The organism is Streptomyces chattanoogensis (assembly GCF_001294335.1).
In the GTDB taxonomy this organism is placed as follows: Bacteria; Actinomycetota; Actinomycetes; order Streptomycetales; family Streptomycetaceae; genus Streptomyces; species Streptomyces chattanoogensis.
Window position 1 is genome coordinate 1 of the sequence record NZ_LGKG01000035.1, and the last position, 57,671, is coordinate 57,671.

Below are 57,671 nucleotides of genomic sequence, written 5' to 3' on the forward strand. Positions count from 1 at the left end.
GCGCCCCACCGCCCCGCCTCTCACCCCGCCCCGACTCGTACCAAGCGCCCCTGGCCCCCGTTGCCGCGACCGGTCAAGCCACGGCGAGTCCTTGCGGGAGCCCACGCCAGGCCCACGCGCCGGCCTGTGTCGGTCCCCACCTCGGTCCCCACCTCGGGCCCGTGTCCGCCCGAGGCTGGTCACTCGTTCCGCGCACAGCGGGTGTCGCGCCAGACCTCGATGCCCGTAGCCGCCCCGGCCCGGCAGCCCCGCCGCAGGCCGACGTCAAGCCTGCCGCGAGCACCACCGGAGCAGGTCCGGCCTGGTCAGACGCCCATTTCCGCGGCTATTCGGCCGCTCTTGACGGCCGCCACCAGATCCGCGTGATCCGCTTCCGTACGGTCCGCGTACGCCACCGCGAATGCCGCCATCGCCGCGTCGAGCTCCTCGCCCTTGCCGCAGTAGCCGGCCACCAGCCGTGGGTCCGCGCTGTGCGCATGCGCCCTGGCCAGCAGCGCGCCGGTCATGCGTGCGTAGTCGTCCATCTGGTCTCCGGTCAGCTGCGCCGGATCCACACTGCCCTTGCGATTCCTGAACTGCCGGACCTGGAACGGCAGCCCGTCCTGCGCTCCGGCCCCCACCAGGTCCTGCACCGTCGTCCAGCCCAACAACGTGTCGCTCACGACCTGCATCCGCCGCTGCCCGAGCACCACCCGGCGGCCTTCGTGGGCCACCGACGGCACCGCGAAACCGGCCTTCTCCACGAACGGTGCCAGCACCGAACCGCGCGCCTCCTTCACCTGCAGCACCAGCGGCTCGCCCCGGTGATCAAGCAGCAGCACCACGTACGAGCGCAACCCCACACTGCCCGTCCCGACCACCCGGAAGGCCACGTCCTGCACGGCGTACCGGGCCAGCAGAGGCAGCCGGTCCTCGGGAAGCGTCTCCAGATAGCCGGCGAGCGAGGAGGCCACCACCGCGGCTTCCGCATCCGGTATTCGCCGCAGCACCGGCGGCGCATCCACGAACCGGCGCCCGCCGTCGGGCCCCCGCTCCGTGGCCTTCGCAGCGAACCGCGCGCTGGTGTTCTTACGTGCCTTGGCAGCGACGCGCTCCAGGGTGCCCAGCAGATCCCGCGCGTCGGTGTGCGAGACCAGCTCCTCGTCCGCAATGGCGTTCCACGCCTCGGTCACGGGAAGCTTCGCCAGCAGCCGCATCGTGCGCCGATACGCGCCCGCGGCATCCTGCGCCGCCTTCCGGCAGTCATCCTCACCGACGCCGGCTTCGCGCCCCGCCAACACCAGCGACACCGCGAGCCGCTTCACGTCCCACTCCCACGGCCCGTACAAGGTCTCGTCGAAGTCATTGAGATCGATGACGAGGCCGCCGCGGGCATCCGCGTAGAGGCCGAAGTTGGCGGCGTGGGCGTCCCCGCAGATCTGCGCGCCTATGCCGGTGACCGGAGTGGCCGTCAGGTCGTGCGCCATCAGGCCGGCGGAGCCGCGCAGGAAAGCGAAGGGGCTGGCGGCCATCCGGCCGACCCGTATCGGTGTCAGCTCCGGCAGGCGTCCGGCGTTGGACTCCTCGACCGCCGCCACCGCATCCGGCCGACCGGCCGCGATCGACACCGCGGCCTGCTCGGACCGGGGCAGCCGCTCACGCAGCGCCCGGCCGGTGGCCTTGGGCGACGCCCCCTGCGCATCCGCCTTCGCGAACCCCGGTACGTACGGCACACGCGACATGCGCCACCTCCCCCTTCACGACCTGCTTCCGTCCGGCCTGACCGGCCGGTTCTTTCTCGTTCGCCCATGACGGTACCGACACCGCAGGCACTCCGGCAGAGCCTGTGGATAACTCTTCGCGGAGGGAGTCCGGATGAGGAAGAGAGGTGGTGAAGGAGGGCGGGGAGAACGCACCGAAACGGGCGTCCCCTGGCGAAATGCCAGGTCAGGCGACCGGAGTTGCGTGCATTCGCCGTTCAATGGTCGATGCGCAAGTACCGCTGGGAAGTTGTTCGGGAAACAGAGAAGAGGCGTCCGGGAAGCGGAGAAGAGGCGCCGGCAAGCACACTGACTACCCGTCAGGCAGGCCATACGCCGCCCCTGCCCTCAAACCCCCACCGCCTCCTCCATCTCTTCCTCCATCTCTTCCTCCGCTTCCTGGCCCTCCCGGCCCTTGCGTTGCCCAACCGCCCGCTCCGGCACCGTCGCCGCCACCGCGGCCGCCGCCACCGCCGCGGCACGGGCGGCCGCTGTCGCCTCGGCCCTGCGCCGCCGCCTCTCGACCAGGCCCGCCACGCCGATCATCACCGCGCCGACGACCAGCCATACGGTCAGCGTCCAGACGTGGCCGGCCAGGCCGTAGCCGTCGAAGTAGAGGTGGCTTCGGGTGCCCTCGACGAAGCCCGCACCGTTCCAGAACGCATGCAGCGCCGCGAAGAATCCGTTCTGCATCTCGGGGCGGAAGATCCCCCCGGAGGACGTGAAGTTGAGCATCACGAACAGCGCCATCACGCCGAGCGTGGTCCAGCGCTTGAGGAAGGTGTGCAGCCCGGTGCCGATCAGCAAGATGCCCGCGGAGTACAGCCACGTCATCCCCCACACTCCCCACAGACCGTGGTCGACGAGGTGGAAGACCGACCCGGCGAACGCCGCCCCGATGACGCTGACGACGAAGGACGTGCCGATCGCCAGGGCCGCCCGCAGCCGCAGCGGCAACACCGCTCCGGCTCCGCCGATCACCGCGACCGAGGCGTACGAGCCGATGCTGATCGCCACCAGCAGGAAGAAGAGGCCCTGCCCCGTCGGGTCGCCCTCGGCGGTCGGCACCACATCGGTGACCTTGAGCGGAGCGCCCTGATGCGCCGCGATCGGGGTGAAGATCTTCTGCACCACGGACGCGCTGGTGTCGGAGCCCGCCGTGGCCACGAGAAGCTCGGGCCCCGAAGACCGTGCGCCATCGGCCGCCGCCCTGGTGGCCCCGCTGGCTCCCCTGCCGGAGCCTTCGCCGGCGCCCACCGTCGGCTTCATCACATAGGCACCGAAGATCTCCTGGTGCTTGAGCCGGCCGACCGCGGCGGACCGATCGCCGATCGTCCGTACGTCCAGGTCACCGCCTGCCTTGTCATTGATCGACTGGGCAAGCAGCTGAGCGCTCCGGCCCGATCCGACGATCGCCACGGGAAGGTGGTGCGGGGCGGGATTCGCGAACGCGCCCAGATACGCCAGGCCCATGCCGATGCACATCAGCAGCGGGGTGATCAGGTGCGTCAGGACATGTCGCAGCCCGGCGGAGTGGGCGGAACGATGCGCGCCGGGCCGCTCCGGACGGAGATCGGCCGGGGCGGCACCGCGGGGTTCGCTGCGGCGGTGGTCGGGGCGGGGGACCGGACTCATGGTGCAGGCCTTCTCAGCTGGTCGGATCGGTCGGGACGTAGGGGGCCGGGCCGGCTGTCGCGGCCGGTCGACGGCCGGGTGCAGCGGGACAGCGGCATGGCGCGGCATCGAAATCGACGGGGACCTCGACATGAACATCGCCATCGGCATCGCCGATCACGCGGCGCCGAGAGCCGGTTGACGCACCGCACCCACAGAGTTGGCAAATACAACCATCCATTGCGTTGTACTATACAACTACTTCAACGAAAGGCAACCCCGTGCCCCACCGCGATGCCTCCGTCGAGACCATCCAGCAGGAGATGACCGCGTTCGCCAGGCGGGCCCGCGCGACCGCCGCCCGGATGCACCCCGAGCTGTCACTGGTCTCCTACACCCTGCTTGCGCACCTCGATGACCAGCGAGGATGCCGCGCCACGGACCTTGCGGCGCACTATCTCCTGGACAAGTCCACGGTCAGCCGCCAGATCGCCGCGCTGGAGAAGCTCGGCTTCGTCGAGCGCCGCGTCGATCCGGACGACCAGCGGGTCCAGGTCCTGCACCCCACGGAAAAGGGCGCCGAGGTGCTCGCCCATGTCACCGAGAGCCGCCGCCAGGCGTTCCACGAGCGGCTGGCCGACTGGGACGAGGCCGATCTCGACCGCTTCGCCATGTACCTACGGCGCTACAACGCCGCACAGGAGCGCATCGATTAGAGAGCAAAGCCGGGCAGAGCCCGAACAGAGAAGCCGGCCGGCCACCCCAAGCCCCCGTCCCGGGCCCCGTCCCGCTCTCGACACCCCTACCGCTACTTCCGAAACCGCTCCGGACACTGCCCGCCATCGGTGAGGTAGGTCTCGGCCCACCGCGACAGCTCCTTGAGCGCGGGCTCCATCGCCAGCCCCGCCTCCGTCAGCCGGTACGCCACCCGCAGCGGCGGCCCCGCGTCCACCTCGCGTACGACCAGGCCGGTGGCGGCCAGCTCCATGAGGCGGTCGGACAGCATGCGCTCGCTGATCCCGGGGATGGCCCGCCGCAGATCGGCGAAGTGCACCGGGCCCGGCATCAAGGTGGCGACGATCAGGCCCGTCCAGCGCTTCCCGAACAGCTCGAAGACGCGCGTCATGCCGACGTCGACCTGTCTGCACATCGCCTCGCTGTGATCCGCCATGGACCCAGGGTACCGCCCTCTCGGTTGGCTACTGCAAAAAAGTAAGCCCCTGTGCTATTAATAGCGACATACGGATTTCAATCACTGGCTCACTCCGCCAGTGCGCCAGTCGCCGAGCACCGTCCGGCCTCGACCCGAAGGACCGATCACCATGGCCACCCTTCTGCACCTCGACTCGTCCCTCTTCCCCGAGGGCGGCTCCGCCTCCCGTTCGGTGACCGCCGCCTTCCGCAAGACCTGGGAGGAGCAGCACCCCGACGGCACCGTCGTCTACCGCGACCTGAGCGCCGACCCGCTGCCGCACCTCGACGGCGTCGCCGCCTCGGCCGCCTTCTCCGACCCGGCGACCCACTCCCCCGAGCAGCAGGCCGCCTTCGCCCTGCGCATCGAGCTCGCGGAGGAGCTGGAGCGCGCCGACGCGGTCCTGATAGGCGCGCCGATGTACAACTTCACGATCCCCTCCACCCTGAAGGCGTGGCTGGACCAGGTGATCATCATGGGCCGCACCTCGGGCGCCGAGCAGTCCGCCAAGGGCACTCCGGCGATCGTCGTCGCCAGCCGCGGCGGCTCGTACGCGCCGGGTACTCCCCGCGAGGGCATGGAGTACGTCCTGAACTACCTCGAGGCCGCCCTGGGCGGCGGGCTCGGCCTCGACGTCGACTTCATCGTCCCCGAGCTGACCATGGCTCCCGTGAACGAGGCGATGGCCGACCTGATCCCGAAGTTCGAGGCCTCCCGTGACAAGGCCCTCGAGGACGCGGCGGCCAAGGCGAAGTCCCTCGTCGAGCGCTTCGCCTCCTGACGCCCGCCCGGCGACCGGCGACGGCCAGGGGTGAGGGCGCCACGTCACGCCCTCACCCCTCCTCGGCGCCCCCGGGCGCCCTCCCCGTCCCCGCTGTCACCAGCGCCCCTGCCGCGAGCGCGCCGCCCAGCCACATCACGCCGACGACGCCCCAGCCGTCCGCGGCCCGGCCGCCGGTCAGCGCCCCCAGTGCGATGGCCCCGTTGAACACCGCGACAAACAGCGCGGAGGCCGCCTCCCGCGCGCCCGGTGCCGACGCCATCAGCCAGGTCTGGGTGCTGACGGAGACGCCGCCGTAGGCCAGTCCCCACACGGCCACAGCCGTCGCCGCCCCGGGCACGCCCGCGTCACGCCCCAGCACCGGCAACAGCAACACGGCCCCCGCCAGCACCCCGCAGATCAGCAGCAACGTGCCCCGCGGCGAGCGCGCCGCCCCGGCACCGGCGGCGAAGTTCCCGACGAGCCCGGCAACGCCGAAGGCCAGCAGCAACGTGCTGATCTGCCCGGCCCCTGCCCCGGCCACCTCCTCCAGCACCGGCCGCACATAGGTGTACGCGGTGAAATGCCCCGTCACCAGCAGCGCCACCAGGAGCAGTCCGGTCCGTACGGATGCCAGGCGGAACAGCCGCAGCACCCCGCCCAGCCGCACCGGGCCGGCGGCCGGCAGCGGCGGCAGCAGTACGGCCATCGCGACGGCCACCACCCCGCAGACCGCGGCCATCGCCGCGAACGACGCGCGCCAGCCGCCCAGTTCACCGATGAAGGCCCCGGCCGGCACGCCCAGTACGGACGCCGCCGCGACCCCGCTGAACACCAGGGACGTGGCCGCCGCCACCCGTCGTTGCGGCACCAGCCGCACCGCGAGCCCCGCCGCTATCGCCCATACGCCGCCCATCCCCAGGCCCACCAGAACGCGCGCCACCAACAGCACCGCGACATTCGGCGCATACGACGCCAGCAGATTCGCCGCCGCCAGCATCGCCATCAGGACGGTCAGCACCATCCGCCGGTCCCGCCGCGCCACCAGCAGCGTCAGCAAGGGTGCGGCCACGGCCGCGACCAGGCCGGTGACGGTCACCGTCAGACCCGCCGTACCGTCAGAAATCCGCAGATCCCGGCCGATCGGCGTCAGCAGCCCCACCGGCAGCATCTCGGACGTCACCACCGTGAACGTCCCGGCCGCCAGCGCCCCCACGGCGGGCCAGCCGCCGCCCCGCTCCCGCCTCAACTCACCCAGCCGCGCGACAGGTTCATCCACGCGGCCGGTTTCCTCGGTTTTCGCCATGCCTCGAGCCAACTCGCCCCCGGGCGCGGGAACAACGGCGAAGTCCTCGGCGTTCGATAAGCAGCACTCATCGATCGGATCCCCGGTCCGGTCCGGCGCGGAAGGGTCCCATGAGCCTCGCGAGCCCCCTGAGCGGTATGGGCACGGCCGCCGTCCCCGGCATCGAGCTCCGTGAACTGGAGTGCTTCCTGGTCCTCTCCGAGGAGCTGCACTTCGGCCGCACCGGCGAGCGCCTGTACGTCTCGCAGAGCCGCGTCAGCCAGCTGCTGCGCGCCCTGGAGTCCCGGATAGGCGCCCGTCTGGTGGACCGCACCAGCCGCCGGGTGTGCCTCACCCCGCTCGGCGAGGAGTTCCGTACGTCCCTGCGCCCCGCCTACGAAGCCCTGCACGCCACCGTCGAGTCCGCCCGTACGGCCGCCCGCAGCATCGAGGGCCGGCTGACGATCGGCTTCCAGGGCACGGCGGACGACCGGATCATGCGGTCCATCGACGCCTTCCACGCCCGCCATCCGGGCTGCGCCACCGAGATCATCGAGATACCGCTCTGCGACCCCTTCGGCGCGCTCCGCAGCGGCGCGGTCGACGTCGCCGTCGCCCTGCTCCCCGTGGCCGAGCCCGACCTCTCCCTCGGCCCGGTCTTCGCCGCCCAGCAGCAGACCCTGGCCCTGTCCGTACGGCATCCCCTGGCCGCCCGCGCCGGCCTCACCGCCGAGGACCTCGCCTCCGTACCGCTGATCGCCCCGGACGCTCCCGCGCCCGCCTACTGGCGCGAGGCCCACGCCCCCACGGCAACGCCCGGGGGCCGCCCCATACCCGCCGGCCCCAGCGTCAGCACCCTGCAGGAAGGCCTGACCCTCGCCGCGGCCGGCCGCGGCGGCATGCTGCTGTGCCGCCCCACGGCGGACTACCACGGCCGTCGCGACCTCGCCTTCGTCCCCGTCACCGGCCTTCCGGACTCCGTCCTGGGGCTCGTCCACCACCCCGCCCGCGAAACCGCCCGCATCCGCGCCTTCCACACGGCGGTGACGGAGACCATCGATGCCGATGAAGCAGGGAACGCCAGAAGTGCCGGGAGCCCCTGGATCGCCACAGAGAAATGCGGGCGATGACCACAGACACGGCATGAATGCCCGAATACGGCGGGCTCAGGGCTTTGGTCGTCGCACCGCCACAGCACCCGGGCCGGCCGGCCGCATCGCCCACGCTGTGCCCCAGGCAACAGGTGACAAACACAACACAAGCGCAACAAAAGAACCCCGGTCTCCGGATTTCTCCGGAGACCGGGGGTCTCATCTGTGCGCGAGGGGGGAGTTGAACCCCCACGCCCTTTCGGGCACTGGAACCTGAATCCAGCGCGTCTGCCTATTCCGCCACCCGCGCATGGGTGCTGCCGGTTTATTCTCTCACGTGATCCGGGCTGTTCCGTCCGGGTCTTGTGCGAGCGCCTTCCGACATCCAGAAGATTAGCACGGTGTTGAGGGTGCCTTCACACGCCTTCCTCCCGGCCCCTGCCCACGTCCGCCGCCGGGCGCCGGGCGCGCTCACCGGGGACATTCGCCGAGTGCACCGCCGAGGGTCCACACTCACGGTGTCCGCATCCGGGGCGTGCCCCTCGCCGGGCGTCCCGGACCCTCCGGGTCGTGGCCGGAAGGACGCATACCCCCGCCGGGTCGGACGGCTCGGCGGTTGCGGGACACTGTGTTGGGGGCACATCTACGATCGCAGTGCTTGCACAGTGGCAAGGAGACAGGCAACGTCCGGGCAACCCTGTGAGGGGCGACACTCGTCTCCCAGGCGGGAAAGGGGAACCAGCCGATTTCCCGAGGCGTGGATACGATCAGTAAGCAGTATCAGGACGACCCGATCAGGACGACCCCGACGAAGACTGAGGAAGGAGGTGCCCCGTGGGAGTACTGAAGCGTTTCGAGCAACGTCTCGAAGGTCTCGTCAACGGCACCTTCGCCAAGGTGTTCAAGTCCGAGGTGCAGCCCGTCGAGATCGCCGGCGCGCTGCAGCGCGAGTGCGACAACAACGCCACCATCTGGAACCGCGACCGCACGGTCGTCCCCAACGACTTCATCGTGGAGCTCAGCGCGCCCGACTACGAGCGGCTGAGCCCGTACAGCGGCCAGCTCGGCGATGAGCTGTCGGGCATGGTCCGCGACTACGCCAAGCAGCAGCGGTACACGTTCATGGGCCCGATCAAGGTCCATCTGGAGAAGGCCGACGATCTCGACACCGGCCTGTACCGCGTGCGCAGCCGTACGCTCGCCTCCAGCACGTCCCAGGAGCCGGCCGGCCAGCGGGCCTCCGCGGCGCCCCGGGGCGGGCGGGCCGGCGGCGGTCATGTGAGTGCACCCCCGATGCCCTCGTCCCCGCCTCCCGGCGGCGCGCAGCCCGTACCCCGTACGGCACCGCCCGGTGCAGGACCCCAGCCTTACGCGCAGACCCGGCGCTGGATCGAGATCAACGGCACCCGCCACCAGATCTCGCGCCCGACGCTGGTGCTGGGCCGCAGCACCGACGCTGACGTACGGATCGACGACCCCGGGGTGTCCCGGCGTCACTGTGAGATCCGGGTCGGAACGCCCCCCACGATCCAGGATCTGGGATCCACCAACGGCATCGTGGTGGACGGGCAGCACACCACTCGCGCTAATCTCCGCGACGGCTCGCGGATTGTCGTGGGCAGTACCACCATCGTTTACCGGCAAGCCGAAGGGTGAAGCGGGGAGCATGTCAGAGCTGACCCTCACGGTCATGCGGTTGGGTTTCCTCGCCGTACTGTGGCTGTTCGTCATCGTGGCCGTCCAGGTCATCCGCAGCGATCTGTTCGGCACGCGCGTCACACAGCGCGGGGCCGCGCGGCGCGGCGGGTCCGAAGCGCGTGCGCAGCGCCAGGCTGCGCCGCCGCAGCAGCAGCGCCGCCAGGACGGCGGCCGGGGCAACAACCGCCAGCGCCGCGGAGCGCCCACCAAACTGGTGGTCTCCGAGGGCTCGCTGACCGGCACCACCGTCGCCCTCCAGGGCCAGACGATCTCGCTGGGCCGTGCGCACGACTCCACGATCGTGCTGGACGACGACTACGCGTCCAGCAGGCATGCCAGGATCTACCCGGACCGTGACGGCCAGTGGATCGTCGAGGACCTCGGTTCCACCAACGGCACGTACCTGGACCGGACCCGACTGACGACCCCGACACCGATCCCGCTGGGAGCCCCGATCCGCATCGGCAAGACCGTCATCGAGCTGCGGAAGTAGTACGACAATGAGCGAGCGGAGCGAGCGAGCCGCGGCGGTCCGCCCGACGGACCCGGGCATGCTCCCGACCGGAGGGTGGGCAGTGTGGCTCGAGGAGACCGGCTGTACCCCGAACCAACGGGAGAGGTGCGCATGAGCCTGTCACTGCGCTTCGCCGCCGGATCGCACAAGGGCATGATCCGCGAGGGCAACGAGGACTCCGGTTACGCCGGGCCGCGCCTGCTTGCCGTGGCGGACGGTATGGGCGGCCAGGCCGCCGGTGAGGTCGCCAGCTCGGAGGTGATCTCCAGCCTCGTCCAGCTCGACGACGATGTGCCCGGCTCCGACATCCTCACGTCCCTCGGCACGGCCGTGCAGCGTGCCAATGAGCAGCTGCGTGTCATGGTCGAGGAGGACGCCCAGCTGGAGGGCATGGGCACCACGCTCACCGCGCTGCTGTGGACCGGGCAGCGGCTCGGTCTCGTGCACGTCGGTGACTCGCGCGCGTATCTGCTGCGGGACGGTGTGCTGACGCAGATCACGCAGGACCACACCTGGGTGCAGCGGCTCGTCGACGAGGGCCGGATCACCGAGGAAGAGGCCACCACACATCCGCAGCGGTCGTTGCTGATGCGGGCGCTCGGCAGCGGTGATCATGTCGAGCCGGATCTGTCGATCCGCGAGGTGCGGGCCGGGGACCGGTATCTGATCTGCTCGGACGGGCTGTCCGGCGTCGTCAGCCACCAGACCCTGGAAGAGACCCTCGCCAGTTACCACGGGCCGCACGAGACGGTGCAGGAGCTGATCCAGCTCGCGCTGCGCGGCGGCGGGCCCGACAACATCACCTGCATCGTCGCCGACGTCCTGGACGTGGACGGCGCGGACACGATGGCCGGGCAGCTCAACGACACCCCGGTGATCGTCGGCGCGGTCGCCGAGAACCAGCACCAGCTCAGCGACCCGAGCACCATGCAGACACCGGCCGCCCGCGCCGCCGAGCTCGGCCGCCGGGACACTGCAGCGTCCCCGCCAGGAGGTGCCTTCGGCCCGCCCGGCAGCGGCGGCCCGGATGTCGCGGGCCCACCGCAGGGCTCCTTCGGCGCGTTCACCGACGAGGACTTCCTCAAGCCGCCGCGGCGCGGCAAGTGGGTCAAGCGGTCGCTGCTGATCGCGCTGGCGCTGGCGGTGGTCGGCGGCGGACTCTACGGCGGCTACCGCTGGACGCAGACCCAGTACTTCGTCGGCGTCAACGCCAACCATGTGGCGCTCTACCGCGGCCTCAGCCAGGACCTGGCGTGGATCTCGCTGAACAGCGTGGACGAGGACCACCCCGAGATCGAACTCAAGTACCTACCGGTCTATATGCGCAACCAGGTCAAGGAAACGATCCCGGTCGACAGCCGCGCCCAGGCGAACGAGAAGGTCACCGAGCTCGTCAAGCAGGCCAACGCCTGCCTGGCCAAGGAGCAGCGAGAGGCCGCGGCCAGGGAAGCGGCACGCAACAAGGACCGCAACCAGACCGGCGGTACGTCGGGCGGCAAGACCGGTTCGGCCGGCAAGCCCGGCAGCACCGCCAAGCCCGGTTCGGGCGACAAGGCCTCGAAGACCGGCAGCGGTGTGCCCGGCACGCTCTCCGCGTCGGCCACTCCCACACCCACCACCAGCCAGGCCCCCTCCGAGGAGCAGCAGAAGCTGGAAAAAAATTGCAGCACCCAGCAGTGAGGGCGTAGGGGGCCGTACATCTCATGAGCAGTACCACCAACACCACCACCATCGGCACCATCGGAGCCCCGAGCCGGCGCAACACCGAGCTGGCGATGCTTGTCTTCGCGGTGCTGATCCCGGTGTTCGCCTACATCAACGTCGGTCTGGCGAAGGACGGTTCGGTCCCCGCCGGTGTCCTCGGCTATGCGCTGGGGGTGGGGCTGCTGGCCGGTGTCGCGCATCTCGTCGTCCGTAAGTGGGCGCCGTACGCCGACCCGCTGATGCTGCCCATCGCCACCCTGCTCAACGGCCTGGGTCTGGTCTTCATCTGGCGTCTCGACCAGGAGCCGCAGATCACGACCAAGCAGCTCGGCGGTGCGATGGCGCCGGGCCAGCTGATGTGGTCCACGCTGGGTGTCGCGCTCTTCCTGGCCGTACTGGTCTTTCTCAAGGACCACCGTGTGCTGCAGCGCTACACCTATATCTCCATGGTCGTGGCGCTGGCGCTGCTGATCGCGCCGGTGTTCTTCCCGCCGCGGTTCGGTGCCCGGATCTGGATCACCATTCCGGGGGTCGGCGGGCTGCAGCCCGGTGAATTCGCCAAGATCATCATCGCGATCTTCTTCGCGGGCTATCTGATGGTGAAGCGGGACGCGCTGGCGCTGGCCAGCCGCCGTTTCATGGGGCTGTATCTCCCGCGCGGCCGGGACCTCGGCCCGATCCTGGTGATCTGGGCGCTGAGCCTGATGATCCTGGTCTTCGAGACCGACCTGGGTACGTCGCTGCTGTTCTTCGGTCTGTTCGTCGTGATGCTGTACGTCGCGACCGAGCGCACCAGCTGGATCGTCTTCGGTCTGCTGCTCAGCGGCGGCGGCGCGGTCGCGGTCGCGACCTTCGAGTCGCACGTCCAGGTCCGTGTCCACAACTGGCTCAACCCGCTGGAGCTGTCCAACGGCGGTGTCACCGAGACCGCACAGGCGATGTACTCCTTCGGCTCCGGCGGCATCATGGGCTCCGGCCTGGGCCAGGGCTACTCCCGTCTCATCGGCGGTATCGCGCCCAAGAGCGACTACATTCTCGCCACCGTCGGCGAGGAGACCGGACTGGCCGGCCTGATGGGCATCCTGCTGCTGTACGGCCTGCTGATCGAGCGCGGTATCCGTACGGCGCTGGCCGCCCGCGACCCGTTCGGCAAGCTGCTGGCGATCGGCCTGTCGGGCGCCTTCGCGCTGCAGGTCTTCGTCGTCGCCGGCGGTGTGACGGGCCTGATCCCGCTGACCGGTATGACGATGCCGTTCCTGGCCCAGGGCGGCTCGTCCGTGATCGCCAACTGGGCGCTGGTCGCGATCCTGCTGCGGATCAGCGACACCGCGCGCCGGCCCGCTCCGGCCCCCGCCCCGTCCACCGACGCCGAGATGACCCAGGTGGTCCGCCCGTGAACAAGCCCCTGCGCCGGGTCGCGATCTTCTGCGGCCTGCTCGTCCTCGCCCTGCTGATCCGCGTCAACTGGGTGCAGTTCGTCCAGGGCGACGAGCTCAAGAACGACCCGCACAACCGGCGGGTCGCCATCGAGCGCTACAGCATGCCGCGCGGCAACATCATCGTGGACGGCAAGCCCGTCACCGGCTCGACGACCACCGACAGCGGCGACTTCAAGTACAAGCGGACGTACAAGAACGGCAAGATGTGGGCGCCGGTCACCGGCTATGCCTCGCAGGCCTTCGACGCCAACCAGTTGGAGAAACTGAACGACGGCATCCTCTCCGGCACCGACGACAAGCTCTTCTTCAGCCGCACGGTCGACATGTTCACCGGCGGCAACAAGCGGGGCGGCAACGTGGTGACCACGCTCGACGCCAAGGCGCAGAAGGCCGCCTTCGAGGGACTCGGTGGCAACAAGGGCGCGGTCGCCGCGATCAACCCGGAGACCGGTGCGATCCTGGCGCTGGCCAGCACCCCGTCGTACGACCCGTCGAAGTTCGCGGGCAACACGGACAAGGACGCCGAGGCATACAACGCGCTGCAGAAGAAGAACGACCCGGACGAGCCGATGCTCAACCGGGCGCTGCGCCAGACCTACCCGCCCGGCTCCACCTTCAAGGTCGTCACGGCCTCGGCGGCGCTGGAGAACGGTCTCTACGACGACGTCGACGCCAAGACGCGCTCGCCGCTGCCGTACACGCTCCCCGACACCCACATCACGCTGGACAACGAAGGCCCCATCCCGTGCGAGAACGCCAGCCTGCGGGTGGCGCTGCGGTACTCGTGCAACACGGTCTTCGGCAAGATCAGCGCCGATCTCGGCAATAAGAAGATGAAGGCCGAGGCGGAGAAGTTCGGCTTCAACGATCCAGAGATCGACACCCCGGTCCGGGCCGCGGAGAGCATCTACCCCACGGACAACCGGCCGCAGAACGCGATGGCCGGCATCGGCCAGGCCTCCAACCGCGCCACCCCGCTGCAGATGGCCATGGTCGCCTCGGCGGTCGCCAACGGTGGCAAGCTGATGAAGCCGTACATGGTGGAGCAGCTGGAGGACAAGAACCTCAACGCGATCCAGCAGCACACGCCGCAGGTCATGAGCCACCCGCTCTCGCCGGAGAACGCTCAGAAGATCCAGGACATCATGGAGACCGTGGTCAAGGAGGGCACGGGAACCAACGCCCAGATCCCGAACGTCACAGTCGGCGGTAAGACCGGTACCGCGCAGCACGGCGAGAACAACAAGGACAACCCCTACGCCTGGTTCATCTCGTACGCGAAGACCGCCAAGGGCACCCCTGTCGCGGTGGCCGTCGTCATTGAGGGATCCGACACACTCCGCAATGACATCGCCGGCGGCAAGCTCGCAGCTCCCGTCGCGAAGAAGGTCATGGAGGCGGTACTCGAAAGCAACAAGTGACGCGGGCCATGCCAATACCGGTCGGATATCAGGTTGCGGCAGCGGCCCGGTCCGGTGCAGCGCGCCGGGTACGGTATGCCCGGACAGCACACCGCCGGACCACACACGGGTGCGGTCGGGACTGACGGAGAGGGCTGGAGAAGCTTATGGAAGAGCCGCGTCGCCTCGGCGGCCGGTACGAGCTGGGGTCGGTGCTCGGCCGCGGTGGCATGGCGGAGGTCTACCTCGCCCATGACACCCGCCTGGGCCGCACCGTCGCTGTGAAGACGCTGCGGGTGGATCTCGCCCGCGACCCGTCCTTCCAGGCCCGGTTCCGCCGTGAGGCCCAGTCGGCCGCCTCGCTGAACCATCCGTCGATCGTCGCGGTGTACGACACCGGCGAGGACTATGTCGACGGGGTCTCGATCCCGTACATCGTCATGGAGTACGTCGACGGCTCCACACTGCGTGAGCTGCTGCACTCCGGCCGGAAGCTGCTGCCCGAGCGCTCGCTGGAGATGATCACCGGTGTCCTCCAGGCGCTGGAGTACTCGCACCGGGCGGGCATCGTCCACCGTGACATCAAGCCGGCCAACGTCATGCTGACCCGGACCGGCCAGGTCAAGGTCATGGACTTCGGTATCGCCCGTGCCATGGGCGATTCCGGTATGACGATGACGCAGACCGCGGCGGTCATCGGCACCGCCCAGTACCTTTCGCCGGAGCAGGCCAAGGGTGAGCAGGTCGACGCCCGCTCCGACCTGTACTCCACGGGCTGTCTGCTGTACGAGCTGCTCACCGTGCGGCCGCCGTTCATCGGCGATTCGCCGGTCGCGGTGGCGTATCAGCATGTGCGGGAAGAGCCGCAGAAGCCGAGCAACTTCGATCCCGAGATCACGCCGGAGATGGACGCGATCGTCCTGAAGGCGCTGGTCAAGGACCCGGACTACCGCTATCAGTCGGCCGATGAGATGCGCGCCGACATCGAGGCGGCGCTCGAGGGCCAGCCGGTCGCCGCGACCTCCGCGATGGGTGCGGGCGGCTTCGACCAGGACCAGCCCACCACGATGCTGCGTCCGCAGGACGGCGGCCCGAAGACCTCCATGCTCCCGCCGATGAACCCCGACGACGGGGGCTACGGCTACGACGACCGTGCCGACCGGCGGCGGGGCGGTGGCCAGAAGAAGAGCCGCACCTCGACGATTCTGCTGGTGCTTGCGGCTGTCCTGGTCCTGGTCGGTGCGATCTTCATCGGCCGCGCGATGTTCAGCAGCAGCAACTCCAGCGGCAAGGAACCCTTGATCAACCTCGAGGGCAAGAGCCTGAGCGAGGCCAAGGAGAACGGGGTCAACGGCAACTTCAAGGTCGCCGTGGGGGGCCGCAAGGCCTGCACCAACGTCAAGAAGGGCCAGATCACCTCGCAGAAGCCGGCGCCCGGCACCAAGATCAAGAACGGGCAGACGGTCACTGTCACGCTGTGTACGGGGCCGGAGCGGATCACGGTTCCCAGCGTCAAGGGTCTGCAGGAAGCGGACGCGAAGTCGGAGCTCGAGGAGCGGGGCTTCGAGGTCGAGATCAAGAACGTCGTCTCCGACCGGGAGGAAGGCACGGTCGCAGAACAGAACCCGAAACCGCAGTCGAAGCGGCCCAAGGGCACCGTGGTCACGCTGTCCATCGCCAAAGCGGCTCCCAAGATCCAGGTCCCGGATGTGGTCGGTAAGGACTTCGAGTCGGCGAAGAAGCAGCTGACGGATATCGGACTGCAGGTAGGCGCACCGCAGGAGAAGGAAGTCACTGATCCGGCGCAGGTGGGCAAGGTCGTGGAGTCGAGCCGCCCGGCCGGGACCTCTGTCGATCCGAAGTCGACGATCACGCTGACGGTCGGCAAGGCACCGGCGCAGACGCCGATTCCGAACGTCGTCGGACAGAAGGTCAAGGACGCGAAGAAGCTGCTGGAACAGGCAGGCTTCAAGAACATCCAGTTCGCCGAGGGCAGTCAGCAGGACGACAACGCCCTGGTGAGCGCGCAGGACCCGCCGGCCGGTACGCCGTCCGACCCCAGCAACACGACCGTGACGCTGACCACCCTGGGCGGTGGCGGGAACGGTAACGGCAACGACGGCGGCGGCCTCTTCGGTGGCTGGGGCGGCTGAGCCCCGCACCTCGTACGACGAAGCCCCGGCAGCCCTTCAAAGGACTGCCGGGGCTTCGTCGTATACCGGCCGCGGCGCGCGGGACTAGCGCAGTTCCTCGGGGGGCGTGCGGTCCGCGTCGACCTTCTCGGTGCGCTCCAGCTCGCCCCAGACGATATAGCGGTAGTTCGAGGTGTAGACCGGGGTGCAGGTCGTCAGGGTGATGTAGCGGCCGGCCTTGCGCTTGCCGGATTCCTTGGGGATGTCGTCGAGGACATCCACGTTGTACTTCGAGGTCTGGCTGAGCACGGCGTAGACCTTGTAGATGTACCAGGTGTCCCGGGTCTCGAAGACGATCGGGTCGCCGTCCTTGAGCTTGTCGATGTTGTGGAACTTCGCGCCGTGGCCGTCGCGGTGTGCGGCGAGGGTGAAGTTGCCCTTCTTGTCCTCCGGCAGCTCCGACTTGACCGGCTTGGTGTAGTAGCCGGCCACCCCCTCGTTGAGGATGTCTGCGTCGGTGCCCTTCTTGACCAGCACCTCGCCGTTGTCCATCGCCGGGACGTGAAGGAAGCCGATGCCGTCCCTGGTGTCCAGCTCGCCCGGCCCCTTGGGGCCGCCGTGGTGGCGGGCCTTCGCCCAGTGCTCGCGCACGGCGTCGCTCTGCTTGTTCGCCTCGCGGTCGGCGAGGACGTTGGTCCACCACAGCGAGTAGACGACGAACAGGCCCAGGATCAGTCCGGCCGTGATCAGCAGCTCACCGATGACGCTGACGACGGAGGCGACGATCCGCCATCCGCGGCGCGGCTTCGGTGACGGCTCGGAGGGATCGGTGTCCTCGTCGTGTCCGGTCGCAGTCACCGCGTCATACCCCTCTTACATTCGTTCAGCCGGTGAGCGCTGCCGGTTTGCCCTTGCTCCGCGGCCGCTCGTCGACCATCTTGCCCCAGACGATCATCCGGAAGGTACTGGTGAATTCCGGGGTGCAGGTCGTCAGTGTGATGTAGCGCCCCGGGCCGGTGAATCCCGATCCGGGAGGCACGGGGCCGATCACGCTGGTGTTGCTGGGAGACGTCTGCGGGAGGATGCTCTCCATTTCGTACGTGTAGTACGCGCTCTGGGTCTCCACGATGATCTTGTCGCCCTTGACGAGCTTGTTGACGTAGCGGAACGGCTCGCCGTGCGTGTTGCGATGGCCGGCCAGCGCGAAGTTGCCCTTCTTGTCCCAGGGCATCGCGGTCTTGATTCCGCTGCTCTTGTCGTAGTGACCGACCATGCCGTGGTCGAGCACATTGTGCTTGTCGATGCCCTCGGCTATCGGTGCCTTCACATCCAGCTTGGGGATGTACATGATTCCGAAGCGTTCACCGACCGCGAGGTTCTTCTTCTCTCCGCCGCCCTTTTCCCACTGGTGCTCGAGGGACTGGGCGGCACCCCCCGCTTCCTCGTCGGCTCTCACGTTCGTCCACCACAGTTGGTAGGTGACGAAGAGCAGCATCAGCACGCCGAGGCTGATGAAGACCTCCCCCACGGCGCGGCTGACGATCAGGCTGAGACTGTCCTTGGCGGCTCGCGCTGCGCGGCGGGCCTCCAGCCGGGAGGTGGGAGCGGGAGGCGGCTCGGAGGCGGCTTTGGCGGCCGCGGCGGCACCGGCGCCGTGCCGGCCGCGTCTGCCCCGCTTGGCGGCCTCCTGTGCGGCCTTACGACGAGCTGCGCGGCCGCCCTGCGCCAGGGCCGCCGATGTTTCACGTGAAACGGCGTCGTCGGCATCGGTTTCACGTGAAACATCGGCACGGGTTTCACGTGAAACATCGTCCTCGCCACGGCCCGCCCCCTGCTCCTCGGCCTGGCGCAATGCCATGGTCTCGTCGTCCCGCTGCGACTCTGCGGCGAACGTCGGGGCCGAGACGGAGGCCGGGGGCTCCGACGCGGCATACGCCTCGGCGATCGATTTGGCGGCCTGATAGGTCTCGTACCCGGAGCTGTAGCCACGACCGGGGTGCTGGTGATGCTCCCGGTTCTGGCCATACGCGGCCGACTCGGGCGCAAGGGCACGCGGACGGCGGGGCGTGGCTTCGTAGGAGTGCGGCTCGGGTCCGGGCGACGGGTCCGGCGGGCCGGGCTGTTCCGCTTCGCGGTGCGGCCGGAACCAGGGCGAGCCGTCGCCCGCGGTGTGGTGGGCAGGCCGCCCGGGTTGTTCATGCGGGCCGGGACCGGGCTCCGGCCGGGATGACTGGCCCGGCAGCGGGTCGTTCAGGGGGTCGTCGAGCTGCCCCACGGCCGCCTCGAACGCGTCGGGACGGCCGTAAGGATCCAGTGGGGCGTACGGCTCCTGCGGCGCCGAGGACTGCCCGGACGCATACGCCTGGTCTGACTCGTACGGCTCAGAGGATCTCCCTTCACGCTCCGGGCGCAGGGACGTCACGCGCCGGCCTTGCCGACCACCGGGGCGAGCCCCGCAGACCGCCGCAGGGCTCCCTCGTCGCCGCATTCCACCAGCCAGTTGGCCAGCATCTTGTGCCCCCACTCCGTCAGCACCGACTCGGGGTGGAACTGCACGCCCTCCACCGGGAGTTCACGGTGTCGCACGCCCATGATGATCCGTCCGCCGGGGGCGTCCTCGGCTTCGGTCCAGGCCGTGACGAGCAGCTCGTCGGGGACGGTGTCGGGCTCGATGGCGAGGGAGTGGTAGCGGGTGGCCGTGAAGGGGGAGGGCAGGCCGGAGAAGACCCCGGCGCCCTCGTGGAGGACATGCGAGGTCTTGCCGTGCAGGAGCTCGGGGGCACGGTCCACCACGCCGCCGTAGGCGACCGCCATGGATTGCATGCCCAGACAGACGCCGAACACCGGTACGCCGGTTTCCGCGCAGTGCCGGACCATGTCGACGCAGACGCCGGCCTGCTCGGGCGTGCCGGGTCCGGGTGAGAGCAGGACCCCGTCGAAACCGTCCTGGGCATGCCGCGGCGCGACCTCGTCGTTGCGCAGCACCTCGCACTCGGCACCGAGTTGGTAGAGGTACTGGACGAGGTTGAAGACAAAGCTGTCGTAGTTGTCGACAACGAGAATCCGTGCGGTCATCGCAGTGCAGCCATCCCTTCATTGACCGTGACGTCATTGAAGGGGAGCAGCGGCTCCGCCCACGGAAAGACGTACTGGAAGAGTACGAAGACGACCGCCAGCACCAGCACCAGTGAAATCAGCGCCTTCACCCATGCGTTGCCCGGCAGATGCCGCCAGATCCAGCCGTACATGCGCTCGCTGTCCCCTTGCCGATGCCGATGCCGATGTCGATTGCCCCACCAGACTAAGGGGCGAGGGCGGGCGCTGGTGGGTCAGCCGGTCAAAGCCGATGGCCTTCCCTGTGCGACGGGTTGGGTGGAATCCAGGTGCGCCCAGGCGATCAGCCGGTGGCTGTGGCCCCATTCCGGCTCGCAGGTGGTCAGGGTGAGATAGCGCCCGGGGCCGTTGTAGCCGGATTTCGCGGGTACGGGATCGATCACACCGATGTCGCCGGGCAGCGTGGTGTAGGGGCGGTTGTCGATGCGGTACGTGAACCAGGTGGTGCCGTCGGTGAGCACCACGGCGTCGCCGGATCGCAGGCGGGGAAAGTCCTTGAAGGGGTCACCGTAGGTGCGACGGTGCCCGGCGACGGCGAAGTTGCCGACCTGGCCGAGCCGCGCGGTGTGGTCGTAGTGGCCCAGGCCGCGTTCGAGGATGTCGGTCGCGGTGCCTTGCAGTACGGGTTTGGCCCAGTCCGCGCCGAGGCGGGGGATGTACATCACGGCGAAGGAGGCGCCGGTTCGGTAGGGGCCGGGCGGCTTGGCGCGGGAGGGCACGGGGGCGCTGTCGTCGGAGGCGGCCGGGCCCGCCGACCACTGTTCCTGGAGCTTGCCGATCTCGCCGTCCATCGCGCTGTCGGCCCGTACGCCGGTCCAGAAGAGCACATAGACGACGAAGAGCACGATGAGTGCGCCGGCGGTGACACAGATTTCGCTGAGCGTCCGTACGATCCACCGCACCGTCGTCCGGCTCCGCAGCGTCATCCGTACCCGCCCCTCCCGCCGCCCCGCGGCGCGCGGGCTACGGCTTCACAGGCTGTGCGTAATGGAGGTCCACTGTGCCGGAGTAGCCGGGCAGAGTCACCGTCTCGTGCTGGTCGACTTTCCAGCCCAGGCCGTAGGCGTTCACGTACTGCAGATAGTTCTGGATGGCGGGCGAGGCGGTGAGCGCCCGGGTGAGCGCCGCGCGGTCGCCGACGGCGGTGATGGTGTACGGCGGGGAGTAGACCCGGCCCTGGAGGATCAGGGTGTTGCCGACGCAGCGCACCGCGCTGGTGGAGATCAGCCGCTGGTTCTTGACCTTGATGCCCTTGGCGCCGCCCTGCCACAGGGCGTTCACCACGGCCTGCAGGTCCTGCTGGTGGATGACCAGGTCGTTGGGCTGCGGCTCGGGGATGCCGGGGATCTTGGCGGTGGCGTTGGGCGGCGCGTCGGTGAGCGTGACGGTGAGTCCCTCGCCGGTCAGCGGCTTGGTGCCGGCGTTCTTCTCCAGGGCCTTGAGCTTGGCGTCCTCGGCCTCGGAGCTGCCGTTGTCACGCTGGGCGAGGGCGTCCACGCGTTCCCGCAGGATGGCGTTACGGTCGTCCTGGGTACCGTTTTTGCGGCTGCGTTCCTGGATGAGGTCGGACAGGCGCAGCATGGAGTCGTCCGAGCGCAGATTGGTGCCGCGGGCGGTGTCGAAGCTCAGCCAGAACAGCAGACCGGCGAGTGCGAAGACGGCGAGCGTCAGCAGCCGTACCGGCCGCAGGCGGCGGCGGGCGGGGCGACCTGGGGAGTCAGCAAGATTGCTCAACGTACCCTTACTCCTTACGACGCCGCGGAAGCACTACGCTAACGGACGCCCGGGCGAGGAATCGCTCCCCACCGCTTCCACTCCCGGCACCCGTTCCGTATCGCCCCCTCAGGTGGGGGCACCGCCCGCTCGAGCGCCGCCCGGAGTGGGGGAGCAGCGCATCGACAGGAGTGTTCCTCGTGCCGAAGTCACGGATCCGCAAGAAGGACGACTTCACGCCGCCGCCGGCGAAGACCACCAGTCTGAAGATGAATTCAGGCCGTGGCTGGGTGGCGCCTCTGATGCTGGCGATGTTCCTGATCGGGCTCGCCTGGATCGTGCTCTTCTACGTCTCCGAGGGCGACCTTCCGATCAAGGCCCTCGGCAACTGGAACATCGTGTGCGGTTTCGGCTTCATCGCGGTGGGCTTCGGCGTCTCCACGCAGTGGAAGTAGGGCGGACACCGGCCGGGCAAGTCCTGCCCAAGGCCATCCACACGGTTATCCACAGGCGGGGAAAACTTCAGAAGATCTGTGGATAACCTTCGGGAGGTTGACGCTGGTGTGACCGGCAGCGGTCGCCTCCCGACCCCCGCCACCCCTGCCCTGACTGGGGAAACGCAGGTCAGCGCGGCACCGGACGGGTGTTCCCCACAGCTCGCACAAGATCCGCCACGTACTGTGGACAACTTGGCGCAGCGGGGCCCGGGCGGCCCTCAGCCCACCAGCTGGAGGGTGCGCACCCACACCACCGCGACGATCGCCAGCAGCGTCACCACACACGTCGCGGTCTGCACCAGAGTCCGGCGCGCGCGCGGCGCATGCACCATTCCGTATGCCACTGCGGCGCCCACCACCAGGCCGCCGATGTGCGCCTGCCAGGAGATGTTCGGCCAGGTGAAGGTGAAGACCAGGTTGAGGCCGAGCAGGATCAGGACCGGCTTCATGTCGTAGTTCAGCCGCCGCATCAGGACGGCGGTGGCGCCCAGCAACCCGAAGATCGCGCCGGAGGCACCGAGGGAGGACGCGTACGGCCCGGCGGCCAGATACGTCAGGGCGCTGCCGCCGAGACCGGAGAGCATGTACAGGGCGGTGAACCGGAGCCGGCCGAGCGCCGCTTCCAGCGGCGGGCCCAGCCACCACAGCGAGAGCATGTTGAACGCGATGTGCGGGATCTCCTGGTGCAGGAACATCGCGGTCACCAGGCGGTACCACTCGCCCTCGGCGACCCCCTGGGGCAGATAGCCGGGAGGGGTCTTGCCGAGCATGACCAGCTCGCTCAGCAGTCGGGTGCCGTCCGCCTGCACCGCGATGAAGACCGCCAGGTTGATGCCCATCAGGATCAGGGTGATCAGCCGCGGATTGGCGGCGACGGCGCCGCCCGCGATGGTGCGCGGCGCCGCGGCCGTCGCCGAGCGCCCGTTGCCGCCACCGCCGCGGACGCAGTCCGGGCACTGGAAGCCGACCGAAGCGCTGACCATGCAGTCCGGGCAGATCGGCTTCTCGCAGCGGGTGCAGCGGATGCCGGTCGTACGGTCCGGATGGCGATAGCACGCCGGGAGACCGTCGCCACCGTGGGCGTCCTTCGGCTCCTGTGGGCTGCCTGGCACCTGGTCCATCGGTCCCCTCGTCCTTCTCGTCCGGTCAATCAAGCGCACCGCCGCCGCCCGTCACCGGACACCGCCCCTGAACGTGCTTCGCGCCCCGCCTGATGTACGACCGGGCGGGGCGCATGGTTCCCCGAGCGGGACGCTGTCGGTCCGGCTCGGGGCCGCGGGACTCGCTCAGCGGGTCTCGATCACGACCGACTCGATGACGACCTCGTTGACCGGACGGTCGGTCCGGGCGTCGGTCTGGGTTCCGGCGATGGCGTCCACGACCTTCTTGCTGGCCTCGTTGGTGACCTCACCGAAGATGGTGTGCTTGCCGGTCAGCCACGCGGTCGGCGCGACGGTGATGAAGAACTGCGAGCCGTTGGTGCCCGGACCGGCGTTCGCCATGGCGAGCAGGTAGGGCTTGTTGAACGCCAGGTCGGGGTGGAACTCGTCCCCGAACTGGTAGCCCGGGCCGCCGGTGCCGTTGCCCAGCGGGTCCCCGCCCTGGATCATGAAGCCGCTGATGACGCGGTGGAAGACCGTGCCGTCGTACAGCTTGTCCTGGGACCGCTTGCCGGTCTCCGGGTGCGTCCACTCGCGCTCACCCTTGGCGAGCTCGACGAAGTTCTTGACCGTCTTGGGGGCATGGTTCGGCAGAAGCCGAATCTCGATGTCGCCCTGGTTGGTCTTCAGGGTGGCGTAGAGCTGTTCAGCCACGGTCTACCTTCCATAAGTGTTCACTGGCGGTATCCGATCCTCGCACGGACCGGCCCGCCCGTCGCCCGGCCACCACCCCTCGACGAGCCTCGCGCCGTTTTTTTGCCGTCGCCCAGCCACCACCCTTCAGCGGCCTTGCTGCGGATTTCTCGCCCCCGCAGCCGGTTTCCCTGCCGGCGGACCGGGCCGTGGGAACCGGGCGCGCGGGACGGCAAACCGTGGCATGGTCGTCACGAGGCTCCGAAAGGTCCCCAATGACCCGGATGCCCGCTCGCGCATGCCGTATGACACGTCAGCGGGCATGATCTCCAGACCGGGTGGACAGGCGACACAGCAGACATGGGGGACCGCCCCCACGATCCCGGACACGCCACCGAGGAGGAGGATCCCGTGACCCGCAAGGACAGCGTGCGCGCCGCGACCGGCACGGCCAGGGACAGCGTGCGGCACGCCGCGGAGGTGGTGGCTCCGTATGCCGGTACGGCCAAGGATGCCGCCGTGCACTACGCGCATGAGGCCCGGACCCGCATGGGCCCCAAGGTCGCCGAAGCCGCGCACCAGGCCCGTGCGCAGTACGAGGCACATCTGCACCCCCGCCTCGAGCACGCCCGTGACGTCCTGCCGCCCAAGGTGGACGCCGCGGCCTGCCGCGCCGCCGGGCGGACCCGTAAGGCCGCCCGCCAGGCCGCCGAGTACACGGCGCCGCGGCTGGAGCACGCGGTGAGCACCGCCCGCGCGGCCGCCGAGCCGGTGCGCGAGGAAGCCCTGGCCCGTGGCACCGCCGCGCTCGCCGCGCTGCGCGGCCAGGTGACGGCCGCCGAGATCGCCAAGCTCCAGAAGAAGCACCACCGCCGCGCCTGCGCCGGCAAGGCCGCCAAACGGCTGACGGTCCTGGGCATCCTGGTGGGCGGCGCGGTCGCCGCCTGGAAGTGGTGGGACAAGCAGGCCAACCCGGACTGGCTGGTCGAGCCGCCGGCGCCCACCGAGGTCGGCGAGCGCGGCCGCCTGGGCGCCGTCGACGGGAGCGAGGGCGCCGCTCTCGACCCCGAGGTGCAGGCCAAACAGGACGACTCCGACAAGCGCGGCGGCGGCACCACCGCCTGACGCGCCCCCGCACCACCGCAGCGGGCCGTGCCCGACCGTCCCCTCAACGGGGCGGCGGGCACGGCCCGTTGGCGTTCCTCCCACCGCCGGGACGGCCGGCTCGCCACCGCCCCCGCAGAGACTCGCACGGCATCTCCGCAAGCCGGGCCCGTACGGCATAACGCTCTGTCAGGACCGTGCGGCCACGCAGGTGAAACACGCGCCTTCAGGATCACCAAGCGTGCCGAAAAGCATATTGGCCGGTTACCTCGTGCCTGCCCATCGGTCGCGGTGTGCACCTCGCGCCACGGCCGCTGCCGGAGCACAGCGGAGGAGTACCGTCATGCCGTCGCATCTCGTCAAACGGTCCGTCGAAGCAATCCTGTCCGTGCTGCTGAGCGCCCTCGTCCTGACCGGCCAGGACGTCGCGGCGGCCGCCCCGCCAACAGCACCGGAGGGCACGGACTGGGAGCGGATCGCCGAGTGCGAGAGCAGCGGCCGCTGGCACATCAACACCGGCAACGGCTACCACGGCGGCCTCCAGATCGACCCCTCGACATGGCAGGCCTACGGCGGCCGGCGTTATGCGCCCCGCGCCGACCTCGCTTCCCGCTGGCAGCAGATCGCGGTCGGGGAGCGCATCGTCGGGGACCGCGGCCTGGCGCCGTGGCCGAACTGCGGGCACTTCGGCCTGCCCGGTTCCGACGCCGACGCCGACAGCGGCGAAGCAGTCACCTCTCACCGGCACCCGTCGGCGACCCACCACTCACGCCAGACGTACGGGCACCGCGCCACCCACCCGCGCACCCACAAGGCCACCGGCACCGGCCGCAGCTACGTCGTGCAGCGGGGCGACTGTCTCTCGGTCATCGCCGACCATCAGCACACTCCCGGCGGCGCCCAGGCCCTGTACGACCTGAACAAGCAGACGCTCAAGGAGGGCCCGGACCACATCTACCCGGGCCAGCAGCTGCGGCTGCACCGGTGAGCGGAAGCGGCAGCCCGCCTCCCCGACCGCGTCCTGCGCACCAAAAATGCCCCCTGACCTGCGGTGTCACAGATCAGAAGGCATGTGATGGTGGAGCCTAGGAGAGTCGAACTCCTGACATCTGCCATGCAAAGACAGCGCTCTACCAACTGAGCTAAGGCCCCTTCGCGGACCAGGGTACCTGGTACCCGGCCCCTTTCCCGACCGGGTATCGCCGCACCCCGCCACTCTCCGTAGGATGCTTCGCGAGATTCGCGGCAGCGAAGCGCCATCGGGGAGACAGGGGAGACGGCATGGACGCAGCACAGCAGGAAGCCACCGCGCGGGCCCGGGAGCTGCAGCGCAGTTGGTACGGGGAGCCTCTGGGTGCGCTGTTCCGCCGTCTTATCGAGGATCTCGGGCTGAACCAGGCCCGGCTCGCCGCCGTACTCGGCCTGTCCGCCCCGATGCTGTCACAGCTGATGAGCGGGCAGCGCGCGAAGATAGGCAACCCGGCCGTGGTGCAGCGTGTCCAGGCGCTGCAGGAACTGTCCGGGCAGGTCGCGGACGGCAGCGTCAGCGCGGCCGAGGCCACCGACCGGATGGAAGAGATCAAGAAGACGGCCGGCGGTTCGGTGCTGAACAACACCACGCAGCAGACGTCGTCGACCGGGGCCACCACCGTACGCCGCGTGGTGCGCGAGATTCAGTCGCTGCTGCGCTCGGTCTCCGACGCCGGCGACATCATCGATGCGGCGAACACCCTCGCCTCCACTCACCCCGAACTGGCAGAGTTCCTCCGGGTCTACGGTGCCGGCCGCACCGCGGACGCGGTCGCGCACTACGAGGCGCACCAGAGCTAGCCACAGCGGAGCGCGGGAGCGGAACGGGGCGTCATGGGTGAGATCTTCGCCGGTCGGTACGAGCTCGTCGACCCGATCGGACGAGGCGGCGTAGGCGCCGTCTGGCGCGCCTGGGACCACCGTCGGCGCCGCTATGTCGCGGCCAAGGTGCTGCAGCAGAGCGATGCCCACACCCTGCTGCGCTTCGTCCGCGAGCAGGCACTGCGGATCGACCATCCGCATGTGCTGGCCCCGGCGAGCTGGGCGGCGGACGACGACAAGGTGCTGTTCACCATGGATCTGGTGAGCGGCGGCTCGTTGGCGCATCTGATCGGCGACTACGGACCGCTGCCGCCGCGCTTCGTCTGCACGCTGCTGGACCAGCTGCTGGCCGGGCTGACCGCGGTGCATGCGGAGAGCGTGGTGCACCGCGACATCAAACCGGCGAACATCCTGCTGGAGGCCACCGGCACCGGCCGTCCCCATCTGCGTCTGTCGGACTTCGGCATCGCGATGCGCAAGGGCGAGCCACGGCTGACGGAGACCAACTACGTGGTCGGGACGCCCGGTTATTTCGCGCCCGAGCAGATGCTGGGCGCCGAGCCGGACTTCCCCGCGGACCTGTTCGCGGTCGGTCTGGTGGCGCTGTATCTGATCACCGGTACCAAGCCGGACTCCGAGGCGCTGGTCCGGCATTTCGCCGAGCGCGGCGTCCCCAACGCTCCCGAGGGTGTGCCGGAACCGCTGTGGCAGGTGCTGGCCGGTCTGGTGCACCCGGATCCGGAATCGCGGTTCAAGACGGCCACGGGGGCGCGCAAGGCGGTTCTTTCGGCGGCCGAGCTGCTGCCGGACGCGACCATCGAGGAAGAGGTCGTCGAGGTCTTCGACCACATCGGGCCGTTGCCCAGTGGGTTCGGGCCGACCGGGCCGCTGACCTCCTCCCAGGAAACCCCGGGGGATGCGACCGCCGGAGCGGGTTCCCTTTCGGACACCGGCAGCTTCCAGCTCGCGCCGCCGGTTTCACGTGAAACATCGCTCCCGCAGCAGCCGAGCACCCCGCCGACGCCGACACCCCTGCCGAGCAGCCCGCCCGGCGCTACGCCTCCGGGCCAGGGCATGCCCCCCGCGCCTCCCACACCACCGCCGGTCCCGAAGCCTTCGTACGAGCCGACGGCGGCCGTCCGGCCGGAGGTCTCGGCGACCCGCCCCTACACGGCGGGTCCGTATCCGGTGCCCGGTCAGCCGCCGGCGGGTCAGGCGCTGGCCGGCCGGCAGGCCGCTGCGGCTCAGGCGACGCCTCCCGCGGGCAGCCCGATCGGCGTGCGGCCCGCTCCCGCCCCGGAACGGCGGCCGGGACCGCCCGCGAAGGTGGCGGTCCCGGTACTGATCGTCGCGCTGCTGTGCATCGCGGTGGGTGTCTGGGCGCTGTTGGTCTCCTGACGGTGTGCCAGGGCATCGTGCCGCGGGCTTCTACCAGCCCCGGGGAGACCTGGCCTGCTGGGTCGAGTCGCCCTGTTGGGCCTCCAGAGGCTGTGGTGGCTGCTGGGCCTGCCCGGGGAGTGTTCCGGCCGTCCCAGGCGTCCCCGGTACTGCAGGCGCGCCTGCGGCCCTGCGCCGGGCCACGAGCGTCCAGGCACCCAGTCCCGTCAGCAGCACCACGCCCGTTCCGATCCCGGCGTAGGCCACCGTCCGCAGGGTGCCGCTGCTTTCCGCCTCCTGCGGGGTCCGGCCGGTCCTGGCCGCCTCCCGGTCCTGGTCCGTGACGGTGAACTTGGGGACGGGCGCGGTGTACGCCGGTCCGGGCTTCGCGCTGCCTCTTACGTCCACCCGCAGGGTGAGGTCGGCGCCTTGGGGGAAGTACTGCCTGGCAGCGGAGTTCAGGGTCACTTCCAGGTAGTACCAGCCGGCGAACCGCATCGCCTTGGCCATTTCCGTGGTGCGGAAGCGGTTGGCGTACTCGACCGGGTCGGTGTACTTCTCTGCGGACGCCCCCTTGCCGTAGTACGAGACGAAGTTGTCCTCGACGACGGCACCGCGCGCGGGGTTGAAGATGTTCAGCCCGAGCGCGTGGGAAACCATTGAACTGCTGCTGGACGAGGGCGCGTTCGGCAGCTCCGCACTGAGGTTGAGCCGTTGCCCCCAGTCGACGGGCACCTTGTAGAAGCGGGTCTCACCGGGCCTGATCCTGTCGTTCCAGACTCCGGTCCCGATCGCACCCGCGTCGTTGAAGCCGGTACCGCCGTGGGCCCTGCGTTTGTCCGTGGCGCTGGGCGGCGCGGGGGTCACGGTGCTCGAGCTGTCCTCGGGGGGCGGGCTGGGGGTACTGCCCTTGACCGGGGGCTCCTTGATGTACCCGAGTTCGATCGGCCAGTCACCGGTCCCGGAGGTGGCCGATCCCTCGCGGGTGACCACGACGTAGTACGGCCCGGCCTTCTGGCACTCCGTCCTGCCGCCGCCGATCTCGCGGCTGGCGTAGTCACCGATGGGATAGGCCGTCCCCTCGGCATGGAAGTACTGCGAACTCTCCGAACCGCAGGTGATTCCCTCGCGGTCCTGGACCTTGACGGTGAGCTTGTCCTTGATGTTCTCGACCTTGCTGCCGGGCTTGGGTGCGGCGACCGCCGAGAAGTAGCCGCTGTTCTCGGCGTCCAGCGGGACGGCGTAGATCTTCGTCTCCCCGCGCCCGATGACGTCGGTGTGCAGTCCCGGCTCGAGCTCTGGTGCGTGCGCGGTGTCGGCGGTGCCGCTGATCCTGGGCGCCGCCGTCTTGTAGCTGGGGACATCCTCGGCGGAGGCCACCCCCACAGTCCCCGGCATGACCGTCACCATGGCGAGCGCCGCCAGCACGGCGAGCCCTGCGTTCGTGCCGCGCCCCGTCACCACGACCCACCCCTCATCGCATCCGAACCGCCGCCACTGCTCTGCGCCTTCTTACGGGCCCGCAGAAAGGCGACCGCGAGCCCGCCCAGCAGCAGTACGCCGGTGCCGCCGGAGACGGCCGCGACCACCGGGCCGGCCGCCCATCCTCCAGTGCCCTCCTGCCGGCCGTCAGCGGGGGATCCGGAGGCGCCGTCGGCCTCGCTCCTGACGACGGCGGCACCTGCCTGCGGACCGGCCTTCGCCTTGCCCAGTACGGCGACCCGCAGCACCACACCGATCTGCGGGTTCTGCGCGATCTCGGAGGCTTTGGCGCCCAGCGTCACGGCAATGTAGAAGTTGCCTTTGTCGTGTACGGGCGCGACATTGATGCCGCTCTCATAGCGGTTGCTCCAGGCCACGGGGACCGTTCCCATGCTGAGCGATGCGGGCCGTCCGTTGTAGGACACATGCGGGCTGAACTCCCCTGTGCCCCAGCCGACCGGCACCCGCGCGGGAGTGTAGACCTCGGTGCCGCCGTAGGAGATGGACGCGCTGTGGCCGTCCTTGAGCGTGGGTTCGTTGGCGAATTCCAGGTCGTAGCGCAGCTGCTGGCCCCAGCCGACCGGCACCTTGTACCAAAGGGTCTGTGAGGGCAGGACCTTGTCCCGCCAGACGCCCTGGGTCAGGGTGCGCGCGTCGTTGAAGCTGGTGCCGCCGGTGATGTCCTTCGGGGTGCCGGTGGGCAGTGGGGCGTTCTTGCCGCCCGCGCCGTACTCCGGCTCCGACTGAGCCGGCATGACGCCTTTCTTCAGCGGATGTTCCACGTGAAACATCACCTCCATCGGCCACCGCGCAGCATCCGAATCCTTGGCCGCCTTGCGTTCGACGACGAACCAGTATTGGCCCGACTTGTCGCAGCCACCGGTGCCGTCTTCCGAGGGGATACGGCTGATGCCGGACGTGAGCGGCGTGCCGCCTTCGTGCTGTCCGAACTGTGAAGTGGCGGAGGTGCAGGTGCTGTCGATGCCGTAGGCGATCTCGGTGTGCAGGGAGTCGAGAAGACCGACCGCCGCGCCGGGCTGCGGCACCACGGTCGCCGAGAAGTCTGCCGTCGAGGCCTCATCCAGAGCGACGGCGTAAAAGCGCTTCTCGTTGGGCCCGATGCTGTCCAGGTACTGGCCCGGAGCGATGCCGGGCGCATTCGATTTGGTGGGCGTTCCCCGGACCTTGCTGCCTTGGAAACGGTAGCCGTCCGCGGAGAGTTGGCCCGCCCGCTGGAGCTGGCGGGCGAGCGCCTCGGCGTCGGGGGCGTCGTAGTAACGGCCGTTGCCGGACTTGGCGATGCACTCCAGCTGCTGGCGGGCTCTGCCGGCGACCTGGAAGCCGATGGTGTCGACGTGCAGATCGACGTTGGCCTTGGCGAGTTGGGCTGCGACCTTGCAGGGCGGCGGAGCCTGGCAGTTGTCCTCGCCGTCGGAGATCAGCAGGATCGTGCGCTTGCCGATCGATCCGGCGGAGGGCTTGGGCAGATCCCGGGCGGCCTTTTCGAGGGACAGCCCGATGGGGGTGTCACCCTTGGGCCGCACTCGCGCGACGGCCCGTTTGAGGCCCGCCCGGTCGAGCGGGGACACGGGCTGGGCGAGCCGGGTGTCGTCGCAGCCCCTGGGCTTGTCGGCGCCGTAGAGCCGCAGTCCGGTCGGGTAGCCGGCGGGCAGCGCATCGACGACCGTGCCGACGGCCTTACCCGCGGCGGCGATCCGGGTGAGGCCGGAGCCGTCCTTCTCTGCCATGGAGCCGGAGGAGTCGAGCACCATCACCATGCCGGTGCCCTCGGTGGTCGGTGCGGCCGGTGCGTTCGCCGCGGCCGGAGTCGTCTGCAGCGGCGCGGCGGCGAGCGTCAGCAGCAGACCGCCGAGCAACGCCACGACCCCCCTGCGGTGTCGTCGTGCCATGTCCCTCGTCCCCCTCGCGTACCGCGTGTCTCTTCCCGCACATCAACGCACATCGAGATACCACGCACATCACCTTTGCTGCTGCAACTTAGTAATGTGCTATCGCAAACTCAAGGGAGTGGATGTCACGGCCCCGCAACAGCACAGACCGGCCAGGACGCACGAAACCCCGGCCGCCCAAGGCAACCGGGGTCCGTACAAACTGCTGTGCGTTGTGGTCTCACACACCCGAACCTGCGGGCACGGAGTCGGTCGCCTCCGTCCACAGATCCTGCTCGGCGCGATCCGCCTGGATCTGGCGGTACACGAGGAGCCCGCCGATGGCGGCCAGTGCGACCAGGAGAAGCTTCTTCACCGCGCGACCTCGTCTTTCGTTGACGTAGGGGACCTATGTCGGCCGATGATACACACCGACCGATACCGATCGGTTATCTATGCCGAGCTCAGCCGCAACCAGGTTCCTGACCTCACAGGAGGCTCAACTTCCGGTTCCCGTACGGCGAATCGGCCCGGCACCGTGGATACCGTCCGCCGCACACAACGCATCGGCCCGGCCGGAGAAATCTCCGGCCGGGCCGAGTGTGCAGTGCGGCTACCAGGACTTGAACCTGGGGCCTCTTCCTTATCAGGGAAGCGCTCTAACCGTCTGAGCTATAGCCGCGCGTTCGCTGCAACGAAAGATTAGCGCACTTCAGAGGCGTTCCCAAAATCGGTTCCGCAGGGCACCCTGCGGGCCTCCCATCAGGGGCGCTACTCGTCCTCGGCAAGGGTGAGCTCCACCCCGCCCACGAAGCCCGCCGACAGGTTGTAGATGAACGCACCCAGCGTCGCCAGAGCCGTCGCCAGCACCACGTCGATCACCGCGATGACCGACGTGAACAGCAGCACCCGCGGCAACGACAGGAACGACTGCAGATCGAATCCGCCACCGTCGCCCGAGCCGGTCGCCTCGCTGATCGTCGAGCCGACGGTGGAGAAGACGCCCATCGCGTTCATCACCATCCACAGCACCGAGACGGCCACCACCGTGCAGATGCCCAGCGCGATGGACAGCAGGAAGCTGACCTTCATCACCGACCAGGGATCGGCGCGCGCCACCCGCAGCCGGGCCTTACGGGTCCGCGGGACGGTGCCGGCGCCCGTACGGGGCTTGCGCACGGCCTGGCCCCCGCCCGTGCGGTACGCCTGCGGCGGCTGGTACGGCTGCCCCTGACCGCCCTGGGGCTGCGGCTGCGGCTGTGGCTGACGGGTATCGGTCACGGTTCCCCCCTGGTTGGAGCCCTCGTCTCGGGGGCCTTCGGACGCGGCAGAGCCACGGGCGCCGTCCTTTGTCACGGTCGCGGGTCCGGACGAGGAGTCCTTTCCGACTCCCGGTCCACCCGCTGCAGCGCCCGTGGCTCCACTCACGACCTACTCCTCGTGCTACTCCGCCGCGGGCTGCCCGCCCTCGGCCGCCGTCGGCTCGGTCCCTGCGGCCTCGTCGGCCTCCTCGGCCCCTTCGACCGCGTCGACCTCTTCGGCCTCACGACCGGCCTCGGCGTTCCGTGCGATGCCGACAACGGCATCTCGCTTGCCCAGGTTGATCAGTTGGACGCCCATGGTGTCACGGCCGGTCTCCCTGACCTCGTTGACCCGCGTACGGATCACGCCACCGCCCAGGGTGATCGCCAGGATCTCATCGGTCCCCTCGACCACCAGGGCGCCGACCAGCGAACCCCGGTCCTCCACGATCTTGGCGGCCTTGATGCCGAGGCCGCCGCGACCCTGGACACGGTATTCGTCCACCGCGGTGCGCTTGGCGTAGCCGCCGTCCGTCGCGGTGAACACGAACGTACCCTCACGCACCACATTGAGCGAGAGCAGCTCATCGCCTTCACGGAAGCTCATGCCCTTGACGCCGGAGGTGGCCCGGCCCATCGGCCGCAGCGCCTCGTCGGTCGCGGTGAAGCGGATCGACTGCGCCTTCTTGCTGATCAGCAGCAGGTCGTCGGTGTCCGACACCAGCTCGGCGCCGATCAGCTCGTCGTCGCTGCCGTCCTCCTGCTCGCGCAGGTTGATCGCGATCACACCGCCGGAGCGGGGCGAGTCGTAGTCCTTGAGCGGGGTCTTCTTGACCAGGCCGGCCTTGGTGGCGAGCACCAGGTACGGCGCGGCCTCGTAGTCGCGGATCGCCAGGATCTGCGCGATCTGCTCGTCCGGCTGGAAGGCGAGCAGGTTGGCCACGTGCTGGCCGCGGGCATCGCGTCCCGCGTCGGGCAGCTCGTAGGCCTTGGCGCGGTAGACCCGGCCCTTGTTCGTGAAGAACAGCAGCCAGTGGTGGGTCGTGGAGACGAAGAAGTGGTCGACGATGTCGTCTTCCTTGAGCTTCGTGCCCCGTACGCCCTTGCCGCCGCGCTTCTGCGAGCGGTAGTCGTCGGTCTTGGTGCGCTTCACATAGCCGCCACGGGTGATCGTGACGACGATGTCCTCCTCGGCGATCAGGTCCTCGATGGACATGTCGCCCTCGAAGGGCACCAGCTTGGAGCGCCGGTCGTCGCCGAACTTCTCGACGATCGCGGCCAGTTCCTCGCTGATGATCTGCCGCTGACGCTCGGGCGAGGCCAGGATCTGGTTGTACTCGTTGATCTTGCGCTGCAGCTCGTCGTGCTCGGCGGTGATCTTCTGGCGCTCCAGGGCGGCCAGCCGGCGCAGCTGCATCTCCAGGATCGCGTTCGCCTGGATCTCGTCGATGGTCAGCAGGCCCATCAGGCCCTCGCGCGCCACCTCGACCGTCTCGCTGCGCCGGATCAGCGCGATGACCTCGTCGATCGCGTCCAGCGCCTTGAGCAGACCGCGCAGGATGTGCGCGCGCTCTTCGGCCTTGCGCAGCCGGAACTTCGTCCGGCGGACGATGACCTCGATCTGGTGGTTGACCCAGTTACGGATGAACGCGTCCAGCGAGAGCGTCCGCGGCACCCCGTCGACCAGGGCGAGCATATTGGCGCCGAAGTTGGTCTGCAGGTCGGTGTGCTTGTAGAGGTTGTTCAGGACGACCTTGGCGACCGCGTCCCGCTTGAGGACGATCACGAGGCGCTGGCCCGTACGCGAGGACGTCTCGTCGCGGACGTCCGCGATGCCGCCGATCTTGCCGTCCTTGACCAGGTCGGCGATCTTCTGCGCGAGGTTGTCCGGGTTGACCTGGTACGGCAGCTCGGTGACCACCAGGCACTGGCGGTTCTGAATCTCCTCGACCGCCACCACCGCGCGCATCGTGATGGAGCCGCGGCCGGTGCGGTAGGCCTCCTCGATGCCCTTACGGCCCACCACCAGCGCGCCGGTGGGGAAGTCCGGGCCCTTGACCCGCTCGATCAGCGCGTCCAGCAGCTCCTCGTTGGAGGCCTCCGGGTGGGCCAGCGCCCACTGCGCACCATCCGCGACCTCGCGCAGGTTGTGCGGCGGGATGTTGGTGGCCATACCGACTGCGATACCGGCCGAGCCGTTGATCAGCAGGTTGGGGAAGCGCGACGGCAGGACCGTCGGCTCCTGGTTACGGCCGTCGTAGTTGTCCTGGAAGTCGACGGTCTCCTCGTCGATGTCCCGGAGCATCTCCATCGACAGCTGCTTCATCTTGCACTCGGTGTACCGCATGGCCGCGGCCGGGTCGTTGCCCGGGGAACCGAAGTTGCCGTTGGAGTCCACCAGCGGCATCCGCATCGACCACGGCTGCGCCAGGCGCACCAGGGCGTCGTAGATGGAGGTGTCGCCGTGCGGGTGGTACGTACCCATGACGTCGCCGACGACGCGGGCGCACTTGTAGAAGCCCTTCTCGGGGCGGTAACCACCGTCGTACATCGCGTACAGGACGCGGCGGTGGACGGGCTTGAGGCCGTCCCGTACGTCCGGCAGCGCACGCGAGACGATGACGGACATCGCGTAGTCGAGGTAGGAGCGCTGCATCTCCGTCTCGAGCCCGACGGGCTCGACGCGCATCCCGACGCCTTCGATGGTGGCGGGCGCGCCCTCGGGGGTCACGCCGTCCGGGGTCACAGGGGGGTTCTCGTCGGCCATTGCTGTTCAAAGTCCTTTCGAGCTGCGGCTGTGGTGAGGGCCGACAGGGCTCAGATGTCGAGGAAGCGGACGTCCTTGGCGTTGCGCTGGATGAAGGAGCGGCGTGCTTCGACGTCCTCGCCCATCAGCACCGAGAACAGGTCGTCCGCGCGGGCCGCGTCGTCCAGCGAGACCTGGCCCAGGACGCGATGGTCGATGTCCATCGTGGTCACCCGCAGCTCCTCGGCGTTCATCTCGCCCAGACCCTTGAATCGCTGGACCGAGTCGTCCTTGATGCGCTTGCCGGCCTGCTTGCCGCGCTCGATCAGCTGGTCGCGCTCCGGGTCGGAGTAGGCGTACTCGAAGTCGTCCCGGCCCCACTTGATCTTGTACAGCGGCGGGCGGGAGAGGTAGACGTGCCCGGCCTCGACCAGCGGCCGCATGAAGCGGAACAGGAAGGTCAGGAGCAGGGTGTTGATGTGCTGGCCGTCGACGTCGGCGTCCGCCATCAGGATGATCTTGTGATAGCGGAGCTTCTCGATGTCGAAGTCCTCGTGCACACCCGTGCCGAACGCCGAGATCAGCGCCTGGACCTCGTTGTTCTGCAGGATCTTGTCGACGCGGGCCTTCTCGACGTTGAGGATCTTGCCGCGGATCGGGAGGATCGCCTGGTACTGCGGGTTACGGCCGGACTTGGCCGAGCCTCCGGCGGAGTCACCCTCGACGATGAAGATCTCGCACTTGGTCGGGTCGTTGGACTGGCAGTCGCTCAGCTTGCCCGGCAGCGACGCGGTCTCCAGCAGGCCCTTGCGGCGGGTCAGATCGCGGGCCTTACGGGCGGCAACGCGGGCGGTGGCCGCCTGGATGCCCTTGCGGATGATGTCCGCGGCCTCGTTGGGGTTGCGGTCCAGCCAGTCCGTGAGGTGCTCGTGGACAACCTTCTGCACAAAGGTCTTGGCCTCGGTGTTGCCCAGCTTGGTCTTGGTCTGGCCCTCGAACTGCGGCTCACCGAGCTTGACCGAGATGATCGCGGTCAGACCCTCGCGGATGTCCTCACCGGTGAGGTTGTCGTCCTTCTCCCGCAGCAGCTTCTTGTCACGCGCATAGCGGTTGATCAGGCCCGTCAGCGCCGCCCGAAAGCCCTCTTCGTGGGTGCCGCCCTCGTGGGTGTGGATGGTGTTCGCAAAGCTGTAGACACCCTCGCTGTACTGGGTGTTCCACTGCATCGCGATCTCGACCGAGAGCAGCCGCTCCTTGTCCTCGGCATCCACGCCGATGACGGTCGGGTGCACCAGCTCGCCCTTACGCGAGTTGAGGTACTTCACGAAGTCGACGATGCCGCCCTCGTAGTGGTAGCGGACCGCGAGCGGGTTGCCGTCCTCGTCCACATGGTCCGGGCGCTCGTCGCGCAGCGCGATCGAGAGGCCCTTGTTGAGGAACGCCATCTCCTGGAAGCGCCGGGAGAGCGTCTCGAAGCTGTATGTGGTGGTCTCGAAGATGTCGCCGTCGGCCCAGAACGTCACGGACGTGCCGGACTCCTCGGTGGCCTCGTGCTTGGCCAGCGGCGCGGTCGGCACGCCGAGCTTGTACTCCTGCGTCCAGCGGTAGCCGTCCGTGCGGACCTCGACCGCCACCCGCTGCGACAGCGCGTTCACGACCGAGACACCCACCCCGTGCAGACCACCGGAGACCGCGTAGCCGCCGCCGCCGAACTTGCCGCCGGCGTGCAGCACCGTCATCACGACCTCGACGGCCGGCTTGTTCTCCGACGGCACGATGCCGACCGGGATACCACGGCCGTTGTCCACCACGCGCACGCCGCCGTCAGGCAGGATCGTCACGTCGATGGTGTCGGCATGACCGGCCATCGCCTCGTCGACGGAGTTGTCGACGACCTCCTGCACGAGGTGGTGCAGACCGCGCTCGCCTGTCGAGCCGATGTACATGCCGGGGCGCTTACGGACCGCGTCCAGGCCTTCGAGGACGGTGATCGCGCTGGCGTCGTACGACTTCTCGCCTGAGGAGTCGCCCATGGCGCCGGCAGGAACCCCCTCTGCAGTAGAAGCCGTGTTGTTCTCGTTGAGGTCGCCGGAGTCGGCCACGAAGCGCCCTTTCTGGCACAGCACAAGCCGCTTCCGCGCCTGCGGGGGTAACCCCAGAAAAGACAGGCGAGAACGGCTGCGTCGTTCGACATGTTCCGCGAGTGGGCGGGATTGCTACCAGTCTACCGGTAGCGCTGACACTCATGGGGGTTTGCAGGCACCTGAGTCGTCATGTGCCGCCCTGAACTGACGTCCGCCGACTCCCCATATTCAAGACGGGGCCCCAGGACGCTCACACGGGCACTCAGCGCTTCGGGCTGTCAACCGCCGGCTACCGTGAGCGGGGTCTCACCCACCCCACGCGTTTACAGGCGCCGTACGGCAGTGCGATGTTTCACGTGAAACGGCCCTCAAGCAGGGCAGGGCGCCTGTTTCACGTGAAACATCGCCCCGCGGCCGGCTCAGCCGTAGGTGTCGCCGGGGCCCGTGCTGCCGGGCGCCCGCAGTGGGCCGTACCGCCGCCCGGGGCCGCCGGGCCCCTGCACCTTGATCAGCTTCACGGTGCCCTGGCCGAGGTCCTGGTTGAGCCGCGCCACCAGCTGCGGCGCCAGCAGCCGCAGCTGCGTCGCCCACGCCGTCGAATCGCACTGCACCGTCAGCACCCGGGCGTCCTCGTCGTACCGCTGCGGCTCACAGTGCTGCGCCACCTCGGGCCCGACCAGCTGCGGCCAGCGGCCCATCACCCCGCCGACCGCCGCCGGGGTCTCCCAGCCGCGCTCCGTGATCAGCCGGTTGATCGCCGCTCCCAGGGGCAGCGGATCGCGGCCGTCCGCCCGCGCACCCGAGCGCAGCCCACCGCGCCGCGCCTGCTTCTTCTGCTGCGCGGCGGCGCCCCGGGCGCGTGCCTGCTCTTTGGCGGCCACCAGCGCCTGCCGGGCCAGATCCACACCGGACAGCTCCGGAGGCTTGGGACGGTCGGGCTGTGCCTCGCTCATGAGGCCACCTTCTGCACGGTGCCGCCGGACACCGCATAGCGCGCCCCCACCAGCACTCCCGGCACATCGTCGTCCACCGCCGCGGTCACCAGCACCTGCTCACCCGGTGCCACCAGCTCCGCCAGCCGCTCCCGTCGCCGGGCGTCCAGCTCCGCGAAAACATCGTCCAGAACGAGCACCGGCTCATTGCCCTCGGCCCGCAGCAGATCGTACGAAGCCAGTCGCAGCGCCAGGGCGTACGACCAGGACTCGCCGTGGCTCGCGTACCCCTTCGCCGGAAGCTGCCCCAGCTTCAGCACCAGATCGTCGCGATGCGGACCGACCAGCGTCACCCCGCGCTCGATCTCACCCTTCCGCGCCTCGCCCAGCGCCTCCAGCAGCACGCCGTACAGCTCCTCGCGGCTCGCCGCCGAGGCCATCGCCTGGCCCGCCGAACCGCGGTACTCCAGTGCCAGCGGCCCGCCCCCGGGCGCCAGCTGCTCATACGCCTTGTCGGCCAGCGGCTGCAGCGCACCGATCAGGTCCAGCCGCTGTGCCAGCAGCTCGGCCCCCGCACGGGCCAGATGCTGGTCCCATACGTCCAGCGTCGACAGATCCATCTGCCGGCCGCCGTGCCTGCGCGCCAGCGCCGCCGTCTTCAGCAGGGTGTTGCGCTGCTTGAGGACGCGGTCATAGTCGGAACGCACCGCTGCCATCCGCGGCGAACGCGCCGTGATCAGCTCGTCCAGGAACCGCCGGCGCTCCCCGGGATCCCCCTTCACCAGGGCCAGATCCTCCGGCGCGAACAGCACCGTCCGTACGATCCCCAGCACATCCCGCGGCCTGACCTGCGAGGACCGGTTGATCCTGGCGCGGTTCGCCTTACCCGGGTTGAGCTCCAGCTCCACCAGCTGCTGCCGTTCGCCCTGGGTGACCGCGCCCCGGATGATCGCCCGCTCGGCGCCCATGCGTACCAGCGGCGCATCGGAGGAGACCCGGTGGCTGCCGAGCGTCGCCAAATACCCGACGGCCTCGACCAGATTGGTCTTGCCCTGGCCATTGGGACCCACGAAAGCCGTGACGCCCGGGTCGAGCGGGACCTCGACCCGGGCGTACGAGCGGAAGTCGGCGAGCGAGAGATGCGTTACGTGCATAGCTTGGTGCGCCGACCTCCCCCGGCTGCTGGTGTTGCGGTTACTTCTTGCTCTCCACCGCGTGGCCGCCGAACTGGTTGCGCAGCGCGGCGATCATCTTCATCTGCGGGGAGTCGTCCTGGCGGGAAGCGAAGCGGGCGAAGAGTGAGGCCGTGATCGCGGGCAGCGGCACGGCGTTGTCGATGGCGGCTTCCACAGTCCACCGGCCCTCGCCGCTGTCCTGTGCATAACCGCGCAGCTTGTCCAGGTGCTCGTCGTCGTCGAGCGCATTGACCGCCAGGTCCAGCAGCCAGGACCGGATGACCGTGCCCTCCTGCCAGGAGCGGAAGATCTCGCGCACGTCCGTGACGGAGTCGACCTTCTCCAGCAGCTCCCAGCCCTCGGCGAAGGCCTGCATCATCGCGTACTCGATGCCGTTGTGGACCATCTTCGCGAAGTGGCCGGCACCGACCTTGCCGGCGTGCACCGAGCCGAACTCACCCTCGGGCTTGAGGGCGTCGAAGATCGGCTGCACCTTGGCGACGTCGTCCTTCTCGCCGCCGTACATCAGCGCATAGCCGTTCTCCAGGCCCCACACACCACCGGAGACACCGCAGTCGACGAAGCCGATGCCCTTGGCCTGGAGCTCCTCGGCGTGCTTCTCGTCGTCGGTCCAGCGGGAGTTGCCGCCGTCCACCACGACGTCGCCGGGCGAGAGCAGCTCGGCCAGCTCGTCGATCGTCGACTGGGTGGCGGCACCGGCCGGCACCATGACCCAGACGACGCGGGGGCCCTGCAGCCCGTCCACAAGCTCCTTCAGGCTGTGGACATCCGCGAGATCCGGATTGCGGTCGTAACCGATGACCGTGTGGCCTGCGCGGCGGATGCGCTCGCGCATATTGCCGCCCATCTTGCCGAGACCGACGAGACCGAGCTCCATCAGAGACCCTCTTTGCACATAGTCGTTGCCCTTGAACCTGACCTACGACGAGCCTACGCCCGGGGGTCTGCGCACACCTGTGGGCTCAGCCGCTCATTCGCCGCAGGTCAACGGCGTCATCCGAGCAGCCGTACGGGGAGTCCGTACGGCTGCGCCGGGAGTCCCTGGCCGCCGTTCAGCCGCTCAGCCGCACCGGCATGATCAGGTACTTGTACGCGTCGTCCGCCTCGGCGTCCTTGGCGGGACGGCCGCTCAGCAGGGCGGGCTTGGTGGACGTCGTGAACGACAGCTGCGCCACCGGGGAGTCGATGGCCGACAGGCCCTCCAGGAGGAAGCCGGGGTTGAAGGCGATCGAGATGTCGTCGCCGTCCAGCTCGGCGTCCACCCTTTCCACAGCCTGTGCATCGTCGCTGGAGCCGGCCTCCAGGATCAGCACGCCCTGCTCGAAGCTCAGCCGCACCGGGGTGTTCCGCTCGGCCACCAGCGCCACACGCTTGACGGCCTCGACGAAGGGCGCGGTCTCGATCACGGCGACCGAGTTGAACTCGGTGGGGAAGAGCGTGCGGTACTTCGGCAGGTCGCCTTCCAGCAGCCGCGTCGTCGTACGGCGTCCGGCGCCCTCGAAACCGATGAGGCCCTCGCCCGCGCCCGAGCCGGACAGCGCCAGCGTGACGGTGTCGCCGCTGCTCAGCGACTTGGCGGTGTCCAGCAGGGTCTTGGCGGGCACCAGGGCGACCGCGGAGGCATCCGGGCTCTCCGGCTTCCACAGGAACTCGCGGACCGCGAAGCGGTAGCGGTCGGTGGAGGCCAGGGTGACGGTGTCGCCCTCGATCTCGATGCGTACGCCGGTGAGCACCGGGAGGGTGTCGTCACGGCCGGCGGCGATGGCCACCTGGGCGGCGGCCGCGGCGAAGACCTCGCCGGGGACGGTGCCGGTGGCGGTGGGCATCGTCGGCAGGGACGGGTACTCCTCCACAGGCAGGGTGTGGAGGGTGAAGCGGGACGAGCCGCAGACGACGGTCACTCGTACACCGTCGGTGGAAATCTCCACCGGGCGGTTGGGGAGCGCCCGGCAGATGTCGGCGAGCAGCCGGCCGGAGACGAGGACCGTGCCCTCCTCCTCGACCTCGGCCTCCACCGAGACCCGCGCCGAGACCTCGTAGTCGAAGCCGGAGAGGCTCAGAGCGCCGTCCTCCGCCTTCAGCAGCAGGCCCGCGAGGACGGGCACCGGCGGACGGGCCGGGAGGCTCTTGGCGGCCCAGGCCACTGCCTCCGCGAGTACATCGCGCTCCACCCGGATCTTCACCGGAAACCGCCTCCTGCTGTTGCTGGCTTTTACGCCCTGCTGGCTCTCGTCATCGGCTGGGTTGCCGGAGACCAGTCTGACGCACACCGCTGACAGCTGGTGCGGCTCGGGGTCAAGTCGACTCGGACCGGTCCGGGCGCTCGGCGGCCAACTTGTGCACAGCCCCCGCTTTCAAGCGAAGTCCCCGGTAGATATCCGTGGTCGTAGTAGTAGGGCCTGTGGAAACCGTGGACAACTCCCTTTGCGCAGGTCAGCACGCAAATTTTGTCCACCGGCCCTGTGGGTGGCAGCCGTGGATAAGCGGGCGGTTCTGTGGACCGCCGAAAGTTCTGCACACCCGATACACAGGGGACGGGCAGTTCTCCCCAGTGCCATCCCCAGCTTTACCCCGGTTCCCCACAGCCCAACCAACCAACTTGATGTGACCGCTTTCACTCGGGCCGGTGAGCACGGGTGTTGGGTTGCCGAACAGTGGACAGGGGTGTGGAGAAGCTGGGGATCACTGGGGACAACGCCGCCTCTCCTGTGGGCAGCCGGTGGACAAGCCGAGCACCGGGCTGTGGATGAAATCTCCGTCCACAGCCTGTGGATTGCAGTTGGCCACAAATCCACACCCTGCTGACCTCCCCTGATGCGCCGCCGGGACGGCGCGCTGTGGATTCCCCAGGGATAACTCTGCTCTCCCCAGGATGTGGATGGAAGATTCTTGCCCAATCTGTGGAGGGAGGCCGTGACCTTGTACGGAATCGAACACGCCCGGCGCGCTCCACAGGTTTGGGATGACGGCGGGGCGTGCCCGCGGGGCGCAGAAAGGGGCCGGGGACGCTTCGCCGGGCGCCCCTGAGGGCTTGCTCAGGCGCCCCGTACGACGAAGGGCGCCCCGGACGGATGTCTCCGGAGCGCCCTGAGCGCGCCTGTGGGCGGCCGGCACGTGGCCGGCGGTCAGCCGTTCTTGATGCGGTTGGTCAGCTCGGTGACCTGGTTGTAGATGGAGCGCCGCTCGGCCATCAGGGCGCGGATCTTGCGGTCGGCGTGCATCACGGTCGTATGGTCCCGGCCGCCGAACTGCGCGCCGATCTTCGGCAGCGAGAGATCCGTCAGCTCGCGGCACAGATACATGGCGATCTGGCGGGCGGTGACCAGCACCCGGCTGCGCGAGGAGCCGCACAGGTCGTCGACGGTCAGCCCGAAGTAGTCGGCGGTGGACGCCATGATCGCGGTGGCCGTGATCTCCGGAGCGGCGTCCTCGCCGCCGGGGATCAGGTCCTTGAGCACGATCTCGGTCAGGCCCAGGTCCACCGGCTGCCGGTTGAGCGAGGCGAACGCGGTGACCCGGATCAGCGCGCCCTCCAGCTCGCGGATGTTGCGCGAGATCCGCGAGGCGATGAACTCCAGCACCTCCGGCGGCGCGTTCAGCTGCTCCTGCACCGCTTTCTTACGGAGGATCGCGATCCGGGTCTCCAGCTCGGGCGGCTGGACGTCCGTAATGAGGCCCCACTCGAAGCGGTTGCGCAGCCGGTCCTCCAGGGTGACCAGCTGCTTGGGCGGCCGGTCCGAGGACAGCACGATCTGCTTGTTGGCGTTGTGCAGGGTGTTGAAGGTGTGGAAGAACTCCTCCTGCGTCGACTCCTTGCTCGCCAGGAACTGGATGTCGTCGACCAGCAGGATGTCCATGTCGCGGTAGCGCTTGCGGAACGCGTCCGCCTTGCCGTCGCGGATGGAGTTGATGAACTCGTTGGTGAACTCCTCCGAGCTCACATACCGCACCCGCGTGCCCGGATACAGGCTCCGCGCGTAGTGCCCGATGGCGTGCAGCAGGTGGGTCTTGCCCAGGCCGGATTCCCCGTAGATGAACAGCGGGTTGTACGCCTTCGCCGGAGCCTCGGCGACGGCGACCGCGGCGGCGTGCGCGAAGCGGTTGGAGGCGCCGATGACGAAGGTGTCGAAGAGGTACTTCGGGTTCAGCCGCGCGGTGGGCTCACCGGGGCCGGTGGCCGGCGCGGGCTGTGCGGCGAGCGGACTGGGCGCACCGCTGGGCGCGGGCAGCGCGGGGCTGCCGGACCGGCCGGGCGGCTGGTGCTCGGACAGGTCGCGGCGCGGCGAGCGGTAGTCGTTCTGCTGCTGTACGTGGGAGGGCGCCGGGGAGGCGTACGGCTCACGCCACTGCTCCGCGGACGGATCGCGGTCGGGGAAGCCGCCGAGGTGCTGCTGCTGCCAGCCGTAGTCGTCGCGGGGGCCGGGGCCGCCGCCCATGGTGGTGGGGTGCTGCGGCCAGGCGCCGGGCTCGTGCCGGGGCTGCTGGTAATCGGGGTAGGCGGGCCGGACGGTGGGCAGCTCCTCGGCCTGGTGTCCGTAGCTCTGCCGGTCGTGGCGGCTGTCGTAGCTGTCGTACGCGTCGTGCTGCGGCTGCGCCTGGTGGGACGGCTGGTGCGGCGACTGCGGGTGCTGCTGCAGGTGCTGCTGCGGCGCGGGGGGCGCGGACTGCGCCGGCGGCTCCTCGGAGGAGTCGTCGACAGTGATCGCGATCCGGATGGGCCGCCCGCATTCATGGCTGAGCGCTTCCCCGATCAGCGGCGCGAGCCGTCCCTCGAGCACACCCTTGGCGAATTCATTGGGGACCGCGAGCAGTGCGGTGTCGGCGACCAGCGCCAGGGGCTGCGTGCGCTTGAGCCAGTCCTGGTCCTTGGGCTTGAGGCCGTCGGCCTCGGCGCGCAGGAGGTGGTCGAGTACGCGCGGCCACACTGCGGCAAGATCAGCAGGGACTTCAGCCACAAGGCACGCTCTCTCACAGTCCCACGAATGTGTGATTCTCAGGACGGGCGGGAAGGAATCGGAGTTCAGCAACGGTAGTCAGGCCGGGCCTGCGGATTCAAGTTGTTGTCCACAGGCTGTGCATAGTGTGTCCTGACAAGGGGCTGCGTGGGGCGGACCGGAGCCGGTTTGACCGGATGGCGTAGCCGCGCGTACCGTGACCAGGTCGAGTTGTCGATGGCTGCTGCCGCCTGCCTCCGATGGGCAAAGATCGCGCTCTGGGCGATCGTGAAGCGGTGCACTTAGGCGTTGCGAGCTACTCGTGGGCGCACGGTGACAGCCAGCGACGCCCCACATCTGTCTCACCTTGAGACAACAAGCATTCCTGGAGCCCCCGAGTGAGCAAGCGCACCTTCCAGCCGAACAACCGCCGCCGCGCGAAGACCCACGGCTTCCGTCTGCGCATGCGGACCCGCGCCGGCCGCGCGATTCTCGCGTCCCGCCGTGGCAAGGGTCGCGCCCGCCTGTCGGCCTGAGCAGCCTGACCCTAGGTCCATGACGTGCTGCCTACCGAGCATCGGCTGAGGCGGCGCGAGGACTTTGCGACCGCGGTACGCCGGGGACGCAGGGCCGGGCGCCCGCTCCTTGTCGTTCATTTTCGTAGCGGTGCAACGGACCCGCACGCAGCGGGGGAATACGTTCCCCCGGCGCGTGCGGGTTTCGTCGTGAGCAAGGCCGTTGGCGTCGCCGTCGTACGCAACAAGGTCAAGCGGAGGCTTCGCCACCTCATGCGCGATCGGCTGGACCGGCTGCCCGCCGGTAGCCTGGTTGTCGTACGGGCCCTGCCCGGCGCGGGTGCAGCGGAGCACGACCAGCTGGCCCGCGACCTGGACGCCGCGTTTCAGCGGCTGCTGGGAGGGGCGCCGAAAGGCTGCAATCCCACCGGTGCCACGACCGACAGCGGCTCTGCCGCGGCCCCCCGGAACCCCGGACGGGACCCGGGAGGGAGCGCACAGTGAAGTACCCGCTGCTGCTTTTGATCAAGATCTATCAGTGGACCATCAGCCCCTTGCTGGGCCCGGTCTGCAAGTACTACCCGTCGTGCTCGCACTATGGCTATACGGCCATCGACCGGCACGGCGCGGTGAAAGGGACTGCGCTGACTGCCTGGCGCATCCTGCGCTGCAATCCGTGGTCGCTCGGTGGCGTCGACCACGTCCCTCCCCGGAAGCGTCCGGTCTGGCACCAGCGGCTGAGGAGCCGTCTGGGCGGGACTGCCGTCCATGAACCCGCCGCCCAGCCCGAGACTCAGCCCAACGCCCAAGGAGCCTGATTCGTGGACACGATCCTCGGTCCCCTCTATACCGTTGTTTCCTGGATCATCGTCCAGTTCCACTCGTTCTTCAGCCTGATCTTCGATCCGAACAGTGGCGCGGCGTGGGGTCTGTCCATCGTCTCGCTGGTGGTGCTGATCCGTATCTGCCTGATCCCGCTCTTCGTGAAGCAGATCAAGTCGACGCGGAACATGCAGGCGCTCCAGCCGAAGATGAAGGCGATCCAGGAGCGGTACAAGAGCGACAAGCAGCGCCAGTCCGAAGAGATGATGAAGCTCTACAAGGAGACGGGCACCAACCCGCTCTCGAGCTGTCTCCCGATTCTGGCGCAGTCGCCGTTCTTCATCTCGCTGTATCAGGTCCTGAACCACATCGCGAACAACCAGACCGTCGGCGTCATCAACCAGTCGCTGCTGGACAGCGCGAACAAGGCGCACATTTTCGGTGCCCCGCTGGCCGCGAAGTTCATGGACAGCGCGGAGAAGATCGAAAGCCTCGGCGCTTCCCTGACCGATGTCCGCGTCGTCACGATCATCATGATCGTCCTGATGTCGGCGTCGCAGTTCTACACGCAGCGCCAGCTGATGACCAAGAACGTCGACCTCACGGTGAAGACGCCGTTCATGCAGCAGCAGAAGATGCTGATGTACGTCTTCCCGATCATGTTCGCCGTCTTCGGTATCAACTTCCCCGTCGGTGTCCTCGTCTACTGGCTGACCACCAACGTGTGGACCATGGGCCAGCAGATGTTCGTCATCCGCCGGAACCCCACCCCGGGCAGCAAGGCCTTCACGGAGCGCCAGGAGCGGCTGCGGGCCAAGGGCAAGCTGGTCGAGGCCCCGGCCGAGATCGCGGCGAAGAAGGCCGCCGAGGAAGCGCGCCAGAACCGCCAGCAGCCCAAGCGTCAGACGAAGGCCAAGCGGCAGCACTCGACGCCGGGCACCGGTGCCTCCGGGGGTGCCACGCAGAACCGTACGCGTGCGGGTTCCGCGGGCGACGCCTCGTCCGGTCAGGGTGCCGCGAAGAAGCAGTCGCTGGAGAAGAAGGCCTCGCAGGACAGCAAGGAGCAGGGCGACGCGTCCTCGAAGGGCGCCTCTGCCTCCGGGTCCCGTAACACCAAGTCCGGACAGCGCAAGGGCCAGCAGCGCCCCAAGCACCCGTCCAAGAAGTAAGAAGGAGTCCTTTCGTGACGGACACGACCCCTGGCACCAAGGGCACCGACACCCTCACCCGCCTGGAGCAGGAAGGTGAGATCGCGGCCGACTACCTCGAGGGGCTGCTGGACATCGCCGACCTCGACGGTGACATCGACATGGATGTCGAGGCCGACCGCGCCGCGGTGTCGATCATCAGCGAGGCGACCAGCCGCGATCTGCAGAAGCTGGTGGGCCGTGAAGGTGAGGTGCTGGAGGCGCTGCAGGAGCTGACCCGGCTCGCCGTGCACCGCGAGACCGGTGACCGCAGCCGTCTGATGCTGGACATCGCCGGCTTCCGGGCGCGCAAGCGTGAGCAGCTCACGGAGATCGGCGCGAAGGCGGCCGAGGAGGCCAAGGGCACCGGTCAGCCGGTGAGGCTCGACCCGATGACGCCGTTCGAGCGCAAGGTCGTGCACGACGCGGTGGCCGCGGCCGGGCTGCGCAGTGAGTCCGAGGGCGAGGAGCCGCAGCGCCGAGTGGTCGTCCTCCCGGCCTGACCTTCAGCGCTTCGTTTGTCTTTGGCCCCGTCTGCTCGCAGACGGGGCCAAATCTTGTCAGCGTGTTCTGTGTTATTCCGGGGTTCCGGAGCGTATCCGGGGTTCCCGGCAGGAAAAGCAGTGCAGAGGAAGGGCGGTTCCCGTGACGGAGGCAGCAGCGGAGCTTCCTCCTGCGCCGAAGGCGGCGCAGGAGGTATTCGGTGAGCGCTTTCCGGAGGCTGTGCGGTACGGCGAACTGCTCGCCGACGCGGGAGTGAAGCGGGGGCTGATCGGCCCGCGCGAGGTACCCCGGCTGTGGGAGCGGCATCTGCTGAACTGCGCGGTGCTCTCCGAGGTGGTTCCGGAGGGCGTCTCGGTGTGCGATGTGGGTTCGGGGGCCGGGCTGCCCGGTATCCCGCTGGCGCTGGTGCGCCCGGATCTGAAGATCACGCTGCTGGAGCCGCTGCTGCGACGAACGACCTTCCTGCAGGAGGTCGTCGAGCTGCTCGGGCTGGACCATGTCACGGTGGTGCGGGGCAGGGCCGAAGAGGTCATGGGCAAGATCCCGCAGGTGCATGTGGTGACGGCCCGGGCCGTCGCTCCACTGGACCGGCTGGCCGGCTGGGGCGTTCCGCTGCTGCGGCCGTACGGCGAGATGCTGGCGCTCAAGGGGGATGCCGCGGAGGAGGAGCTCAAGGGGGCTCGGGCGGCGCTGAGCAAGCTCGGTGTGGTGGAGACGTCGGTGGTGCACGTGGGCGAGGGGATCGTGGATCCCCCGTCGACCGTGGTGCGGGTCGAGGTCGGGGAAAGTCCCGGCGGGGTGCGCTTCGCGGCCAAGCGGGCGAAGGCGGCGCGTGTCAGCCGTGTGTCGAGGGGGCGCCGGCGCTGAATGCCCTCTTTCCGGGGTTCCCGGGCCGGACTCGCTGCCGCGGGTGCATTCTTCGCGAACCAGCGAATAGGGCGAATTCCATAAAGGCCATCAAAACGCCACAAGACGGAGTGTCGCGGCTTAATCGGGCGCGGCGCTGGCATCGTGTTTCACGTGAAACGTCGTTCTCTACTGCAAGGGATCATTGACCGTGGTCGCGCGGCCGCCGCGCCGCGCGACCGTAAACCCACAAGGGTCACGGAAGTATCCACAGACGTGGGTTTGTCCACAGGAGAGCGGACCTCACTGGTTCACGACGCCGAAAGCATGGCAGGCTCTGACCACTGCGAGCCTGATGTCGAGGAGAGTGAATCCTTGCGGTCCGACGCCAACATCGCGGGACCGATGACCGAACCGGTCCCCGGTCCCCGTAACGAGTCGTTCGGGGACGACGTTTCACGTGAAACGCCGCCCCCGATGGACGACACCCCGATCGGTCGTGCAGCTCAGCTGGCGGTGGAGGCATTTGGCCGCACGGGAGGGCTGCCCCGGCCCGAGCAGACCCGGGTGATGGTGGTTGCCAACCAGAAGGGCGGGGTCGGCAAGACCACGACCACGGTGAACCTGGCGGCTTCGCTGGCCCTGCACGGGGCACGGGTTCTGGTGGTCGACCTCGACCCCCAGGGCAATGCCTCGACGGCTCTGGGAATCGACCATCACGCCGAAGTGCCGTCGATCTATGACGTGCTGGTGGACAGCAAGCCGCTCTCCGATGTGGTGCAGCCGGTGGTGGATGTGGAGGGCCTGTTCTGCGCGCCTGCCACGATCGACCTGGCGGGTGCGGAGATCGAACTGGTCTCGCTGGTGGCGCGGGAGAGCCGCCTGGACCGGGCCATCAAGGCATACGAGCAGCCGCTGGACTACATCCTTATCGACTGCCCGCCCTCACTGGGCCTGCTGACCGTGAACGCTCTGGTCGCCGGCGCGGAGGTGCTGATCCCGATCCAGTGCGAGTACTACGCACTGGAGGGTCTGGGGCAGTTGCTGCGGAACGTCGACCTGGTGCGCGGGCATCTCAACCCCAAGCTCCATGTCTCGACGATCCTGCTCACCATGTACGACGGGCGTACCCGGCTGGCCTCCCAGGTCGCCGATGAAGTGCGCAGCCACTTCGGCAACGAGGTGCTCCGTACGAGCATCCCCCGCTCGGTGCGTATCTCCGAGGCACCCAGCTATGGGCAGACGGTGCTCACCTATGACCCGGGATCCAGTGGTTCGCTCTCGTATCTCGAAGCGGCCAGAGAGATCGCGCTGCGCGGGGTTTCTCAGACCGGTGGTCAGGGCCTCGCGGTCAACTATGAAGGACAGCACAGCATGTCGGAGGGGACTCAGTGAGCGAACGACGTAGAGGCCTGGGCCGTGGGCTCGGTGCGCTGATCCCCGCGGCACCGCAGAGCACGGACAATGCCGGGCCTGTGGTGGGACGGGGGACGACGTCACCGTCGGCCGTACCGGTACTGACACCGGACCGGGGGGTGGCGGCCGCCAAGGTTGCCGCGCTTCCGGCGAAGGGTGTTTCACGTGAAACAGAGGCACCGGCCGAGCCGGAAGTGATGCCTCAGGGCGTAACAGAGGTCGCGGGCGCGCATTTCGCAGAGGTGCCGCTGGATGCGATCACACCGAACCCACGGCAGCCGCGGGAGGTGTTCAACGAGGAAGCGCTCGCCGAGCTGGTGGTCTCCATCAAGGAGGTGGGCCTGCTCCAGCCGGTGGTGGTCCGTCAGACCGCGCCCGAGCGGTATGAGCTCATCATGGGTGAGCGCCGCTGGCGGGCGTGCCGTGAGGCCGGGCTGGAGAAAATTCCTGCCATCGTCCGGGCCACGGAAGACGGCAAGATGCTGCTCGATGCGCTGCTGGAGAACCTGCACCGGGCACAGCTCAATCCGCTGGAAGAGGCGGCCGCCTACGACCAGCTGCTGCAGGATTTCGCGTGCACGCACGACGAGCTGGCCGACCGGATCGGGCGCTCGCGTTCGCAGGTCACCAACACGCTGCGGCTGCTGAAGCTGGCGCCGGCCGTCCAGAGCAGACTCGCGGCGGGCGTGCTCTCCGCAGGACACGCCCGTGCCCTGCTCACCGTGGTGGACCACGAAGAGCAGGAGCACCTCGCGCACCGCGCTGTGCGGGAGGGGCTGTCGGTGCGCAGCCTCGAGGAGATCGTGAAGCTCCTGGGGTCCGACCCCAAGAGCACGGCCAAGGCCAAGAAGCCACGTGCGGGCGCCCGGGTGTCTCCCGCGCTCACTGGTCTCGCCACGCGGCTGTCCGACCGTTTCGAGACCCGGGTGAAGGTCGATCTCGGTCAGAAGAAGGGAAAGATCGTCGTCGAGTTCGCCTCAATGGACGATCTGGAGCGCATTCTCGGCACGCTGGCCCCCGGCGAAGGCCCGGTTCTGGGCACGTCGCTTGCCGAGGAGGGCGACGACAAGAAATGAGCTGACGAGTTCGGCTCCTGGGCGGGCCGTGTTCCGGAGTCCATACCGGAACACGGCCCGCCCTTTGCTCTCTGCCGGTACCCGTGCCCGTAAAGGGTGGATACGATGCGATCGGGTATGGCACGCATCCACATGGAGAGACCTCACAACGAGGAGAGGCCATGCGATCAGTGAGCCGCACCGGACTGTTGGCGGCGGGGTTCGGCCTCGCGGCCGTCGGAGGGTTCGTCGGCGGTCTGCTCAGGGAGCAGGCGGCGCTGACGGCGCTACGTGGTGCGGCAGGCGAGGGAAGTGAGGACCTGGCTTCATGGGCCGTCGGCTCGTACCGCTCACGCTGGACAACCTTCCGGATCTCCCCAAGCGCTGCCGCTCCTGTGTCTTCTGGGAACTCGACCCCGTCAGCGGCGAAGCCGCGGTAAAGGCGGGGCGGCCCGAGCTGGAGAAGGAAGCCTGGATCTCGGCGGTACTGCTCGAGTGGGGATCCTGCGGGCGGGTGGTCTATGTCGACGACGTCCCGGTCGGGTTCGTGATGTATGCCCCGCCGGCCTATGTGCCGCGGTCCACGGCCTTTCCCACCAGCCCGGTGTCGGCGGATGCGGTGCAGCTGCTCACGGCGTGGCTGACGCCCGGTTACCAGGGGCAGGGGCTGGGCCGGGTGATGGTGCAGACGGTAGCCAAGGACCTCATCCAGCGCGGCTTCAAGGCCATCGAGGCCTTCGGGGATGCCCGCTGGACCGAGCCTGCCTGTGTGCTGCCCGCCGACCATCTCCTCGCGGTGGGCTTCAAGACCGTACGGCCCCACCCGCGCTTTCCGCGGCTGAGGCTCGAGCTACGCGCCACCATCTCGTGGAAGGAAGATGTGGAGCTGGCCCTCGACCGATTGCTGGGAGCAGTCCAGAAGGAACCCGCGCTGCGGCCGCTGTAGGAACCCTCGGAACAGAGATCGGGCCCGCCCCTTTGAGGGGGCGGGCCCGATGTTTCACGTGAAACGTGCCGCCACTACTTGAGGAAGTCCGCCAGGTCCTTCTCGATACCGGCCTTCGGCTTGGCGCCGACGATGGTCTTCACGACCTCGCCGTCCTTGTAGACGTTCATGGTCGGGATGGACATGACGCCGTACCTGGCGGTGGTCGCCGGGTTCTCGTCGGTGTTCAGCTTGGCGATGACGATCTCGTCGTGCTCGGCGGCAATGGCCTCCAGGGACGGGGCGACCTGGCGGCACGGGCCGCACCAGGTGGCCCAGAAGTCCACGAGGACGGGCTTGTCGCTCTTGAGGACGACCTCTTCGAAGTTGTCGTCCGTGACGGTCACCGTGGCGCCGGCCATGGCAATCTCCTTATGGGGTGGGTGTTGGGAAAACTGGGTGCGCGGGTCAGGCGGAAGCGGTCTTGTCCGGCTCGGCGACCGCCTCGCCGTCCGACAGCGCAGCGAGGAACCGCTCGGCGTCAAGGGCAGAGGAACAGCCCGTGCCGGCTGCGGTGATCGCCTGGCGGTAGGTGTGGTCGACGACATCGCCTGCGGCGAAGACACCCGGCAGGTTCGTACGGGTGCTGGGCGCGTCGACCTTGAGGTAACCCTCGTCGTCGAGGTTCAGCTGGCCCTTGAACAGCTCGGTCCGCGGGTCGTGGCCGATGGCGATGAACAGGCCCGTGACGGGGAGCTCCGAGGTCTCGCCGGTCTTGACGTTGCGCAGCGTCAGACCCGAGAGCTTGTTCTCGCCGTGAATCTCGGCGACCTCGCTGTCCCACACGAACTTGATCTTCGGGTCGGCGAAGGCACGATCCTGCATCGCCTTGCTGGCGCGCAGGGCGTTACGGCGGTGGACGACCGTGACCGACTTGGCGAAGCGGGAGAGGAAGGTGGCCTCCTCCATCGCGGTGTCGCCGCCGCCGATGACGGCGATGTCCTGGTCCTTGAAGAAGAACCCGTCGCAGGTGGCGCACCAGGAGACGCCGCGGCCGGACAGCTCGTCCTCACGGGGCAGCCCGAGCTTGCGGTGCTGGGAGCCGGTGCTGACGATCACGGTCTTTGCGCGGTGGACGTTCCCGGCGCTGTCGGTGACGGTCTTGATCTCCTCGGAGAGGTCGACCGCGACGATGTCGTCCGGCACGAGCTCGGCGCCGAAGCGCTCGGCCTGGGCGCGCATGTTGTCCATGAGGTCCGGCCCCATGATGCCGTCTCGGAAACCGGGGAAGTTCTCCACGTCGGTGGTATTCATCAGCGCGCCTCCGGCGGTGACGGCACCTTCGAAGACCAGCGGCTTCAGGGACGCGCGGGCGGTGTAGAGCGCTGCGGTGTAGCCCGCGGGCCCGGAGCCGATGATGATCACGTTGCGGACGTCGCTCACGGGTGTCTTCCTTGTCTCTGCCGACTGCTTGCTGGGGTCTCGGAACTCTCACCCCACCCAACGGATCCTACGGGGCGTGCATTCCCGGAGTGTCGCAGCGCACGTTCCGTCGTTCAGTCTCGCCGGTACGAGTGGGTCAGCAGGACCTTGCCGGGAGTCGGCGGGGTGGCTGAGACGCACGAGGAAGAGACGACGTACGCGGAGACACGTGACGGGTCGGACGGGTGCGGCAGCACCACGAGATAGGCGTCCTTGCCGTTGTAGGTGCTGTGGCTGGAGGCGAGCGGCGCTTCGGTACGGCCGATGCCCTTGCGCACACACGAGGGGGCGATGTCGGCATTGCCGCGCAGTGGTGTTTCGGGCGAGCTGCGGGTCCCGATCTCCGGGGACTTGTGCTTGTGCTTCGCCGCGAGCAGGCCGTGGACATGCGCTTCCAGGGATGCGGAGGTCAGTGCCGAGCCGCCGGGAGCCTGCTGGGTGGATGGCGCGCGGTCCGGCATCGTGGTGGGAGTGCCGTTGGTGGAAGCGTTCTGAAAGAGAAGACCGCCGATGCTGATGGCCGCAGCGGCTGCCGCCGTCCCGAGCAGGATCCGGGGCCAGCGCCGCGAACGCGACGAGCGGCCGCCCGGTGTCTGCCGGCCGGGTCCGGAGGTGCCCCGCGGGCGTCCGGACGGTCGATCCGAGGGCGCGCCGTGTGTGGGCGATTCCACATCGGTTTCACGTGAAACCGAGCTCCCACGGGTCGATGTTTCACGTGAAACCGAAGTGGAGCCGGCCGATGTTTCACGTGAAACCGAGTCGGCGTGCATCGATGTTTCACGTGAAACAAGAGTCCCAGTGGCGGGCGCCGTGGAGTCCAACAGTGCCTCGGCCGCGAGGGCGGCGTCGATGCGCCCGGCGACATCCGAGGGCATCCTCGTCGGCCCGGGAAGCGTCCCGAGCAGCCCGCGGATTTCTTCCAGGGACGCCTGGACGTCCGCGCACAGAGGGCAGCCCGCGAGATGGTCACGGAGCTGTGTGGTGCGGAACGGGGTCAGCAGTCCATCCGTGAGATCAGAGATCTCGGAGACCTCCGGGTGCTCATCCGAGCCGGTCGTCGACGTCACGCTCGCCCACCTCCGCCCTTCACGGCACCTGTGTCGTTCGGTCCTGCCGTCGGTGGGACGGGTGTCCCCTGCGCCCGGTTCCTTCCCCGGCTCACGGGTCGGCTATCCCCGTCATCGGCGCGCAGATGGGTGACCAACGGAAGGAGCCGAGCACGGCCCCGTGCGCAGCGGCTCTTCACGGTTCCTGTCGGAATCCCGAGGATCGCTGCGGCCTCGGCGACGGGGTAGCCCTGCATGTCGACGAGGACGAGGGCGGCACGCTGTTCTTCGGGGAGGGTGCGCAGCGCGCCGAGCAGTTGCCGGTAGAGGTCCTGCCGCTCGGCGGGGACGGCGGCGGATTCCTGCGGTTCGAGGAGCTGCTCCAGCCGCTCGGTCTCGGCCACCGGCGAAGTGCGCCGGGAAGCGGCCTTGCGGGCCCGGTCCAGACAGGCATTGACCGTGATGCGGTGCAGCCAGGTCGTCACGGCGGACTGCCCACGGAAGGTGTGCGCCGCGCGGTATGCGGAGACCAAGGCGTCCTGGACGGCGTCGGCGGCTTCTTCTCGATCGCCGAGAGTGCGCAGAGCAACGGCCCAGAGGCGGTCGCGGTGGCGTCGGACAATCTCCCCGAAGGCATCGGGGTCGCCCTTCACATGCAGGGCAAGGAGATCGGCGTCCGATGGTGTCGAAGCCTCGTTGCTGTCGGTGGACACGGGCCCCCCGGCCGTAGCTGCCTGATCTCGGGTCCCATTGAAGCCCGCCAGGTCAGGAAAGTAAATGCCGATGAATTTGGGGCCCTGGCCGTTCCATCCGGCCGGGGCCCCGCACTCTTTTTCAGGCAGCTGCTGTGCTTTCCGCCTCTCAGCCGGTGAAGGAAACCTCCGTCACGGCCTGCTTGTAGCCGGGGTCGCTGAACTCGTCCTTCGGGGAGTACGGCATGGCAGTGATCCAGACCAGGACGTACTGCGCCTTCGCCGGCTTCTTGAGCCTGATCTCCACCGTCGTCCCCGACGTTTGTGCCGTACCGAGCTCCTGCATGGAGCTCAGCGGCTCCGACGGCGAGAGCGAGTTGGCCGCGTACAGGGTGACAGTGGTGTGCGGGCCGCTGTAGTGCAGACCGACCGAAGCGCTGCTTATCCGCTCCTTCGAGCCCAGGTCATAGATGAGCCCGACGCCCTGCTTGAACGACGGGTTCAGGTCGGGGCCCTGGAGGAAGCTCCTGCTGCGCCAGTAGGTGCCGGGGTCCTTGTCGTAGGTGTCCTGGGCCTGGCCGGGGTGCTGTGGCTTGCCGTCCGGGTAGTACTCAGCAGCCCTTTCGATCTTGATCGGCTTGGCAACGGGGTTCTTGGCCTTGCCGCCGGTCGTCTGCGAGCTGCCCGGCTCGTCCTGATCCCCCTCCATCTTGAGCAGGGTGTCCGCGAGCTGCCAGCTGCCCAGCCCGAGCGCCGCGATGAGCAGCGCGGAGACGGACCACTTCAGCGCCTTGCCGGTACGGCTCTGCAGCGGGGGCGGTGGGGTGGGGATGGCCTGTGTCGGCCGGCCGGGCTGGCGGTTGTGGGCCGGCTGCTGGCGGTAGGTGCCCTGTTGGTATCCGGTGCGCTGGTAGGGCGGTGGTGTGCTGAACGACGTCTCCGGAGGGCGGATGCGCGGCATCGCCGCGACGGCCTTGGCCAACTCCTCCGGGGTGGTGCAGGGCTGTTCCTGCCGGGAGGCCGTGGCGCCGTCGTTGACGAGCGCACGCATGGCGAGTTCGGAGAGCCCACGGTGGACCCCCGCACGTACCTGGTCCGGCGCGATCAGCCCGACGCCCTTGGGCAGGCCGGTCAGGCCATGGGCGTCGTTCTCGTAGGGCCAGCGCTGGGTCAGCGCGGCGTACAGCAGAGCGCCGATCGCCTCTGTGTCCGTGCGCTGAGGGTGGTCGCAGGTGATGCCGCGAAGCGCCGCCATGACGGCCAGCCCACGGATGCGGTACTGGCCGGACTCGGTACGCAGCACCGAACCTGGGGTGATCCGCAAATGGGCCAGGCCCTCGCGGTGGGCGGCGGCCATGGCCTGGGAGACCTGGTTGACGAGCTGGTAGGCGTCGTGCGGCTCAAGAGGTCCGCCGGCGAGCACGGTGGTGAGCTCGATGGCGTCCGGCAGCCATTCGTGGACCACGTAGACGACGTCGTTCTCCTCGACGGCGTCGAGGACCTGGACGAACCGGGGATCGCCGAGGAGCGCGGAGGAGCGGGCGGCGGACAGCACCGGACGGGCCCGAGGGTGGTCGGCGGGCAGGATGTGCACGCCGACGGCTCTGCGCAGCTTTTCGTCGACCGCACGCCAGCTGCTGAACCCGTCCAGACGGGTGACGCACTCCTCCAGGCGGTAGCGTCTGGCGAGCTTGTGGCCACTGTGCAGTTCCGGTGGCTGGGATTCGGCCGCCGTGGCACGCGTCGCGTCGGTGCGTGCGGTGTCCTTTTCCCCGCCGGATACCTTCTCGGCCTCCGCGCCGTCGTCCGTGGCCTGACCCGCCTGGGCGGTCAGCGGTTCCTCACCGCTCGTGTCGGCCACGTCGACGGCCGCCGTGCTCCGTTCCGCCACCGTCGTTCCTGCCTCCCCATCCGTTGCAGGCTCAATGAGCCACGACAATTGTGCCCACAGTCCGCCACTATGCACGACACACGGTGGCGGCCGATGGTTGTGCCCGGTCAGCGCCCCAGCTTGGCGCGAACCATCCCGACCAGGGCATTCAGCTCTTGGATCCGCATCTTCCGGGCGGCTGCGTAGAAGACCGCCAGAAGTGCGGCGCTGCCGCCGATGAGGGCGGCGAGCGAGCCGGTGAACCCACTGCCGAGTGTCTGCATGATGCCGTAGACCACGGCTCCGGAGATGACCGTGGCCGGAACGCTGGCGCCGGCCAGCCGTGCATAGGTGCGCACGACATGCGCGGTGTCGAGGTCGCCGCCCATCCGCTTGCTCAGGCGGCGCCAGGCCACGCCGACGCCGATGATGTACGCCAGGCCGTAGGAGGCCGCCATACCGATCACGGCCCAGCGCGCGGGGAGGACCAGGAAGCAGAGCGCGGAGGCGGCAGCGTTGACCGCGGCGACGATCACCGTGTTGTAGAAGGGGGTGCGGGTGTCCTCGTACGCGTAGAACGCGCGCAGGACGACGTACTGCACCGAGAACGGGATCAGGCCGATGCCGAAGGCCATCAGCATGTAGCCCATCGGGATGCCGGCGCCGGACGAGCCGTAGACCAGGGTGCACAGCGGGACGCCGAGGGAGAGGAATCCGAACGCGATCGGGA

General features: G+C 68.9%; 51 protein-coding genes, 3 tRNA genes and 1 pseudogene (1 of these 55 running past the window's edge). 23 read left to right on the forward strand and 32 right to left on the reverse strand.

Features of this window, described 5'->3' with window-relative positions:
* Positions 1–305 precede the first annotated feature (305 nt).
* Both ADL29_RS06790 and ADL29_RS06795 read right to left on the reverse strand, forming a co-directional pair.
* Positions 306–1,721 (reverse strand): DUF2252 domain-containing protein, encoded by a 1,416-nt coding sequence (locus tag ADL29_RS06790; protein WP_053922828.1) that lies wholly within the window; start codon positions 1,719–1,721, stop codon positions 306–308.
* A gap of 366 nt (positions 1,722–2,087) precedes the next feature.
* Positions 2,088–3,374, reverse strand: a complete 1,287-nt coding sequence (locus ADL29_RS06795) for an ABC-2 transporter permease (protein ID WP_053922829.1) — start codon at positions 3,372–3,374, stop codon at positions 2,088–2,090.
* A 260-nt stretch (positions 3,375–3,634) separates the two neighbouring features.
* Here ADL29_RS06795 and ADL29_RS06800 point away from each other — a divergent pair, with 260 nt between their 5' ends.
* On the forward strand, positions 3,635–4,069 hold the full coding sequence (locus ADL29_RS06800) for a MarR family winged helix-turn-helix transcriptional regulator (protein WP_053922830.1): 435 nt from the start codon (positions 3,635–3,637) through the stop codon (positions 4,067–4,069).
* A gap of 92 nt (positions 4,070–4,161) precedes the next feature.
* Here ADL29_RS06800 and ADL29_RS06805 read toward each other — a convergent pair whose 3' ends face one another.
* Positions 4,162–4,524 (reverse strand): winged helix-turn-helix transcriptional regulator, encoded by a 363-nt coding sequence (locus ADL29_RS06805; protein ID WP_053922831.1) that lies wholly within the window; start codon positions 4,522–4,524, stop codon positions 4,162–4,164.
* 151 nt (positions 4,525–4,675) lie between these two features.
* Between ADL29_RS06805 and ADL29_RS06810 the strand changes: the two genes are divergently transcribed.
* A complete protein-coding gene (locus ADL29_RS06810) occupies positions 4,676–5,326 on the forward strand; it encodes an FMN-dependent NADH-azoreductase (RefSeq protein ID WP_053922832.1) in 651 nt (216 codons plus the stop codon).
* A gap of 52 nt (positions 5,327–5,378) precedes the next feature.
* Here ADL29_RS06810 and ADL29_RS06815 read toward each other — a convergent pair whose 3' ends face one another.
* The gene (locus ADL29_RS06815; protein ID WP_053922833.1) at positions 5,379–6,611 is read right to left on the reverse strand and encodes an MFS transporter; all 1,233 of its coding nucleotides are present in this window, start codon (positions 6,609–6,611) and stop codon (positions 5,379–5,381) included.
* A 110-nt stretch (positions 6,612–6,721) separates the two neighbouring features.
* Between ADL29_RS06815 and ADL29_RS06820 the strand changes: the two genes are divergently transcribed.
* Positions 6,722–7,720 (forward strand): LysR family transcriptional regulator, encoded by a 999-nt coding sequence (locus ADL29_RS06820; protein ID WP_245689200.1) that lies wholly within the window; start codon positions 6,722–6,724, stop codon positions 7,718–7,720.
* A 187-nt stretch (positions 7,721–7,907) separates the two neighbouring features.
* Here the strand turns inward: ADL29_RS06820 and ADL29_RS06825 are convergent.
* Positions 7,908–7,991 (reverse strand) — tRNA-Leu (locus ADL29_RS06825).
* A 524-nt stretch (positions 7,992–8,515) separates the two neighbouring features.
* Between ADL29_RS06825 and ADL29_RS06830 the strand changes: the two genes are divergently transcribed.
* The 6 genes from ADL29_RS06830 (at position 8,516) to pknB (ending at position 16,589) form a co-directional block, all read left to right on the forward strand.
* Entirely contained in the window at positions 8,516–9,337 is an 822-nt protein-coding gene (locus ADL29_RS06830; protein ID WP_053922835.1) for an FHA domain-containing protein, read from the forward strand.
* Positions 9,338–9,347: 10 nt separating this feature from the next.
* Complete coding sequence (locus ADL29_RS06835; RefSeq protein ID WP_030064412.1) at positions 9,348–9,872, forward strand: FHA domain-containing protein FhaB/FipA; 525 nt, start codon at positions 9,348–9,350, stop codon at positions 9,870–9,872.
* 132 nt (positions 9,873–10,004) lie between these two features.
* The gene (locus ADL29_RS06840; RefSeq protein WP_053922836.1) at positions 10,005–11,573 is read left to right on the forward strand and encodes a Stp1/IreP family PP2C-type Ser/Thr phosphatase; all 1,569 of its coding nucleotides are present in this window, start codon (positions 10,005–10,007) and stop codon (positions 11,571–11,573) included.
* 23 nt (positions 11,574–11,596) lie between these two features.
* A complete protein-coding gene (locus tag ADL29_RS06845; RefSeq protein WP_053922837.1) occupies positions 11,597–12,994 on the forward strand; it encodes an FtsW/RodA/SpoVE family cell cycle protein in 1,398 nt (465 codons plus the stop codon).
* A complete protein-coding gene (locus ADL29_RS06850; protein ID WP_053922838.1) occupies positions 12,991–14,457 on the forward strand; it encodes a peptidoglycan D,D-transpeptidase FtsI family protein in 1,467 nt (488 codons plus the stop codon). Before ADL29_RS06845 ends, ADL29_RS06850 begins: the two co-directional genes overlap by 4 nt.
* Positions 14,458–14,603: 146 nt before the next feature.
* Entirely contained in the window at positions 14,604–16,589 is a 1,986-nt protein-coding gene (gene pknB / locus ADL29_RS06855) for a Stk1 family PASTA domain-containing Ser/Thr kinase (RefSeq protein WP_053922839.1), read from the forward strand.
* A gap of 84 nt (positions 16,590–16,673) precedes the next feature.
* Here pknB and ADL29_RS06860 read toward each other — a convergent pair whose 3' ends face one another.
* The 6 genes from ADL29_RS06860 to ADL29_RS06880 form a co-directional block, all read right to left on the reverse strand.
* Positions 16,674–17,426, reverse strand: coding sequence for a class E sortase (locus ADL29_RS06860; RefSeq protein ID WP_053922840.1), 753 nt, complete (start codon positions 17,424–17,426; stop codon positions 16,674–16,676).
* Positions 17,427–17,451: 25 nt separating this feature from the next.
* Positions 17,452–18,990, reverse strand: coding sequence for a class E sortase (locus ADL29_RS06865; RefSeq protein ID WP_078970807.1), 1,539 nt, complete (start codon positions 18,988–18,990; stop codon positions 17,452–17,454).
* On the reverse strand, positions 18,987–19,643 hold the full coding sequence (locus ADL29_RS06870) for an aminodeoxychorismate/anthranilate synthase component II (RefSeq protein WP_046927091.1): 657 nt from the start codon (positions 19,641–19,643) through the stop codon (positions 18,987–18,989). Before ADL29_RS06870 ends, ADL29_RS06865 begins: the two co-directional genes overlap by 4 nt.
* Complete coding sequence (locus ADL29_RS43985) at positions 19,640–19,816, reverse strand: hypothetical protein (RefSeq protein WP_046927090.1); 177 nt, start codon at positions 19,814–19,816, stop codon at positions 19,640–19,642. Before ADL29_RS43985 ends, ADL29_RS06870 begins: the two co-directional genes overlap by 4 nt.
* Before the next feature lie 81 nt (positions 19,817–19,897).
* Positions 19,898–20,608 (reverse strand): class E sortase, encoded by a 711-nt coding sequence (locus tag ADL29_RS06875; RefSeq protein ID WP_053922841.1) that lies wholly within the window; start codon positions 20,606–20,608, stop codon positions 19,898–19,900.
* 37 nt (positions 20,609–20,645) lie between these two features.
* Positions 20,646–21,416, reverse strand: a complete 771-nt coding sequence (locus ADL29_RS06880; protein WP_046927088.1) for a DUF881 domain-containing protein — start codon at positions 21,414–21,416, stop codon at positions 20,646–20,648.
* A gap of 179 nt (positions 21,417–21,595) precedes the next feature.
* On the opposite strand from ADL29_RS06880, the gene crgA reads away from it, so the two are divergent.
* Positions 21,596–21,850 carry a cell division protein CrgA gene (crgA, locus tag ADL29_RS06885; RefSeq protein WP_046927087.1) on the forward strand — a complete coding sequence of 85 codons (255 nt, stop codon included), beginning with the start codon at positions 21,596–21,598 and terminating at the stop codon, positions 21,848–21,850.
* Between the two features lie 260 nt (positions 21,851–22,110).
* Here crgA and ADL29_RS06890 read toward each other — a convergent pair whose 3' ends face one another.
* Both ADL29_RS06890 and ADL29_RS06895 read right to left on the reverse strand, forming a co-directional pair.
* A complete protein-coding gene (locus ADL29_RS06890) occupies positions 22,111–23,013 on the reverse strand; it encodes a rhomboid family intramembrane serine protease (protein ID WP_053922842.1) in 903 nt (300 codons plus the stop codon).
* A gap of 165 nt (positions 23,014–23,178) precedes the next feature.
* Positions 23,179–23,706, reverse strand: a complete 528-nt coding sequence (locus ADL29_RS06895; RefSeq protein ID WP_053922843.1) for a peptidylprolyl isomerase — start codon at positions 23,704–23,706, stop codon at positions 23,179–23,181.
* Between the two features lie 390 nt (positions 23,707–24,096).
* Between ADL29_RS06895 and ADL29_RS06900 the strand changes: the two genes are divergently transcribed.
* Positions 24,097–24,810 (forward strand): DUF5324 family protein, encoded by a 714-nt coding sequence (locus ADL29_RS06900; RefSeq protein WP_053922921.1) that lies wholly within the window; start codon positions 24,097–24,099, stop codon positions 24,808–24,810.
* A gap of 322 nt (positions 24,811–25,132) precedes the next feature.
* A complete protein-coding gene (locus ADL29_RS06905; protein ID WP_053922844.1) occupies positions 25,133–25,777 on the forward strand; it encodes a LysM peptidoglycan-binding domain-containing protein in 645 nt (214 codons plus the stop codon).
* Positions 25,778–25,865: 88 nt separating this feature from the next.
* On the opposite strand, the gene ADL29_RS06910 is transcribed toward ADL29_RS06905, so the two are convergent.
* A tRNA-Ala gene (locus tag ADL29_RS06910) sits at positions 25,866–25,941 on the reverse strand.
* Positions 25,942–26,070: 129 nt separating this feature from the next.
* Here ADL29_RS06910 and ADL29_RS06915 point away from each other — a divergent pair.
* Positions 26,071–26,619: a helix-turn-helix domain-containing protein gene (locus ADL29_RS06915; RefSeq protein WP_046927083.1), complete on the forward strand. Its 549-nt coding sequence runs from the start codon at positions 26,071–26,073 to the stop codon at positions 26,617–26,619.
* Between the two features lie 33 nt (positions 26,620–26,652).
* On the forward strand, positions 26,653–28,038 hold the full coding sequence (locus tag ADL29_RS06920; protein ID WP_053922845.1) for a serine/threonine-protein kinase: 1,386 nt from the start codon (positions 26,653–26,655) through the stop codon (positions 28,036–28,038).
* A 30-nt stretch (positions 28,039–28,068) separates the two neighbouring features.
* Here the strand turns inward: ADL29_RS06920 and ADL29_RS06925 are convergent, their stop codons facing one another.
* The 12 genes from ADL29_RS06925 to dnaA all read right to left on the reverse strand — a co-directional run bounded on the left by ADL29_RS06925 (position 28,069) and on the right by dnaA (position 44,602).
* A complete protein-coding gene (locus ADL29_RS06925; RefSeq protein ID WP_053922846.1) occupies positions 28,069–29,481 on the reverse strand; it encodes a hypothetical protein in 1,413 nt (470 codons plus the stop codon).
* On the reverse strand, positions 29,475–31,409 hold the full coding sequence (locus ADL29_RS06930; RefSeq protein WP_053922847.1) for a vWA domain-containing protein: 1,935 nt from the start codon (positions 31,407–31,409) through the stop codon (positions 29,475–29,477). The genes ADL29_RS06925 and ADL29_RS06930 overlap by 7 nt, the downstream gene beginning before the upstream one ends.
* A gap of 220 nt (positions 31,410–31,629) precedes the next feature.
* Entirely contained in the window at positions 31,630–31,764 is a 135-nt protein-coding gene (locus tag ADL29_RS44445) for a DLW-39 family protein (protein ID WP_003958712.1), read from the reverse strand.
* Between the two features lie 232 nt (positions 31,765–31,996).
* A tRNA-Ile gene (locus tag ADL29_RS06935) sits at positions 31,997–32,070 on the reverse strand.
* A gap of 89 nt (positions 32,071–32,159) precedes the next feature.
* Positions 32,160–32,816 (reverse strand): DUF3566 domain-containing protein, encoded by a 657-nt coding sequence (locus tag ADL29_RS06940; protein WP_107094912.1) that lies wholly within the window; start codon positions 32,814–32,816, stop codon positions 32,160–32,162.
* A gap of 15 nt (positions 32,817–32,831) precedes the next feature.
* Positions 32,832–35,456: a DNA gyrase subunit A gene (gene gyrA / locus ADL29_RS06945; protein ID WP_053922849.1), complete on the reverse strand. Its 2,625-nt coding sequence runs from the start codon at positions 35,454–35,456 to the stop codon at positions 32,832–32,834.
* 50 nt (positions 35,457–35,506) lie between these two features.
* Complete coding sequence (gyrB, locus tag ADL29_RS06950; protein ID WP_425424206.1) at positions 35,507–37,537, reverse strand: DNA topoisomerase (ATP-hydrolyzing) subunit B; 2,031 nt, start codon at positions 37,535–37,537, stop codon at positions 35,507–35,509.
* Positions 37,538–37,938: 401 nt separating this feature from the next.
* Positions 37,939–38,472: a DciA family protein gene (locus tag ADL29_RS06955; protein WP_053922851.1), complete on the reverse strand. Its 534-nt coding sequence runs from the start codon at positions 38,470–38,472 to the stop codon at positions 37,939–37,941.
* On the reverse strand, positions 38,469–39,605 hold the full coding sequence (gene recF, locus ADL29_RS06960; RefSeq protein WP_053922852.1) for a DNA replication/repair protein RecF: 1,137 nt from the start codon (positions 39,603–39,605) through the stop codon (positions 38,469–38,471). Before recF ends, ADL29_RS06955 begins: the two co-directional genes overlap by 4 nt.
* A 40-nt stretch (positions 39,606–39,645) precedes the next feature.
* Positions 39,646–40,524: a phosphogluconate dehydrogenase (NAD(+)-dependent, decarboxylating) gene (gene gnd, locus ADL29_RS06965; RefSeq protein WP_046927074.1), complete on the reverse strand. Its 879-nt coding sequence runs from the start codon at positions 40,522–40,524 to the stop codon at positions 39,646–39,648.
* A gap of 175 nt (positions 40,525–40,699) precedes the next feature.
* The gene (dnaN, locus tag ADL29_RS06970) at positions 40,700–41,830 is read right to left on the reverse strand and encodes a DNA polymerase III subunit beta (RefSeq protein WP_046927073.1); all 1,131 of its coding nucleotides are present in this window, start codon (positions 41,828–41,830) and stop codon (positions 40,700–40,702) included.
* Positions 41,831–42,772: 942 nt separating this feature from the next.
* Positions 42,773–44,602 carry a chromosomal replication initiator protein DnaA gene (gene dnaA / locus ADL29_RS06975; RefSeq protein WP_078970809.1) on the reverse strand — a complete coding sequence of 610 codons (1,830 nt, stop codon included), beginning with the start codon at positions 44,600–44,602 and terminating at the stop codon, positions 42,773–42,775.
* A 377-nt stretch (positions 44,603–44,979) separates the two neighbouring features.
* On the opposite strand from dnaA, the gene rpmH reads away from it, so the two are divergent.
* The 9 genes and pseudogenes from rpmH to ADL29_RS07020 all read left to right on the forward strand — a co-directional run bounded on the left by rpmH (position 44,980) and on the right by ADL29_RS07020 (position 51,872).
* Positions 44,980–45,117: a 50S ribosomal protein L34 gene (gene rpmH, locus ADL29_RS06980; protein WP_003949374.1), complete on the forward strand. Its 138-nt coding sequence runs from the start codon at positions 44,980–44,982 to the stop codon at positions 45,115–45,117.
* A 24-nt stretch (positions 45,118–45,141) separates the two neighbouring features.
* Positions 45,142–45,510 (forward strand): annotated as a pseudogene (gene rnpA / locus ADL29_RS06985) (ribonuclease P protein component); the annotation flags it as partial.
* Positions 45,511–45,596: 86 nt separating this feature from the next.
* The gene (gene yidD, locus ADL29_RS06990) at positions 45,597–45,914 is read left to right on the forward strand and encodes a membrane protein insertion efficiency factor YidD (RefSeq protein ID WP_030412278.1); all 318 of its coding nucleotides are present in this window, start codon (positions 45,597–45,599) and stop codon (positions 45,912–45,914) included.
* A gap of 3 nt (positions 45,915–45,917) precedes the next feature.
* Positions 45,918–47,087 (forward strand): membrane protein insertase YidC, encoded by a 1,170-nt coding sequence (gene yidC / locus ADL29_RS06995; protein ID WP_053922855.1) that lies wholly within the window; start codon positions 45,918–45,920, stop codon positions 47,085–47,087.
* A 14-nt stretch (positions 47,088–47,101) separates the two neighbouring features.
* Entirely contained in the window at positions 47,102–47,608 is a 507-nt protein-coding gene (locus ADL29_RS07000) for a Jag family protein (protein WP_053922856.1), read from the forward strand.
* A gap of 142 nt (positions 47,609–47,750) precedes the next feature.
* Complete coding sequence (gene rsmG / locus ADL29_RS07005) at positions 47,751–48,476, forward strand: 16S rRNA (guanine(527)-N(7))-methyltransferase RsmG (protein WP_053922857.1); 726 nt, start codon at positions 47,751–47,753, stop codon at positions 48,474–48,476.
* Positions 48,477–48,782: 306 nt separating this feature from the next.
* Complete coding sequence (locus ADL29_RS07010; RefSeq protein ID WP_078970810.1) at positions 48,783–49,850, forward strand: ParA family protein; 1,068 nt, start codon at positions 48,783–48,785, stop codon at positions 49,848–49,850.
* A complete protein-coding gene (locus ADL29_RS07015) occupies positions 49,847–50,947 on the forward strand; it encodes a ParB/RepB/Spo0J family partition protein (RefSeq protein WP_078970811.1) in 1,101 nt (366 codons plus the stop codon). The genes ADL29_RS07010 and ADL29_RS07015 overlap by 4 nt, the downstream gene beginning before the upstream one ends.
* Before the next feature lie 307 nt (positions 50,948–51,254).
* Positions 51,255–51,872 carry a GNAT family N-acetyltransferase gene (locus ADL29_RS07020; RefSeq protein WP_046927066.1) on the forward strand — a complete coding sequence of 206 codons (618 nt, stop codon included), beginning with the start codon at positions 51,255–51,257 and terminating at the stop codon, positions 51,870–51,872.
* A gap of 74 nt (positions 51,873–51,946) precedes the next feature.
* Here ADL29_RS07020 and trxA read toward each other — a convergent pair whose 3' ends face one another.
* The 6 genes from trxA to murJ all read right to left on the reverse strand — a co-directional run.
* Positions 51,947–52,273, reverse strand: coding sequence for a thioredoxin (gene trxA, locus ADL29_RS07025; protein ID WP_053922859.1), 327 nt, complete (start codon positions 52,271–52,273; stop codon positions 51,947–51,949).
* Between the two features lie 46 nt (positions 52,274–52,319).
* Positions 52,320–53,294, reverse strand: coding sequence for a thioredoxin-disulfide reductase (gene trxB, locus ADL29_RS07030; RefSeq protein WP_053922860.1), 975 nt, complete (start codon positions 53,292–53,294; stop codon positions 52,320–52,322).
* A 113-nt stretch (positions 53,295–53,407) separates the two neighbouring features.
* A complete protein-coding gene (locus ADL29_RS46210) occupies positions 53,408–53,794 on the reverse strand; it encodes a hypothetical protein (RefSeq protein ID WP_342671143.1) in 387 nt (128 codons plus the stop codon).
* A 602-nt stretch (positions 53,795–54,396) separates the two neighbouring features.
* Entirely contained in the window at positions 54,397–55,092 is a 696-nt protein-coding gene (gene sigM, locus ADL29_RS07040; RefSeq protein WP_053922862.1) for an RNA polymerase sigma factor SigM, read from the reverse strand.
* Between the two features lie 148 nt (positions 55,093–55,240).
* Complete coding sequence (locus tag ADL29_RS07045) at positions 55,241–56,962, reverse strand: protein kinase family protein (RefSeq protein WP_053922863.1); 1,722 nt, start codon at positions 56,960–56,962, stop codon at positions 55,241–55,243.
* A gap of 107 nt (positions 56,963–57,069) precedes the next feature.
* Positions 57,070–57,671 carry the 3' portion of a murein biosynthesis integral membrane protein MurJ gene (gene murJ / locus ADL29_RS07050; RefSeq protein ID WP_053922864.1) on the reverse strand. It continues 1,609 nt past the right edge of the window, so only the last 602 of its 2,211 coding nucleotides appear in the window; its start codon lies beyond the right edge, outside the window; it ends in the stop codon at positions 57,070–57,072.

Excerpts from the sequence above, each read along its gene's own strand:
- ADL29_RS06790 (WP_053922828.1), bottom strand. The coding sequence starts at position 1,721 with ATGTCGCGTGTGCCGTACGTACCGGGGTTCGCGAAGGCGGATGCGCAG.
- ADL29_RS06795 (WP_053922829.1), bottom strand. The coding sequence starts at position 3,374 with ATGAGTCCGGTCCCCCGCCCCGACCACCGCCGCAGCGAACCCCGCGGT.
- ADL29_RS06805 (WP_053922831.1), bottom strand. The coding sequence starts at position 4,524 with ATGGCGGATCACAGCGAGGCGATGTGCAGACAGGTCGACGTCGGCATG.
- ADL29_RS06810 (WP_053922832.1), top strand. The coding sequence starts at position 4,676 with ATGGCCACCCTTCTGCACCTCGACTCGTCCCTCTTCCCCGAGGGCGGC.
- ADL29_RS06815 (WP_053922833.1), bottom strand. The coding sequence starts at position 6,611 with ATGGCGAAAACCGAGGAAACCGGCCGCGTGGATGAACCTGTCGCGCGG.
- ADL29_RS06820 (WP_245689200.1), top strand. The coding sequence starts at position 6,722 with ATGAGCCTCGCGAGCCCCCTGAGCGGTATGGGCACGGCCGCCGTCCCC.
- ADL29_RS06835 (WP_030064412.1), top strand. The coding sequence starts at position 9,348 with ATGTCAGAGCTGACCCTCACGGTCATGCGGTTGGGTTTCCTCGCCGTA.
- ADL29_RS06840 (WP_053922836.1), top strand. The coding sequence starts at position 10,005 with ATGAGCCTGTCACTGCGCTTCGCCGCCGGATCGCACAAGGGCATGATC.
- ADL29_RS06845 (WP_053922837.1), top strand. The coding sequence starts at position 11,597 with ATGAGCAGTACCACCAACACCACCACCATCGGCACCATCGGAGCCCCG.
- pknB (WP_053922839.1), top strand. The coding sequence starts at position 14,604 with ATGGAAGAGCCGCGTCGCCTCGGCGGCCGGTACGAGCTGGGGTCGGTG.
- ADL29_RS06870 (WP_046927091.1), bottom strand. The coding sequence starts at position 19,643 with ATGACCGCACGGATTCTCGTTGTCGACAACTACGACAGCTTTGTCTTC.
- ADL29_RS43985 (WP_046927090.1), bottom strand. The coding sequence starts at position 19,816 with ATGTACGGCTGGATCTGGCGGCATCTGCCGGGCAACGCATGGGTGAAG.
- ADL29_RS06875 (WP_053922841.1), bottom strand. The coding sequence starts at position 20,608 with ATGACGCTGCGGAGCCGGACGACGGTGCGGTGGATCGTACGGACGCTC.
- ADL29_RS06890 (WP_053922842.1), bottom strand. The coding sequence starts at position 23,013 with ATGGACCAGGTGCCAGGCAGCCCACAGGAGCCGAAGGACGCCCACGGT.
- ADL29_RS06905 (WP_053922844.1), top strand. The coding sequence starts at position 25,133 with ATGCCGTCGCATCTCGTCAAACGGTCCGTCGAAGCAATCCTGTCCGTG.
- ADL29_RS06915 (WP_046927083.1), top strand. The coding sequence starts at position 26,071 with ATGGACGCAGCACAGCAGGAAGCCACCGCGCGGGCCCGGGAGCTGCAG.
- ADL29_RS06920 (WP_053922845.1), top strand. The coding sequence starts at position 26,653 with ATGGGTGAGATCTTCGCCGGTCGGTACGAGCTCGTCGACCCGATCGGA.
- ADL29_RS06930 (WP_053922847.1), bottom strand. The coding sequence starts at position 31,409 with ATGGCACGACGACACCGCAGGGGGGTCGTGGCGTTGCTCGGCGGTCTG.
- gyrA (WP_053922849.1), bottom strand. The coding sequence starts at position 35,456 with ATGGCCGACGAGAACCCCCCTGTGACCCCGGACGGCGTGACCCCCGAG.
- ADL29_RS06955 (WP_053922851.1), bottom strand. The coding sequence starts at position 38,472 with ATGAGCGAGGCACAGCCCGACCGTCCCAAGCCTCCGGAGCTGTCCGGT.
- recF (WP_053922852.1), bottom strand. The coding sequence starts at position 39,605 with ATGCACGTAACGCATCTCTCGCTCGCCGACTTCCGCTCGTACGCCCGG.
- gnd (WP_046927074.1), bottom strand. The coding sequence starts at position 40,524 with ATGGAGCTCGGTCTCGTCGGTCTCGGCAAGATGGGCGGCAATATGCGC.
- ADL29_RS07010 (WP_078970810.1), top strand. The coding sequence starts at position 48,783 with ATGGCAGGCTCTGACCACTGCGAGCCTGATGTCGAGGAGAGTGAATCC.
- ADL29_RS07020 (WP_046927066.1), top strand. The coding sequence starts at position 51,255 with ATGGGCCGTCGGCTCGTACCGCTCACGCTGGACAACCTTCCGGATCTC.
- trxA (WP_053922859.1), bottom strand. The coding sequence starts at position 52,273 with ATGGCCGGCGCCACGGTGACCGTCACGGACGACAACTTCGAAGAGGTC.
- ADL29_RS46210 (WP_342671143.1), bottom strand. The coding sequence starts at position 53,794 with ATGCCGGACCGCGCGCCATCCACCCAGCAGGCTCCCGGCGGCTCGGCA.